General features: G+C 68.8%; 38 protein-coding genes and 2 pseudogenes. 17 read left to right on the top strand and 23 right to left on the bottom strand.

Annotation, left to right across the window (positions count from 1 at the left end; translation table 11 throughout):
* Window positions 1–257: pseudogene (locus A9X00_RS32020) on the top strand (PirG); the annotation flags it as partial.
* A 123-nt stretch (window positions 258–380) separates the two neighbouring features.
* Here A9X00_RS32020 and A9X00_RS18345 read toward each other — a convergent pair.
* Window positions 381–1,067 (bottom strand): annotated as a pseudogene (locus A9X00_RS18345) (PirG); the annotation flags it as partial.
* 231 nt (window positions 1,068–1,298) lie between these two features.
* Here A9X00_RS18345 and glf point away from each other — a divergent pair.
* The 11 genes from glf to A9X00_RS18290 all read left to right on the top strand — a co-directional run bounded on the left by glf (window position 1,299) and on the right by A9X00_RS18290 (window position 20,486).
* Complete coding sequence (gene glf / locus A9X00_RS18340; RefSeq protein WP_067156408.1) at window positions 1,299–2,507, top strand: UDP-galactopyranose mutase; 1,209 nt, start codon at window positions 1,299–1,301, stop codon at window positions 2,505–2,507.
* Entirely contained in the window at window positions 2,507–4,399 is a 1,893-nt protein-coding gene (locus A9X00_RS18335) for a glycosyltransferase (RefSeq protein ID WP_067156405.1), read from the top strand. Before glf ends, A9X00_RS18335 begins: the two co-directional genes overlap by 1 nt.
* Entirely contained in the window at window positions 4,392–4,913 is a 522-nt protein-coding gene (locus A9X00_RS18330) for a phosphatase PAP2 family protein (protein WP_067156402.1), read from the top strand. The genes A9X00_RS18335 and A9X00_RS18330 overlap by 8 nt, the downstream gene beginning before the upstream one ends.
* Window positions 4,910–5,818, top strand: a complete 909-nt coding sequence (locus A9X00_RS18325) for a decaprenyl-phosphate phosphoribosyltransferase (protein WP_067156399.1) — start codon at window positions 4,910–4,912, stop codon at window positions 5,816–5,818. Before A9X00_RS18330 ends, A9X00_RS18325 begins: the two co-directional genes overlap by 4 nt.
* Window positions 5,805–7,778, top strand: a complete 1,974-nt coding sequence (gene aftB / locus A9X00_RS18320; RefSeq protein ID WP_067156397.1) for a terminal beta-(1->2)-arabinofuranosyltransferase — start codon at window positions 5,805–5,807, stop codon at window positions 7,776–7,778. The genes A9X00_RS18325 and aftB overlap by 14 nt, the downstream gene beginning before the upstream one ends.
* 327 nt (window positions 7,779–8,105) lie before the next feature.
* Entirely contained in the window at window positions 8,106–9,158 is a 1,053-nt protein-coding gene (gene ag85A, locus A9X00_RS18315) for a diacylglycerol acyltransferase/mycolyltransferase Ag85A (RefSeq protein WP_067156393.1), read from the top strand.
* 153 nt (window positions 9,159–9,311) lie between these two features.
* Entirely contained in the window at window positions 9,312–10,232 is a 921-nt protein-coding gene (locus A9X00_RS18310) for an esterase family protein (protein WP_067156391.1), read from the top strand.
* Window positions 10,233–10,353: 121 nt separating this feature from the next.
* The gene (locus A9X00_RS18305; RefSeq protein ID WP_067156388.1) at window positions 10,354–11,364 is read left to right on the top strand and encodes a cutinase family protein; all 1,011 of its coding nucleotides are present in this window, start codon (window positions 10,354–10,356) and stop codon (window positions 11,362–11,364) included.
* A 306-nt stretch (window positions 11,365–11,670) separates the two neighbouring features.
* Window positions 11,671–13,569, top strand: coding sequence for a long-chain-fatty-acid--AMP ligase FadD32 (fadD32, locus tag A9X00_RS18300; RefSeq protein ID WP_067156385.1), 1,899 nt, complete (start codon window positions 11,671–11,673; stop codon window positions 13,567–13,569).
* A 10-nt stretch (window positions 13,570–13,579) separates the two neighbouring features.
* On the top strand, window positions 13,580–18,898 hold the full coding sequence (pks13, locus tag A9X00_RS18295; protein ID WP_067156382.1) for a polyketide synthase Pks13: 5,319 nt from the start codon (window positions 13,580–13,582) through the stop codon (window positions 18,896–18,898).
* A gap of 19 nt (window positions 18,899–18,917) precedes the next feature.
* Window positions 18,918–20,486, top strand: coding sequence for an acyl-CoA carboxylase subunit beta (locus tag A9X00_RS18290; protein ID WP_156772166.1), 1,569 nt, complete (start codon window positions 18,918–18,920; stop codon window positions 20,484–20,486).
* 57 nt (window positions 20,487–20,543) lie between these two features.
* Here the strand turns inward: A9X00_RS18290 and A9X00_RS18285 are convergent, their stop codons facing one another.
* The 3 genes from A9X00_RS18285 to A9X00_RS30830 are packed head-to-tail and all read right to left on the bottom strand — an operon-like array spanning window position 20,544 to window position 22,915.
* A complete protein-coding gene (locus tag A9X00_RS18285; RefSeq protein WP_067156376.1) occupies window positions 20,544–22,337 on the bottom strand; it encodes an acyl-CoA dehydrogenase family protein in 1,794 nt (597 codons plus the stop codon).
* A 12-nt stretch (window positions 22,338–22,349) separates the two neighbouring features.
* On the bottom strand, window positions 22,350–22,766 hold the full coding sequence (locus tag A9X00_RS30835) for an FHA domain-containing protein (protein WP_067156373.1): 417 nt from the start codon (window positions 22,764–22,766) through the stop codon (window positions 22,350–22,352).
* Window positions 22,763–22,915: a hypothetical protein gene (locus tag A9X00_RS30830; RefSeq protein WP_156772162.1), complete on the bottom strand. Its 153-nt coding sequence runs from the start codon at window positions 22,913–22,915 to the stop codon at window positions 22,763–22,765. Before A9X00_RS30830 ends, A9X00_RS30835 begins: the two co-directional genes overlap by 4 nt.
* 174 nt (window positions 22,916–23,089) lie before the next feature.
* Between A9X00_RS30830 and A9X00_RS18275 the strand changes: the two genes are divergently transcribed.
* On the top strand, window positions 23,090–23,293 hold the full coding sequence (locus A9X00_RS18275; RefSeq protein WP_067156418.1) for a DUF1918 domain-containing protein: 204 nt from the start codon (window positions 23,090–23,092) through the stop codon (window positions 23,291–23,293).
* Between the two features lie 3 nt (window positions 23,294–23,296).
* On the opposite strand, the gene A9X00_RS18270 is transcribed toward A9X00_RS18275, so the two are convergent.
* The 3 genes from A9X00_RS18270 to A9X00_RS18260 form a co-directional block, all read right to left on the bottom strand.
* Window positions 23,297–23,803, bottom strand: coding sequence for a hypothetical protein (locus A9X00_RS18270; protein ID WP_067156370.1), 507 nt, complete (start codon window positions 23,801–23,803; stop codon window positions 23,297–23,299).
* A 164-nt stretch (window positions 23,804–23,967) separates the two neighbouring features.
* Window positions 23,968–27,216 (bottom strand): arabinosyltransferase domain-containing protein, encoded by a 3,249-nt coding sequence (locus A9X00_RS18265; protein WP_067156367.1) that lies wholly within the window; start codon window positions 27,214–27,216, stop codon window positions 23,968–23,970.
* The gene (locus A9X00_RS18260) at window positions 27,213–30,488 is read right to left on the bottom strand and encodes an arabinosyltransferase domain-containing protein (protein WP_067156364.1); all 3,276 of its coding nucleotides are present in this window, start codon (window positions 30,486–30,488) and stop codon (window positions 27,213–27,215) included. The genes A9X00_RS18265 and A9X00_RS18260 overlap by 4 nt, the downstream gene beginning before the upstream one ends.
* Before the next feature lie 141 nt (window positions 30,489–30,629).
* Between A9X00_RS18260 and A9X00_RS18255 the strand changes: the two genes are divergently transcribed.
* Window positions 30,630–31,769: a BTAD domain-containing putative transcriptional regulator gene (locus tag A9X00_RS18255; protein ID WP_067156361.1), complete on the top strand. Its 1,140-nt coding sequence runs from the start codon at window positions 30,630–30,632 to the stop codon at window positions 31,767–31,769.
* Window positions 31,770–31,775: 6 nt separating this feature from the next.
* Here the strand turns inward: A9X00_RS18255 and A9X00_RS18250 are convergent, their stop codons facing one another.
* From A9X00_RS18250 to A9X00_RS18240, 3 genes are read right to left on the bottom strand one after another with little or no spacing between them, the layout of a single operon-like run.
* The gene (locus A9X00_RS18250; RefSeq protein ID WP_067156358.1) at window positions 31,776–32,399 is read right to left on the bottom strand and encodes a maleylpyruvate isomerase family mycothiol-dependent enzyme; all 624 of its coding nucleotides are present in this window, start codon (window positions 32,397–32,399) and stop codon (window positions 31,776–31,778) included.
* A complete protein-coding gene (locus A9X00_RS18245) occupies window positions 32,396–32,878 on the bottom strand; it encodes an SRPBCC family protein (protein WP_067156355.1) in 483 nt (160 codons plus the stop codon). The genes A9X00_RS18250 and A9X00_RS18245 overlap by 4 nt, the downstream gene beginning before the upstream one ends.
* A complete protein-coding gene (locus A9X00_RS18240; RefSeq protein WP_067156352.1) occupies window positions 32,875–33,201 on the bottom strand; it encodes a helix-turn-helix transcriptional regulator in 327 nt (108 codons plus the stop codon). Before A9X00_RS18240 ends, A9X00_RS18245 begins: the two co-directional genes overlap by 4 nt.
* A gap of 79 nt (window positions 33,202–33,280) precedes the next feature.
* Between A9X00_RS18240 and A9X00_RS18235 the strand changes: the two genes are divergently transcribed.
* From A9X00_RS18235 to A9X00_RS18225, 3 genes are read left to right on the top strand one after another with little or no spacing between them, the layout of a single operon-like run.
* Window positions 33,281–33,916 (top strand): PASTA domain-containing protein, encoded by a 636-nt coding sequence (locus A9X00_RS18235; RefSeq protein ID WP_067156349.1) that lies wholly within the window; start codon window positions 33,281–33,283, stop codon window positions 33,914–33,916.
* Between the two features lie 54 nt (window positions 33,917–33,970).
* Entirely contained in the window at window positions 33,971–34,252 is a 282-nt protein-coding gene (locus A9X00_RS18230) for a hypothetical protein (protein ID WP_067156346.1), read from the top strand.
* 21 nt (window positions 34,253–34,273) lie between these two features.
* Window positions 34,274–34,600, top strand: coding sequence for a hypothetical protein (locus tag A9X00_RS18225; RefSeq protein ID WP_067156343.1), 327 nt, complete (start codon window positions 34,274–34,276; stop codon window positions 34,598–34,600).
* A gap of 10 nt (window positions 34,601–34,610) precedes the next feature.
* Here A9X00_RS18225 and A9X00_RS18220 read toward each other — a convergent pair whose 3' ends face one another.
* From A9X00_RS18220 to A9X00_RS18160, 13 genes are all read right to left on the bottom strand, one after another.
* Window positions 34,611–37,877, bottom strand: a complete 3,267-nt coding sequence (locus A9X00_RS18220) for an arabinosyltransferase domain-containing protein (RefSeq protein WP_067156340.1) — start codon at window positions 37,875–37,877, stop codon at window positions 34,611–34,613.
* Window positions 37,877–39,826: a galactan 5-O-arabinofuranosyltransferase gene (locus tag A9X00_RS18215; RefSeq protein ID WP_067156337.1), complete on the bottom strand. Its 1,950-nt coding sequence runs from the start codon at window positions 39,824–39,826 to the stop codon at window positions 37,877–37,879. Before A9X00_RS18215 ends, A9X00_RS18220 begins: the two co-directional genes overlap by 1 nt.
* Window positions 39,827–39,828: 2 nt before the next feature.
* Window positions 39,829–40,593, bottom strand: coding sequence for a decaprenylphospho-beta-D-erythro-pentofuranosid-2-ulose 2-reductase (locus tag A9X00_RS18210; RefSeq protein WP_067156334.1), 765 nt, complete (start codon window positions 40,591–40,593; stop codon window positions 39,829–39,831).
* An 11-nt stretch (window positions 40,594–40,604) separates the two neighbouring features.
* A complete protein-coding gene (locus A9X00_RS18205) occupies window positions 40,605–41,969 on the bottom strand; it encodes an FAD-binding oxidoreductase (protein ID WP_067156331.1) in 1,365 nt (454 codons plus the stop codon).
* A gap of 88 nt (window positions 41,970–42,057) precedes the next feature.
* On the bottom strand, window positions 42,058–42,423 hold the full coding sequence (locus tag A9X00_RS18200; RefSeq protein WP_156772164.1) for a GtrA family protein: 366 nt from the start codon (window positions 42,421–42,423) through the stop codon (window positions 42,058–42,060).
* A gap of 102 nt (window positions 42,424–42,525) precedes the next feature.
* Window positions 42,526–43,005, bottom strand: coding sequence for a GreA/GreB family elongation factor (locus A9X00_RS18195; RefSeq protein ID WP_067156324.1), 480 nt, complete (start codon window positions 43,003–43,005; stop codon window positions 42,526–42,528).
* A gap of 173 nt (window positions 43,006–43,178) precedes the next feature.
* Window positions 43,179–43,718 carry a 6-carboxytetrahydropterin synthase gene (locus A9X00_RS18190; RefSeq protein ID WP_082975369.1) on the bottom strand — a complete coding sequence of 180 codons (540 nt, stop codon included), beginning with the start codon at window positions 43,716–43,718 and terminating at the stop codon, window positions 43,179–43,181.
* Window positions 43,719–43,796: 78 nt separating this feature from the next.
* Window positions 43,797–44,126 (bottom strand): hypothetical protein, encoded by a 330-nt coding sequence (locus A9X00_RS18185; RefSeq protein WP_067156321.1) that lies wholly within the window; start codon window positions 44,124–44,126, stop codon window positions 43,797–43,799.
* 44 nt (window positions 44,127–44,170) lie between these two features.
* A complete protein-coding gene (locus tag A9X00_RS18180) occupies window positions 44,171–45,001 on the bottom strand; it encodes an ABC transporter permease (protein ID WP_067156318.1) in 831 nt (276 codons plus the stop codon).
* A gap of 73 nt (window positions 45,002–45,074) precedes the next feature.
* Complete coding sequence (locus A9X00_RS18175) at window positions 45,075–45,983, bottom strand: glycosyltransferase (protein ID WP_067156316.1); 909 nt, start codon at window positions 45,981–45,983, stop codon at window positions 45,075–45,077.
* Window positions 45,980–46,789 (bottom strand): ABC transporter ATP-binding protein, encoded by an 810-nt coding sequence (locus A9X00_RS18170; RefSeq protein ID WP_067156313.1) that lies wholly within the window; start codon window positions 46,787–46,789, stop codon window positions 45,980–45,982. Before A9X00_RS18170 ends, A9X00_RS18175 begins: the two co-directional genes overlap by 4 nt.
* Before the next feature lie 3 nt (window positions 46,790–46,792).
* Window positions 46,793–47,335, bottom strand: coding sequence for a bacterial proteasome activator family protein (locus A9X00_RS18165; protein WP_156772161.1), 543 nt, complete (start codon window positions 47,333–47,335; stop codon window positions 46,793–46,795).
* A 12-nt stretch (window positions 47,336–47,347) separates the two neighbouring features.
* Window positions 47,348–48,698: DUF6541 family protein (locus tag A9X00_RS18160; RefSeq protein WP_067156310.1), on the bottom strand; the 1,351-nt coding region annotated here is incomplete at its 5' end.

Here is a 48,698-nt window from a genome sequence, read left to right as displayed (position 1 = left end):
CGATCCTGGGTGACCCGTCGACGCTGGGCGGTGCTTCGCCGATCGCGTCCGGCGGCACCGGCGGGACCGGCGGCACCTCTGGCGGCGGCGGCGGGCTGATGAACGACCTGATGCAGGCCGCCAACCAGTTGGGCGCCAACCAGGCCATCGACCTGCTCAAGGGCCTGGTGATGCCGGCCATCATGCAGGGTGTCCAGCAGAGCGCCGCGGGTGGCGCGCCGGGTGCCGCGTTGCCGGCCGCCGCGGGTGCACTGCCGGGCGCGGCCAAGGCCCTGCCGGGTGCCGCCGCTGCCCTGCCGGGTGCCGCGGGTGCCCTGCCGGGTGCTGCGGGTGCGCTGCCGGGTGCCGCGGGTGCGCTACCGGGTGCTGCCGCGGGTGCCGCCGGTCCCGCCGGTGCCGCCGGACGCGATCGGCGAAGCACCGCCCAGCGTCGACGGGTCACCCAGGATCGGGTAGGTGCCGCCGGCGCCCGGGTCCAATCCTGCCGTCGTCGAGTCGATCGGCACCTCGCTGGGCGAGAGCGCGGGGCTCGCCACCCCGGGTGTGAGCCCGGTCGGGCTGGTCAGGCCCGGGTTGGCAAGTGCGGGGTTGAGCCCGGCGGCCGGCGTCGTCGCCGCCGCGCCCGGCGTGGCGACCCCGGGTGTGCCCGGCGTCGTGGGCGGCAGGCCCGGATTCGCCAAAGCCGGGCTCGTCAAGCCAGGGCTGGTCAAGCCAGGGCTGGTCAGGCCGGGACTGGTCAGCGCCGGGCTCGTCAAGCCTGGGCTGGTCAACCCCGGGCTCGTCAGGCCTGGGCTGGTCAGACCCGGTGTGGCGGCGGCGGTTCCACCGCTGAGCGCGGGCACCGGCGGCAGGTTGATCCCGAACTGCGACAGGCCCTGCGACAGCGCGCCCATCAGCTCGCCGGGCAGGTCGGACATCACCGCGGCCTGCTTGAACTCGTGGTGTTCGGCCGGCTTGCTGCCGGCGGTCGATTCGTAGACCAGGAAGTATGCGCAAGGACTCGCCACTGCCACAGCGGCGACCGCGCTCATGGCTGTCGAAACCTTGCGTCGGCGTCGATTCGGCACGGAAGTCTCCTCGTATCTGGACAACTATTTGAACTGCTTGTTGTGTCGGCGTGCCCTGCCCGTCCTAACCGGTGTGAAGCACACAGAGTTGATGGTACGAGTGGGATTGCTGTGACTAGAGTGCTGATATTGAATCGTGAGGTAATTGAGAGTCCGACTGTGACCGCGGATCCGGAGCCGTGGCCTCGCCAAATGGGTTAGGCCCGCGCGGTCGGATACCCTAAGCAACCGATGACTTCTCCTTCTAGTCGCTTTGACCTCCACGTCGTCGGCTCCGGATTCTTCGGCCTGACCATTGCCGAGCGCGCGGCTACCCAACTCGGGAAGCGCGTGCTCGTCCTCGACCGGCGCCCGCATCTGGGCGGCAATGCGTACTCTGAGGCCGAGCCCCAGACCGGCATCGAGGTGCACAAGTACGGCGCACACCTGTTCCACACCTCTAATAAGAGGGTCTGGGATTACGTGCGCCAGTTCACCGACTTCACCGACTACCGCCACCGGGTGTTCGCGATGCACAACGGGCAGGCCTACCAGTTCCCCATGGGGCTGGGCCTGGTGTCGCAGTTCTTCGGCCGGTACTTCACCCCGGACGAGGCGCGGCAGCTGATCGCCGAGCAGGCCGCCGAGATCAACACCGCGGACGCGCAAAACCTGGAGGAGAAGGCGATCTCGCTGATCGGCCGGCCCCTGTACGAGGCATTCGTCAAGGGCTACACCGCCAAGCAGTGGCAGACCGACCCCGCCACGCTCCCGGCCGCGGTCATCAACCGGCTGCCGGTGCGCTACACGTTCGACAACCGATACTTCAGCGACACCTACGAGGGCCTGCCGGTCGACGGCTACACGGCGTGGCTGCAGCGGATGGCCGACGACGACCGCATCGAGGTCCGGCTGAACACCGACTGGTTCGACGTCCGCGACCAACTGCGCGCCGAGTCCCCGGACGCCCCCGTCGTCTACACCGGGCCGCTGGACCGCTACTTCGACTACGCGGAAGGCCGCCTCGGCTGGCGCACACTGGACTTCGAGGTGGAAGTGCTGCCGATCGGGGATTTCCAGGGGACGCCGGTGATGAACTACAACGATCTCGACGTGCCCTACACCCGCATCCACGAGTTCCGCCACTTCCACCTCGAGCGTGACTACCCGACCGACAAGACGGTGATCATGCGCGAATACTCTCGGTTCGCCGAAGACGACGACGAGCCCTACTACCCGATCAACGCCGAGGCCGACCGCGCCCTGTTGGCCGCCTACCGGGAACGGGCGAAGGCCGAGACCGCGTCGTCGAAGGTCCTGTTCGGCGGCCGGCTGGGCACCTACCAATACCTGGATATGCACATGGCCATTGCCAGCGCGCTGAGCATGTACGACAACACCCTCGCGCCGCACCTGCGTGACGGCGCGCCCCTACTCCAAGACGAAGGCGCGAACGCATAATGACCGCCGTTAGCCTGCTGTCCCGAATCATCCTGCCCCGTCCGGGCGAACCCCTCGACGTGCGCAAGCTCTACCTCGAGGAGTCGACCACCAACGCGCGGCGCGCGCACGCGACGTCGCGCACCTCGCTGCAGATCGGCGCCGAGTCGGAGGTGTCGTTCGCGACGTACTTCAACGCGTTCCCGGCCAGCTACTGGCGCCGTTGGTCGATCTGCACGTCGGTGGTGTTGCGGGTCGAGCTGACCGGAACGGGACGCGTCGACATGTACCGGACCAAGGCCACCGGGGTGCGGATCTCGGTGGAGGGCCGCCAGTTCGTCGGCACCGACGATCAGCCCGCCGTCGTCGAGATCGAGGTGCCCCTCAAGCCGTTCGAGGACGGCGGCTGGATCTGGTTCGACATCACCACCGACACCGCGGTCAGCCTGCTCAGCGGTGGCTGGTACGCGACCGAGCCCGCCCCCGGCACCGCCAACGTCGCCGTCGGTATCCCCACCTTCAACCGTCCCGCCGACTGCGTCAACGCGCTGGCCGACCTGACTGCAGATCCGTTGGTGGACAAGGTGATTGGGGCGGTCATCGTGCCGGATCAGGGCACGCGCAAGGTGCGCGACCACCCGGACTTCCCGGCCGCGGCCGCCGGTCTGGGCGACCGGCTGTCGATCCACGACCAGCCGAATCTCGGCGGTTCCGGCGGATACAGCCGGGTGATGTACGAGGCGCTGAAAAACACGGACTGCCAACAGATCCTGTTCATGGACGACGACATCCGCATCGAGCCGGACACCATCCTGCGGGTACTGGCGCTGAACCGCTTCGCCAAGGCGCCGATGCTGATCGGCGGTCAGATGCTCAACCTGCAGGAGCCGTCGCACCTACACATCATGGGCGAGGTCGTCAACCAGTCGAACTTCATGTGGACCGCCGCCCCGCACGCCGAGTACGACCACGACTTCGCGAAATTCCCCTTGAACGACAACAACGATCGAAGCGCGCTGCTGCACCGGCGCATCGACGTCGACTTCAACGGCTGGTGGACGTGCATGATCCCGCGGCAGGTGGCCGAGGAGCTCGGACAGCCGGTGCCGTTGTTCATCAAATGGGACGACGCCGAATACGGCCTGCGCGCCGGCGAGCACGGCTATCCGACCGTCACCCTGCCCGGGGCCGCGATCTGGCACATGGCCTGGAGCGACAAGGACGACGCCATCGACTGGCAGGCCTACTTCCACTTGCGCAACCGGTTGGTGGTCGCGGCGCTGCACTGGGACGGAGACATCACCGGATTGGTCCGCAGCCACCTCAAGGCGACGCTGAAACACCTTGCGTGCCTTGAATACTCGACGGTCGCGATCCAGAACAGGGCGATCGACGACTTCCTGGCCGGTCCCGAACACATCTTCTCGATCCTGGAATCGGCGCTGCCGGAAGTGCACCGGATCCGCAAGGAGTACCCCGACGCGGTCGTGCTGCCGGCAGCGAGCGAGCTGCCGTCGCCGCAGAATAAGACCAAGGCCATGAAGCCGCCGGTGAACCCCGTCTCCATCAGCTACCGGCTGGCGCGCGGGATATTGCACAACATGACGGCGGCCGACCCGGACGCCCACACGCGTCCGGAGTACAACGTTCCGACCCAGGACGCGCGCTGGTTCCGGCTCTGCACGGTCGACGGCGTGACCGTGACGACCGCCGACGGATGCGGCGTGGTCTACCGGCAGCGCGACCGGCGAAAGATGATGTCGCTGTTGCTGAAATCGCTACGCCGTCAGCGCCGCCTGCTGGGCCGGTTCGACGAGATGCGCCGGGTGTACCGGGAGGCGCTGCCCGCGCTGTCCAGCAAGCAGAAGTGGGAGACGGCGTTGTTGCCAGCCGGCGAACCCAAGCATGGTTGAATCGGCCGCCCCGCGCGGTGAGGTGGCCGCGCTGGTGGCCGTCCAGTCGGCGCTGGCCGATCGCCCCGGCGTGTTGGGCGCGGCGCGAGGGCTGTCCCACTTCGGCGAGCACAGCATCGGCTGGCTGGTCGTGTCGCTGCTCGGTGCGGTGCTCATGCCGGGCCGTCGCCGCGAGTGGCTGGTGGCCGGGGCCGGCGCGTTCGCCGCGCACGCCGCCGCCGTGCTGGTCAAGCGCCTGGTGCGGCGCAAGCGGCCGCACCACCCGGCGGTCGCGGTGAACGTCGGCACGCCGAGCCAACTGAGCTTTCCCTCCGCGCACGCCACCTCCACCACCGCCGCGGCGATCCTGATGAGTCGCGCAACCGGGCTCCCCTTGCCCGTGTTGCTCGTCCCTCCGATGGCGCTGTCGCGGATACTGCTGGGCGTGCACTATCCCAGCGACGTGGCCTTCGGCATCGCCCTCGGCGCCGCCGTCGCCGGGATCGCGGACCGAGCGCGAGGGGCTACCGAATGAGCGAAGACGTGGTGGTCGGGCCTCCGGGGAACCTGATCGTCGGGGTGGTCAAGGCGATCCGCCCGCGCCAATGGGTGAAGAACGTGCTCGTCCTGGCCGCACCGCTGAGCGCGGCGGGCCGAGGCCACCGATATGACTACGGCCAGCTGGGAATTCAGGTGGCGGTGGCCTTCGTGGTGTTCAGCCTGGCGGCCTCCGCCATCTACCTGATCAACGACGTCCGCGACGTCGAGGCCGACCGCGAACACCCCACCAAACGGTTCCGCCCGATCGCGGCGGGCGTGGTGCCCGAATGGCTGGCCTACACCCTGGCCGTGGTGCTCGCGACGGCATCACTCGGCGTGGCCTGGTGGCTGACGCCGAACCTGGCGGTGGTGATGGCGGTCTACATCGGCATGCAGCTGGGCTACTGCTTCGGCCTCAAGCACCAGGCGGTGATGGACATCTGCATCGTGTCGTCGGCGTACCTGCTGCGGGCCATCGCGGGGGGCGCGGCCACCGACACCCGGCTGTCGCAGTGGTTTTTGCTGGTGGCGGCGTTCGCGTCGCTGTTCATGGTGGCCGGCAAGCGCTACGCCGAACTGCAACTGGCCGAGCGCACCGGCGCGTCGATCCGCAAGGCGCTGGAGAGCTACACCAGCACCTACCTGCGCTTCGTCTGGACGATGTCGGCCACCGCGGTGGTGATGTGCTACGGGCTGTGGGCGTTCGAGCGCGACCACGGCTCCGCGCGCTGGTTCACGGTGTCCATGGTGCCGTTCACCATCGCGATCCTGCGCTACGCGGTCGACGTCGACGGCGGGCTGGCCGGGGAGCCCGAAGACATTGCGTTGCGCGACCGGGTGCTGCAGCTGTTGGCGCTGGCGTGGATCGCAACGGTGGGGGCCGCCGTTGCCCTCGGCTAGCCCCCAATTGAAGGCGCTGGGGGTGGGGGTGCTGCGCCGGCCGGTGATCCGGCGGGCCGGCCAGCCGCTATTCCCGTACGTCACCACGGTGCGGGTCAGCCTGTGGATCAGCGTGGCGGTGGTCGCCGTCCTGTTCGGGTGGGGCGCGTGGCAGCGGCGCTGGATCGCCGACGACGGGCTCATCGTGCTGCGCACGGTGCGCAATTTGCTGGCCGGCAACGGGCCGGTGTTCAACCAGGGCGAGCGGGTCGAGGCGAACACCTCCACCGCGTGGACCTATCTGATGTACCTGGGCAGCTGGGTCGGTGGGCCGATGCGCATGGAATACGTGGCCTTGGCGCTGGCTCTGACACTTTCGGTGCTGGGTGTGGCATTTTTGATGCTGGGCGCCGGCCGGTTGTACGCGCCGAGCCTGCGCGGCCGCAGGGCGATCCTGCTGCCCGCCGGAGCGCTGGTCTACATCGCGTTGCCGCCCGCCCGAGACTTTGCCACGTCGGGCCTGGAGAGCGGCCTGGCGCTGGCCTACCTGGGGTTGCTGTGGTGGATGATGGTGTGCTGGGCGCAGCCGGTGCGCGGGCGTCCGGGCGGCCCGGTCTTCATCGGCGCGCTGGCCTTCGTCGCCGGGTTCAGCGTGCTGGTCCGCCCCGAGCTGGCGCTGATGGGCGGGCTGGCGCTGATCATGATGCTCATCGCCGCCAGCACCTGGCGGCGCCGCGCGCTGGTCGTGATCGCCGGCGGTTTCCTGCCGGTCGCCTACGAGATCTTCCGGATGGGCTACTACGGCCTGCTGGTGCCCGGCACGGCGTTGGCCAAGGACGCGGCGGGCGACAAGTGGTCGCAGGGGATGATCTACCTCTCCAACTTCAATGCTCCCTACGCCGTGTGGGTTCCGGTGCTGCTGCTGGTGCCGCTGGGCGTGCTGGTGGTGGTCGCCCGGCGCCGCCCGTCGTTCCTGCGCCCGGCGCTGTCGCCCGATTACGGGCGCCTGGCGCGGGCGGTGCAGAGCCCGTCGGCGGTCGTCGCGTTCGTCCTCGTCAGCGGGCTGCTGCAGGGGCTCTACTGGATCCGGCAGGGCGGCGATTTCATGCACGCGCGGGTGTTGCTGGCGCCGCTATTTTGTTTGCTGGCGCCGGTGGCCGTCGTCCCGGTCGCCCTCCCCGACGGGCAGGACTACTCGCGGGAGACCGGCTACTGGGCGGCCGGTGCGGCCGGGGTGCTGTGGCTGGGCGTCGCGGGCTGGTCGCTGTGGGCAGCAAACTCGCCCGGGATGGGCGACGACGCCACCCACGTCACCTACTCGGGCATCGTCGACGAACGCCGCTTCTACGCGCAGGCCACCGGGCACGCGCACCCGCTGACGGCCGCCGACTACCTGGACTACCCGCGGATGGCCGCCGTCCTCACGGCGCTCGACAACACCCCGGAGGGCGCGTTGTTGCTGCCGTCCGGCAACTACACCCAGTGGGACCTGGTGCCGATGCTGCCGCCGGCGCCCGGGGACCGCAAGGCGCCGCAAAAGCCGCAGCACGCCGTGTTTTTCACCAACCTGGGCATGCTGGGGATGAACGTCGGGCTCGATGTGCGGGTGATCGACCAGATCGGGCTGGCAAACCCGCTCGCCCAGCACACAGAGCGGCTGAAGCACGGCCGGATCGGGCACGACAAGAACCTGTTCCCCGACTGGGTGATCGCCGACGGCCCGTGGGTGAAGTTGTATCCGGGAATTCCGGGCTATTTGGACGTGAACTGGGTCGCGCAGGCCGTCGCGGCGCTGCAGTGCCCCGAGACGAAGGCGATGCTGAGTTCGGTGCGAGCCCCAATGACCTTGCATCGCTTCGTTTCCAACGTCGTGCACAGCTTCGAGTTCACCAAGTACCGCATCGATCGCGTTCCGCTCTACGAGCTCGCCAGGTGTGGGCTGCCGGTTCCGGAGGCGATCCCGCCGCCTCCCCGCGAATGAGGCGCCGGCGCGGAAATTTTTTCTGCGGGTCTTGAAATCGGCACGGCCGCCCGGGCCCCGGACATTGCCAGCAACCTCACATCTGTGCTCTCACCAGTGTTCAACGGGGGCCAAGCACATGCGGAAACGCGGTTCTCCGCGCAACTTTCCGGTCCCAATTCCGTTGCGAAAGAGGGCCGAATGGCCGTTTGCCTGACCGCTCGATGAGAGGGGATGAGCGATGGTGTGGTTGACTACACGAGCACTGCTGCGTGGAGCGTATGCAGTACGACCCAATTCGACGATGCGCCTGTACTAAGGGCGCGCCGAAAGGATGAGGAAGCAAGGATGACGCTTGTCGACAGGTTTCGCGGCGCCGTGGCTCGCATGCCACGACGACTCGTGGTGGGGGCCGTTGGCGCGGCCCTGCTCTCGGGTCTGATTGGCGCCGTGGGGGGCTCGGCGACCGCCGGGGCGTTCTCGCGCCCGGGTCTGCCGGTGGAGTACCTGCAGGTTCCCTCGGCCGCTATGGGCCGCGACATCAAGGTTCAGTTCCAAAGCGGTGGGGCCAACGCGCCGGCGCTCTACCTGCTCGACGGCATGCGCGCGCAGGACGACTTCAACGGCTGGGACATCAACACCCCCGCGTTCGAGTGGTACAACCAGTCGGGCATCGCCGTGGTCATGCCGGTCGGCGGGCAGTCCAGCTTCTACTCCGACTGGTACGCGCCCGCCTGCGGTAAGGCCGGCTGCACCACCTACAAGTGGGAGACGTTCCTGACCAGCGAGCTGCCGGCGTACCTGGCGGCCAACAAGCAGGTCCGGTCCACCAACAACGCCGCGGTCGGTCTGTCGATGGCCGGGTCGTCGGCGCTGATCCTGGCCGCCTACCACCCGAACCAGTTCGTCTACGCCGGCTCGCTGTCGGCGCTGCTGGACCCGTCGCAGGGGATGGGCCCGTCGCTGATCGGGCTGGCCATGGGCGACGCGGGTGGCTACAAGACCAAGGACATGTGGGGCCCCAAGGAGGACCCCGCGTGGCAGCGCAACGACCCGTCGCTGCAGGTCGGCAAGCTGGTCGCGAACAACACCCGCATCTGGGTGTACTGCGGTAACGGCAAGCCGTCGGACCTGGGTGGCGACAACCTGCCCGCCAAGTTCCTCGAGGGCTTCGTGCGGACCAGCAACCTGAAGTTCCAGGACGCGTACAACCAGGCCGGTGGCCACAACGCGGTGTGGAACTTCGACGCCAACGGCACCCACGACTGGCCCTACTGGGGTGCACAGCTGCAGGCGATGAAGGGTGACCTGCAGTCGACGCTGGGCGCCACGCCGGGCGCCGGCCCGGCCACGGCCGCGGCCGCGGGCAACCAGAGCACCGGCACCGGCACCGGCACCTAAGAACGAGCAACACGACTGACGGCGGCGATCCAATCGGGTCGCCGCCGTTGGTTTGTGCGCGGGGAGTGTGGCCTATATCACTACCCTGCTGGCTGCCCGCAATCCCGTCCTGGCTAATGTGCAGACACAGCGACTAGACGATGGAGGGTGGACATGAGGGTCGTAAGGGGTCTGTCAGCGCTTCTGCGGATGTTTGGCGTCGCCGCACTGTCCGTGGGGCTGGGGGTGGCCCTGACGCTGGTGGCGCCGGCAACCGTCGGCAAGGCCAGGGCCGCGGGTTACGAGAGCCTGATGGTGCCGTCGGCGGCGATGGGCCGCGACATCCCGGTGGCGTTTCTGGCCGGCGGCCCGCACGCGGTCTATCTCCTGGATCCCTTCGACGCCGCCCCCGACGTCAGCAACTGGGTTACGGCCGGCAACGCGATGAACACGCTGGCGGGCAAGGGCATCTCGGTCGTGGCGCCCGCCGGCGGCGCCTTCAGCATGTACACCAACTGGGAGAACGACGGCAGCAAGCAGTGGGACACCTTCCTGTCCAGCGAGCTGCCGAACTGGCTGGCCGCCAACAAGGGCCTGGCGCCCGGCGGCCACGCCGCCGTGGGCGCCTCCCAGGGTGGCTACGCCGCGATGGCGCTGGCTTGCTTCCACCCGGATCGCTTCGGCTTCGCCGGTTCGCTGTCCGGCTTCCTGTACCCGTCGAACACCACCACGAACGGCTCGATCCTGGCCGGCCTGCAGCAGTTCGGCGGCGTCGACGGCAACGGCATGTGGGGGGCGCCGCAGCTCGGCCGGTGGAAGTGGCACGACCCGTGGGTGCACGCCTCCCTGCTGGCGCAGAACAACACCCGCGTGTGGGTTTGGAGCCCGACCACCGACGCGGCCAGCGACCCGGCCGCCATGATCGGGCAGGCCGGCGAGGCGATGGGCAACAGCCGGATGTTCTATCAGCAGTACCGCAGCGTCGGCGGGCACAACGGCCACTTCGACTTCCCCGGCGGCGGTGACAACGGCTGGGGCTCGTGGGCAGGCGAGCTCGGGGCCATGTCCGGCGACATCGTCGGGGCCATCCGCTAGGACGGCGAGCCCCGGGGTGGCGCCCGAAACGCCGGTACCGTGTAGGAGAGTGCAGCAGGGGGCGGAGTATCCGCTTGCCTGGAACCGAGCTGCGATAGACCGACTCTGCTAGCAGGAGAACATGACGACGAGCGCGCGGCGTAAACGCCACCGGATCCTCGCCTGGATCGCCGCCCTCGCTGTGGCGGGCGTCGTGTTGCTCGTCGTGGTGGCCGTCGTCACGCTGCTGCGCAACCGCGAATCGCCGCCCAGCGCGGTGCCCCCCGGCATCCTGCCGCCGCCTTCCACGTCGACCCACCCGCACAAGCCGCGGCCGGCGTCCCAGGACGCCTCCTGCCCCGACGTGCAGGTGATCAACGTTCCGGGCACCTGGGAGTCCGCCCCGCAGGACGATCCGCTCAACCCGACGCAGTTCCCGAATGCGTTGCTGCACAAGGTGACCACCGCGATCTCTCAGCAGTTCCCGTCCTCGCGCGCACAAATTTTCACCACCCCCTACACGGCGCAGTTCCACAACCCGCTGAGCGGCGACACGCAGATGTCCTACAACGAAAGCCGGGCGGAGGGCACCCGCGCGACCGTCCAGGCGATGACCGACATGAACAACAAGTGTCCGCTGACCAGTTACGTGCTGATGGGCTTCTCCCAGGGCGCGGTGATCATTGGTGACATCGCCAGCGACATCGGCAACGGCCGGGGACCCGTCGACGACGACCTGGTGCTGGGTGTGACGTTGATCGCCGACGGCCGTCGCCAGGACGGCGTGGGCAACGACATCGGGCCCAACCCGCCGGGCGAGGGCGCCGAGATCACGCTGCACGAGGTGCCGGTGTTGTCCGGCCTCGGCCTCACCATGACCGGTGAGCGCCCGGGCGGATTCGGCGCGCTGAACGCCAAGACGAACGAGATCTGCGCGCCGGGTGACCTCATCTGCGCCGCGCCGAACGAAGCGTTCAGCGTCGCCAAGCTGCCCGACACCTTGAACACCCTGGCCGGAGGCGCCGGGCAGCCGGTCCACGCGCTGTACGCCACGACGCAGTTCTGGAACCTCGACGGGGCACCGGCGACCGATTGGACGCTTAATTGGGCCCGCGGGCTGATCGAAAACGCGCCGCGTCCCAAACATGGGTGACACAACCGCGACGTAGGCGAATCCGTGACGGGATCGGCGGTACCTTGTGATTTGGTCTGCCGCGGGGCGACCCTTAACATTAAGAGAAAATTAAGAGCAATCAGCACTTCGTTGCGGCCCCGATCGGGGTCGAAGCTGGCGGGGACTGGCACGAACCGGCGCTCGCAGCCGTGTGCCGTGCACAGCCGGCTCGTGTATAGAGGACCAGTCGGCGAAGCCGACGCGAGGCACTAGGCCGGCGAAGCCGGCGCGAGGCACTAGGCCGGCCGACGCCGGCACGAGATGGTTGTGACAGGAGAAGACGGCATGGCGTACCACAACCCGTTCATCGTGAATGGAAAGATCAGGTTCCCGGACAACACGAACCTGGTTCGTCACGTTGAGAAGTGGGCGAAGGTTCGCGGCGACAAGCTCGCCTATCGGTTCGTCGACTTCTCCACCGAGCGCGACGGTGAGTACCGCGACATCTCCTGGTCGGAGTTCAGCGCCCGCAACCGGGCGGTCGGGGCGCGCCTGCAACAGGTCACCCAGCCCGGCGACCGCATCGCCATCCTGTGCCCGCAGAACCTCAACTACCTGATCGCGTTCTTCGGCGCGCTGTACTCCGGCAGGATCGCCGTGCCCCTGTTCGACCCGAGCGAACCCGGCCACGTCGGCCGCCTGCACGCCGTGCTCGACGACTGCACCCCGTCGACCATCCTGACCACCACCGAGGCCGCCGAGGGAGTCCGTAAGTTCATCCGCGCCCGCTCGGCCAAGGAGCGCCCCCGCGTCATTGCCGTCGACGCCGTGCCGAACGAGGTCGCCGCCACCTGGCAGGAGCCGGTGGCCGACGAGAACACCATCGCCTACCTGCAATACACCTCCGGCTCCACGCGCACCCCGACCGGCGTGCAGATCACCCACCTGAACCTGCCCACCAACGTGCTGCAGGTGCTCAACGGCCTGGAGGGTAAAGAGGGCGACCGCGGGTTGTCCTGGCTGCCGTTCTTCCACGACATGGGCCTGATCACGGCGCTGCTGTCGCCGGTCCTCGGCCACAACTTCACCTTCATGACCCCGGCCGCGTTCGTGCGGCGCCCCGGCCGGTGGATCCGGGAGATGGCGCGCAAGCCCGACGACGCCCCGGACTGCGAGGTGTTCACCGTCGCGCCGAACTTCGCCTTCGAGCACGCCGCGGTGCGCGGCGTGCCCAAGGAGGGCGATCCGCCGCTGGACCTGAGCAACGTCAAGGGCATCCTCAACGGCAGCGAGCCGGTGTCACCGGCGTCGATGCGCAAGTTCTACGAGGCTTTCGCGCCCTATGGCCTGCGGGAGACCGCGATCAAGCCGTCCTACGGTCTCGCCGAGGCGACCTTGTTCGTCTCCACCACGCCGATGGACGAGGCGCCCCGGGTCATCCACGTCGACCGCGACGAGATGAACAACCAGCGCTTCGTCGAGGTCCCCGCCGACGCGCCTAACGCCGTCCCCCAGGTGTCCGCCGGGGTCATCGGCGTCGACGAGTGGGCGGTCATCGTCGATCCCGACACGGCCAGCGAGTTGCCGGACGGACAGGTCGGCGAGATCTGGCTGCACGGCAACAACCTGGGCACCGGCTACTGGGGCAAGGAAGCCGAGACCACCGAGACCTTCCGCAACATCCTGAAGTCGCGGATCAGCCAGTCCCACGCCGAGGGCGCCGCCGACGACGGGCTGTGGGTGCGCACGGGTGACTACGGCACCTACTACGACGGCCACCTCTATATCGTCGGCCGGATCAAGGACCTGGTCATCATCGACGGGCGCAACCACTACCCGCAGGACCTCGAGTACTCGGCGCAGGAAGCCAGCCGCGCGCTGCGCACCGGCTACGTGGCCGCGTTCTCGGTCCCGGCCAACCAGCTGCCGCAGGTCGTGTTCGACAACCCGCACGCCGGCATCAAGCACGACCCCGAGGACACCTCCGAGCAGCTGGTGATCGTCGCCGAGCGCGCCGCCGGCACGCACAAGCTCGACTACCAACCCATCGCCGACGACATCCGCGCCGCCATCGCCGTGCGGCACGGCGTCACCGTGCGCGACCTGCTGCTGGTGCAGGCGGGAACCATTCCGCGCACCTCGAGCGGCAAGATCGGGCGCCGCGCCTGCCGCGCCGCCTACCTCGACGGAAGCCTGCGCAGCGGCATCGGTTCCCCGACCGCCTTCGCGGGCGCGGACGACTGAACCAGGAATCATGACTGACATAGACGAATCCCAGGAGAATCTGCCCGCCAAAAAGGCCGACTTGACCGTCCCCGAGATGCGCCAATGGCTGCGTAACTACGTCGCGAGGGCCACCGGGCAGTCGCCCGAGTCGATCGACGAATCGGTGCCGATGGTCGAGCTGGGCCTGTCGTCGCGCGACGCGGTGGCGATGGCCGCCGACATCGAGGACATGACCGGTGTCACGCTGTCGGTCGCGGTGGCGTTCCAGCATCCGACCATCGAGTCGCTGGCGACCCGGATCGTCGAGGGCGAGCCCGAGCCGGACCTGTCGGGCGACGACGTCGTCGACTGGTCGCGCAACGGGCCGGCCGAGCGCGTCGACATCGCGATCGTGGGCCTGGCGACCCGGCTGCCCGGCGACATGAACAGCCCCGAGGAAACCTGGCAGGCGCTGATCGAGGGCCGCGACGCCATCACCGATCTGCCCGAGGGCCGCTGGGAGGAATTCCTCGACGAGCCGCGGCTGGCCGAGCGAATCACGAAGGCCCGCACCCGCGGCGGATACCTCAAGGACATCAAGGGCTTCGACTCCGAGTTCTTCGCGATCGCCAAGACCGAGGCCGACAACATCGACCCGCAGCAGCGGATGGCGCTGGAGCTGACCTGGGAGGCGCTCGAGCACGCCCGCATCCCGGCGTCGGCCCTGCGCGGCGAGGCCGTCGGCGTGTTCGTCGGCGTCTCCAACCACGACTACGGCTTCTTGGCCATCTCCGACCCGACCGCCGCGCACCCCTACGCGATTACCGGTAACTCGCCGTCGATCATCGCGAACCGGGTGTCCTACTTCTACGACTTCCGTGGGCCTTCGGTCGCGGTCGACACCGCGTGCTCGAGCTCGCTGGTGGCGATCCACCAGGCGGTGCAGGCGCTGCGCAACGGCGAGGCCGACGTCGCGGTAGCCGGCGGCGTCAACGCGCTGATCACGCCCGCTGTGACGCTCGGTTTCGACGAGATCGGCGCGGTGCTGGCTCCCGATGGCCGGATCAAGTCGTTCTCGTCGGACGCCGACGGCTACACCCGCTCGGAGGGCGCCGGCATGCTGGTGCTCAAGCGGGTCGACGACGCCCGCCGCGACGGCGACCAGATCCTGGCCGTGATCGCCGGCAGCGCGGTCAACCACGACGGCCGGTCCAACGGCCTGATCGCTCCCAACCAGGACGCGCAGGCCGACGTGCTGCGCCGGGCCTACAAGGACGCCGGCATCGATCCGCGCAATGTCGACTACATCGAGGCGCACGGCACCGGCACCGTCCTCGGCGACCCGATCGAGGCCGAGGCGCTGGGCCGCGTCGTCGGCAGGGGCCGCCCGGCCGACCGCCCGGCGCTGCTGGGCGCGGTGAAAACCAATGTGGGGCACATGGAGTCGGCCGCGGGCGCGGCCAGCATGGCCAAGGTGGTGCTGGCGCTGCAGCACGACAAGCTGCCGCCGTCGCTCAACTTCGCCGGGCCCAGCCCCTACATCGACTTCGACGCGATGCGCCTGAAAGTGATTGACAAGGCGACCGATTGGCCGCGCTACGGCGGCTACGCGCTGGCCGGGGTGTCCAGCTTCGGCTTCGGTGGGGCCAACGCGCACGTGGTGGTGCGCGAGGTCCTGCCCCGCGACGTCGTCGAGAAGGAGCCGGAGCCGCAGCCCGAGGCCAAGGCGGCCCCCGAGGCGGCCTCGGAAACCGCTCAAGCGCCCTCGTTCGAGGCGCACTCGCTGCGGTTCGACGACTTCGGCAACATCATCCCCGACGCCGCCGCGGCGGTCGAGGAGGACGAGCCCGACCTGCCGGAGGTCACCGAGGAGGCGCTGGAGCTCAAAGCCGCCGCCCTGGAGGAGCTTGCGGCGCAAGAGCTTCCGCCGCCTGTCATCCCGCTGGTGGTGTCGGCGTTTTTGACGTCGCGCAAGAAGGCGGCGGCGGCGGAGCTCGCGGACTGGATGGAAAGCCCCGAGGGCCAGGCGTCGTCGCTGGAATCGATCGGCCGGTCGCTGTCACGTCGCAACCACGGCCGCTCGCGCGCGGTGGTGCTGGCACACGACCACGAGGAGGCCATCAAGGGCCTGCGCGCGATCGCCGAGGGCAAGCAGCGGCCGAACGTGTTCAGCGTCGACGGGCCGGTGAGCAACGGACCCGTGTGGGTGCTGGCCGGCTTCGGCGCGCAGCACCGCAAGATGGGCAAGGTCCTGTACCTGCGCAACGAGGTCTTCGCCAAGTGGATCGAGAAGGTCGACGCGCTGGTCCAGGACGAGCTGGGCTACTCGGTGCTCGAGCTGATCCTGGACGACTCGCAGGACTACGGCATCGAGACCACCCAGGTCACCATCTTCGCGATCCAGATCGCGCTGGGCGAGCTGCTCAAGCATCACGGCGCCAAGCCCGCCGCGGTGGTCGGCCAGTCGTTGGGCGAGGCGGCGTCGGCGTACTTCGCCGGCGGCCTGTCGCTGCGCGACGCCACCAGGGCGATCTGCTCGCGCTCGCACCTGATGGGCGAGGGCGAGGCGATGCTGTTCGGTGAGTACATCCGGCTGATGGCGCTGGTGGAATACTCCGCCGACGAGATCAAGACGGTGTTCTCCGACTACCCCGACCTGGAGGTGTGCGTCTACGCCGCACCCACCCAGACCGTCATCGGCGGGCCGCCCGACCAGGTGGACGCGATCATCGCCCGCGCGGAGGCCGAGGGCAAGTTCGCGCGCAAGTTCCAGACCAAGGGCGCCAGCCACACCCAGCAGATGGATCCCCTGCTCGGGGAGCTGGCCGCGGAGCTGCAGGGCATCAAGCCGATGAGTCCGACGTGCGGCATCTTCTCGACCGTGCACGAGGGCAGCTACATCAAGCCGGGCAGCGAGCCGATCCACGACGTGGACTACTGGAAGAAGGGGCTGCGGCACTCCGTCTACTTCACCCACGGCATCCGCAACGCCGTCGACAGCGGGCACACCACCTTCGTCGAACTGGCGCCCAACCCCGTCGCACTCATGCAGGTCGGCCTGACCACCGCGGACGCCGGGCTGCACGACGCCCAGCTGATCCCGACGCTGGCCCGCAAGCAGGACGAGGTCGAGTCGATCACCTCGACACTGGCCCAGCTCTACGTCTACGGCCACGACCTGGATCCGCGGACGCTGTTCACGCGCGCCGCCGGGCCCGCCGACTACGCGAACATCCCGCCGACCCGGTTCAAGCGCAAGGAGCACTGGCTGGACGTGCAGGTCGCCTCGGGCAGCGGCGCGATCATCATGCCGGGCAACCACGTCGCGCTGCCGGACGGCCGCCACGTGTGGGAGTACGCGCCCAAGGGCCTGACGGATCTCGCGTCGTTGGTGAAAGCCGCTGCGGCCGAAGTGCTTCCGGACGCCAAGTTGACCGCGGCCGAGGAGCGCGCCAAGCCGGCGGAGGGTTCCCGGCTGGTGACCACCCTGACCCGGCATCCCGGCGGCGCGTCGGTTCAGGTGCACGCGCGCATCGACGAGTCGTTCACCCTGGTGTACGACGCGCTGGTCACCCGGGGCGGCACGGAGTCCGTGCTGCCGGTGGCCGTCGGGGCGGGCACGGCGATCGAGGCGACCGAGGCCGCCGCAGCGGAGGCTCCCTCCGAAGGTCCGGAGGAGGAAGCGCTCGGCGACAGCCTCACCAACCGCTACATGCCGGCTGGTTTCACCAAATGGTCACCGGAGTCCGGCGAGACCATCGCCGAGCGGCTCGGCGCCATCGTCGGCGCGGCCATGGGTTACGAGCCCGAGGACCTGCCGTGGGAGGTGCCGCTGATCGAGCTGGGCCTGGACTCGCTGATGGCGGTGCGGATCAAGAACCGCGTCGAATACGACTTCGACCTGCCGCCCATTCAGTTGACGGCGGTGCGCGACGCCAACCTCTACGCCGTCGAGAAGCTGATCGAGTACGCGGTCGAGCACCGCGACGAGGTCGAGCAGCTGGCCGAGCACCAGAAGACGCAGACGGCGGAGGAAATCGCCAGGGAGCAGGCCGAATTGCTCAGCGGCGCCACGGCCGCGTCGGTGGTGGCGCCGGCGCCGGACCCGCAGGCCGAGCCGCAGACGCAAGCACCGCCGGCGTCGGACGTGCCGATCCCGCCGCCGCCGACCAACCCGTCGGGGCCCGCGGTTAATGGCACCAACGGCCAGCCGAACCTGGCCGGGGCGGCCGACGCGCTCAACCAGCAGGCCGTCGCCCAGGCACTCAACTCCGACGTGCCGCCGCGCGACGCGGCAGAGCGGGTCGCGTTCGCCACGTGGGCGATTGTCACGGGCAAGTCCCCGGGCGGCATCTTCAACCCGCTGCCCAAGCTGGACGCCGACGCCGCCGCCAAGATGGCGCAACGGCTTTCGGAGCGCGCCGAGGGTCCGATCACCGCCGAGGACGTGCTGGCGTCGGAGAACATCGAGGCGCTGGCCGAGAAGGTGCGCGAGCACCTGGAGGCCGGGGTGGTCGACGGTTTCGTGCGCACCCTGCGGGCGCGCCCGGAGGGCAGCACGCGGACACCGGTGTTCGTGTTCCACCCGGCCGGCGGCTCGACGGTGGTCTACGAGCCGCTGCTCAACCGCTTGCCGGCGGACACCCCGATGTACGGCCTCGAGCGGGTCGAGGGCACGATCGAAGAGCGTGCGGCGCAATACGTTCCGAAGCTGATCGAGATGCAGGGCGACGGGCCGTACATCCTGGCCGGCTGGTCGCTGGGCGGGGTGCTGGCCTACGCGTGCGCGATCGGGCTGAAGCGCCTGGGCAAGGACGTCGAGTGGGTCGGGTTGATCGACGCGGTCCGCGCGGGCGAAGAGGTCCCGCAGACCAAGGAGGAGATCCGCAAGCGCTGGGACCGCTACGCTCGGTTCGCCGAGAAGACGTTCAACGTCACCATCCCGGAGATCCCCTACGAGCATCTCGAGCAGCTCGACGACGAGGGCCAGATCAAGTTCGTGCTGGAGGCGGTCAGCCAGAGCGGGGTGCAGATCCCGGCCGGGATCATCGAGCACCAGCGCACGTCGTACCTGGACAACCGGGCCATCGACACCGCCCAGATCCAGCCGTACGACGGGCACGTCACGCTCTACATGGCCGATCGCTACCATGACGACGCGATCATGTTCGAGCCGCGCTACGCCACCCGCAAGCCGGACGGCGGCTGGGGCGAGTACGTGTCCGACCTCGAGATCGTGCCGATCGGTGGCGAGCACATCCAGGCCATCGACGAGCCGATCATCGCCAAGGTCGGCGCGCACATGACCCAGGCGCTGAACAAGATCGATGCCGAACGGCAGCAGGACAAGTCCGAACAGGTTAGGTAGGCAAGTAGTGACGGAGACGGTGCTAGCTCCAGCGCCCGTTCAGCACACCACTGCGGAGAAGTTGGCCGAGCTGCACGCTCGCCTGGAACTCGCCAAGGAACCCGGCGGCGAGAAGGCCGCCGCCAAGCGCGACAAGAAGGGCATCCCGAGCGCCCGCGCGCGGGTGCACGCGCTGCTCGATCCCGGCACGTTCTTCGAGGTCGGGGCGCTGGCCAAGACCCCCAACGACCCGAACGCGCTGTACGGCGACGGGTGCGTCACCGGCCACGGCATGATCGACGGCCGGCCGGTCGGGGTGTTCTCCCATGACCAGACGGTGTTCCAGGGCACGGTCGGCGAGATGTTCGGCCGCAAGGTGGCCCGGCTGATGGAGTGGTGCGCGATGGTCGGGTGCCCGATCATCGGCATCCAGGACTCCGGCGGAGCCCGCATCCAGGACGCGGTCACCTCGCTGGCGTGGTACGCCGAGCTGGGCCGCCGTCACGAGGCGTTGTCCGGCGTGGTGCCGCAGATCTCCCTCATCTTCGGCAAGTGCGCTGGGGGAGCGGTCTATTCGCCGATCCAGGACGATCTCCTCGTCGCGGTGCGCGACCAGGGCTATTTCTTCGTCACCGGGCCCGACGTGATCCGGGAGGTCACCGGCGAGGAGATCACCCTCGATGAGCTCGGTGGCGCCGACGTCCAGGCCCGCTACGGCAATATTCATCACGTAGTCGACTCCGAGGCCGAAGCATTCCAGTACGTCCGTGACTTCCTGTCGTTCCTGCCGTCCAACTGCTTCGACAAGCCGCCGATCGTCAATCCCGGGCTGGAGCCGGAGATCACCCCGACCGACCTGGAACTCGACGCGATCATCCCGGACAACGACAACGCGGCCTACGACATGCACGAGATCCTGCTCCGGATCTTCGACGACGGCGATCTTCTCGAAGTCTCCGAGCAGCAGGGGCCGGCGATCATCACTGGGTTCGCTCGGGTCGACGGGCGACCGGTCGGCGTGATCGCGAACCAGCCCATGCACCTGGCCGGGTCGATCGACAACGAAGCGTCCGACAAGGCAACACGTTTCATCCGGTTCTGCGACATCTTCGAGCTCCCGCTGGTCTTCGTTGTCGACACTCCCGGCTTCCTGCCCGGGGCCGAGCAGGAGAAGAACGGCATCATCAAGCGCGGGGGCCGGTTCCTGTCCGCGGTTGTGGAAGCCGACGTACCCAAGGTGACGATCACGGTCCGCAAGTCATACGGCGGCGCCTACGCCGTGATGGGATCGCGGCAGCTGACCGCCGACTTCAACTTCGCGTGGCCGACTGCGCGCATCGCGGTGATCGGCGCCGAGGGCGCTGCCCAGCTGTTGATGAAGCGGTTCCCGGACCCGACGACGCCCGAGGCGCAGCAGATCAAGAAGGACTTCATCGAGGGCTACAACCTCAACATGGCGATCCCGTGGACCGCGGCCGAACGCGGCTTCATCGACGCGGTCATCGACCCGCACCAGACCCGCCTGCTGCTGCGCAAGTCGATGCGCCTGTTACGGGACAAGCAAATCTGGTTCCGCGTGGCGCGCAAGCACAGCCTGCTGCCCATTTAGTGTTTGGCGGCAAGCAGACGCAAAAGCCCTCTTTTCAACCCGAATTGGGCACTTTTACTACTGCTCGCCGGTAACCAGCGCCCCGTCCACCAGCTCCTCGAACCGCTCCAGCGCCTCGTCGGATTCGTCCTCGATCCCGCGCAGCGGGCCCCGATCGGCGAGGTAGCGCCGCGCGTGCAGCCGCGCGACGAGCGCCTTGCGGTCCCCGCCGCGGGTCTCCCGCTCCCACGCGGCCTGCTCGGTGAGCAGCGCGCCCGCATAGACGTCGCCCATGAACTGGGCCAGCGGGAACAGCCGCGCCTCGGCGACCTCCCGGTCGAGCTTCGACCACGCCGTGATCGCCGCGTCCAGATCCTCGATGCGCGCGCCCACCAATCGCGTCGTCTCGTCGTCGTCGGAAACCGACACTGCATCGCGCAGCCGCGCCAGGAGCGCCTCGTGTGCGCGGGACTGCTCGATGCCGCGCCGCACGTCGAGGCACAGGATGTTGTCGGGGCCTTCCCAGATCGTGTTGACCTGCGCGTCGCGCAGCAGCCGGGCCACCGGCCACGTTTCGATATAGCCGTTGCCGCCGTGGATTTCGATCGCGTCGGACGCCCCGGTGATGCCCAGCCGGCACACCCTGAGCTTGGTCACGGGCACGGCGATGCGCTGGCGGATGCCGCGCGGCTGCCGATGGTTGGCGGCGCCGGTGCCGTCGAAGACGAGCGCGAGTGCCGCCTCGACGTCCACGATCATCTCGGCGAGCTTGCGCCGCATCAGCGGCTTGTCGATGAGCGCCCTGCCGAACGCGTGCCGCTGCCGGGCGTAACACAGCGATTCCACCAGGGCGCGACGGGCATTGGCGAGACCGAACAGGGCGATGCCGAGGCGCGCGGCGTTGGTCAGCTCCATCATGCGGCCGAGCCCCTTGCCGTCGGCCGGGCCGGTTTCGTCGCCCGGCTCGCCGGACAACAGGAACGCCTCGGCGTCGACGAACTCGACCTCGCCCGAGGCCACCGAGCGGGTGCCGAGCTTGTCCTTGAGCCGGCGCACCCGCACCCCGTTGCGCGAGCCGTCGCGGCGGTTGCGCAGCACCAGGAAGTTGGCGACGCCCCGCGTCGAATCGGGCGCGCCTTCCGGTTTGGCCAGCACCACGAACGCCTCGCCCGCGCAATTGGAGGCGAACCACTTGAACCCGTTGAGAATCCAGGCGTCTCCGGCGCGCGTCGCCGTCGTCTCCAGCGCGCCCAGGTCGGAGCCGCCGGTGCGCTCGGTCAGCAACTGGGCCGTTTCCCCGGCCCACTCGCCGGAGGCGAACTTGGCCAGCACGTGCTCGCGCACGTCGGCCGGCGCGTAGGCGGCCACCAGCGACTGGACCATGCCGCCCCCGGTGCCCAGGGCGCAGCCCATCCCGATGTCGGCCTGGTTCAGCAGGTAGTTGGATGCGAACAGGGCCAGACCAGAGCTGACCTTGGCGGCCCGCGCGTCGCTGCGCAGGGCCTGCTGGGCGTCGAGCACCGCGCGCTTGGACTGCGTGAACGACGCCGGCATGACGACCTGGCTGATGTCGTGCCCCCACCGGTCGTAGCGCTCGAGCCGCGGCGGGTTGCGGTCGGTCTCTTCGGCCCACCGCGCCACCGGACCACCCATCAGTTCGCCCATCCCCGCCAAATGGGGCTCCACCACGGCCAATTCGTCGGGCTGTAGGTAGTAGGCCATCGTGAACTGCAGGGTCGGATCGGTGCGATACCAATTCAGGCCCACGGCGCCGCGGTAGTTCTCGGTCCGGTAGCGCCGCGACTTTTCCTCGGTGGAGAAGGGCAGCCGGTCCACGCCCTCTGACCCGTATTGCGGGTCGTATTCGCTCATGCCGCGACGGTATTACCCCGGCGCCGGTCCCGCCACGAAAATCAGGCGGAAGTTGCCGATCCGGATCTCATCGCCGTTGGTCAGCACCGCGGCGTCGACGGGCTTGCGGTTGAGGTACGTCTTGTTCAGGCTGCCCAAGTCGACGAGGTGGAATTTGCCGCGCTCCCTTCGGAATTCGGCGTGCCGGCGGCTGACGGTGATGTCATCGAGGAAGATGTCGCTGGCGGGATGGCGACCCGCGGACATGACGGGCCGCTCCAGCTGGTACTGCGCTCCCGCGTTGGGACCCCGCTTCACGATAAGCATGCCGATGCCGCTCTGCAGCGTTTGCATCTCCTCCATCACCGCGTCGGCGACCGCGTCGAACTCGTCGGTGCGCAGCGGGGAGGACAGATGCCCGGTGGTTTCGTCGGGCGCGGGTTCGCTCACGCGGCCCGCCGAAGATCGGGGTTCGTCGCGGCGGCTTGTGGCTCGGGCTTGTCGGACGCCCGTGCGACGGCCGTGGCATCGGCGATGACCAGGAATGGACCCAGTGCGCGGGCGAACAGGCGCGTCCGGGCCTGCGTTGAAGCATCCATAACCGTGCCTCCGTTCCCGATTCCTGTATCGGACCATCCGGCCGAACGCCGAGATAGGGACCGAAGTCCCGTCCGTCCGGGGCATTCGTCCCCCGGGGCCCCTTCCCTGAAGGCCGACCGCGGCGCATGATCGGCACCATCGGACTACTCGGTCAGCGATCAGGGAGGTCGATGATGAAAGCCGTTGTAGGTGACTGGCTCGTGATCAAGGGCACCACGACCGAATTGGCGGATCAGCGCGGCGAAATCACCGAGGTGCGCGGCGCCGACGGCGCACCGCCGTACGTGGTGCGCTGGAACAGCGGCCACGTGGCCACGGTGTTCCCCGGCTCCGACGCGCTCGTCGTCAGCGCGGCCGAACAACAGCGCGGCCGATAAGGCTTATACCGGAACCAGGAATTCTGACGTATAGAACTCGGCGGGGTTTTGCGAGTTCGGGTTTGCCCGCTCGACAATCACCCAGACGCCCGTCGTGCCCGGCCGAATGCTGTCCGCAACAGTGACCGTTGCGTTGCCCGCCGCGTCGGTGTCCATTCCGCTGAACGCGGTGCCCGGGTCACCGGGGCCGCACGTGGCCGACGACGGGCGGGGCTCCTGAATCAGGCCGACGTCGAAATGGGTGCCCGGCTCGTTGGGAACCGTCACGTGCACCTGTGCGACGGCCCTTGACCCCGAGGTGCTGATGACGGCGGACCCGTCACCAAGTATCGCCCGGGGCACCGTCGGCGTCGTCCTCACCAGGCTGAAATCGCAACGCCGGTCGTCGCTATCCAGGGCAACCCGGGTTCCGGCCTCGGCAGTCGCGGTGGCGATTGCTAACGTCGCCGCCGGTGAGATCGCGACGGCAATCGCCGCGGTACATGTCCCTAGGCGTGTCAGTGTGTGCATCGGGTCACCTTTTTAACGTTTCTGTTAGTTACCTCACAGGGGAGGTAGTTATTGACCCGCGTTGCGCAAAATTAAACATTTGCTGCGGAATTACTCGAACGTAAATTCCGCGCGTTATTCGACTAATGACAAATTAATGGCGAGCGAGTGTAAAAACCGTTGAATTACGGCTTGATTCGGATCGGTCCGGGCGACCACAACCCGCTGCGGGTCGCGGTGCCCAGGTCCAGTTGCGCGGGATGTGCGTCGGCGATGGTGTCGAACTTGCGCAGCGACCCCCAGTCGCGGCCCCAGTCCCGGGACAGGTAGGTGGACATCACGTGTGCCCGCAGCAGCAGGTCCGTGATGCCCAGCAGGCCGCCGTTGACGCCGTCCTCCCAGGTGTCGGTGTCCTGCTTCTTGGCGTTGTAGTCCGGCGTGATGCGGAACTTCGGGATCTCGGTGACGCCGTCGGCGTGCAGCATCGGATGCTGGCAGGGGAACGCCAGGCCCACCGCCCAGTCCATCAACACCGGCTGCGACGAGCCGACGTACTCCTGCAGGGACCGCAGTTCCGGCACCCGCGGCGGGGTCACCGCGATCCAGTCGTCCGGCGTCAGCGAAAGGTCCTCGGCCACGACCCGAACGGCAACCGCGTCCGCGGCCATCTTGTCCCGGGCGAAGCGCAGGTTGCGCCACGCCTTGGGCTGCTCGCCGTTCAGGTCGTAGGGGACCAGCCGCCCGGACGGCACGATCTCACCGCCGGGGCCGCGTCGGCCGTATTCGAGCACCACGGTCTGCCCGCTGGTGTGCCCGTGCAACACGCTGTTGCCTGCGATGGTCCCGGCGGCGGTCACCACCAGCAGGGGATGGCCGTCGTCGGGCTTGGGCAGCTGATACCACGCCGAGGTGAGCCGGCTCTGTTGCTGGGCGCCGGTGGTGTAGCTGCCGGCCAGCGGAACCCGGTCGGGGTCAAGGCCGTACGGCAACGGAACCAGGGACCCGTTGATGCCCGGCGCCTTCAGCTTGGTCGGCGCGCGCCAGTCGTAGGCGTACCAGTCGTAATCGGTGCCGGGCTGCGGCACCGACGTCTCCTGAAGCGCCTCGGCCACGGTGTGGTCGGGTACACCGTTGGGGGAGAACCCCGTTGGGTTGACGCCGCCGAGCGGGCCGAGCGGGCCGTAATCGCCCGGGAGCGGCGCCATGAAGCCGGCGTTGCTGTCCGGCTCGACGAGCACGTCGTCGGCCAGCGCGCAGCCGCCGGCGAACTCGCGCAGGTTGTCCCAGCCGTTGGAGTAGGTGGGGTACTGACGCACGATTCCGGCGACCATCGAGGCGATGAACACCAGCACCATGAATCCGGCCGCGATCGGCACCGGAGCGGCCGTCACCGCCCGCGCCAGCCGGCCCTCGCCGTGTTCCCGCGACGCGAAATGCAGCCAGAAGGCCCAGACCGCCGTGATCGCGAACAGGACGAAAAACACTGTGCTGACGCTGATTCCGGCGAACCTCGGCATGACGTTGTTGAACGGGACGCCGTAGCTGGAGACGTACCACCAGCCGTTGGTGGTGGCGAAGCACAGCGCCAGCAGGAACAGCACCGCGGCCGCGAACGTCATCCGGTTGCGCGACCAGCGCAGCACCTTGGGCGAGACCAGCACCGTGGTCAGCGCGGCAAGCGCCGCGCCCACCGCGGCGAACAGCCCGAAGTGGTGCACCCACTTGGTGGGCGTGAACATCAGGAAGAACATGGTGGCGAAGATGACGCCCATCAGTCGCCACGCCGGGCCGCGGGCCACCCCGGGGATTCGCTTGCGCCGCAACATGATGAACACGGCGGTGAACAGGCACAGCGCGCTGATCAGGAAGCCGAATCGGCGCGACAGCGAACCGTCGACGGTCGGCAGGATCAGGTAGTAGTAGCGCAGGTTCTCGGTGTACCAGGCCTGGCTGGGGCCGATCGCGGTGCGAATCCTGGTGGCCTCCAACACCGTTGACAGCGTCTGGTCGGCGAACACCACGGTGAGGATCACGGTGCCGGCCGCCAGCATCGGGGCCACCAGCGGCCAGGTACCGACCAGGCGATGGCGCTTTACCAGAATTCGCAGGATCGGCCGGCCACCGGCGACCAGGGCGGCCACCGCGATCAGGCCGGTGGGCTGGACGCCGAGCGTGAACGCGGCGGTGATGACCGCCAACGCCGCCGGCGTGAGCCGGGAGGCGCACATCGAGCGCTCGATCAGCACGTAGGTGATCAGCGAACCCAGCGCGATGATCGGCTCGGGACGCAGGCCGTTGTTGAACGGCATCCACCCGGTCAGCAGGACCATGCCGGCCGCCCAGTTGGCGGCGGTGCTCGACGTCACCGCCGGCCCCAGCCGCGGCAGCACCTCACGCGACAGCAGCAGCCAGCAGACCAGCCCGGCGACCAGGTCGGGCAGTCGCATCCACAGGCTGGCGTCGCTCACGTGGGTCATCAGCGCCAGCAGGTTGTAGTACCAGCCGAACGGGTCCTCCGGGCTGCCGAACCAGCGGAAGTAGTTGGACATGTAGCCGGCGTGGTCGGCGACGCGGGCCATGCCGAGGATGTAGCCGTCGTCGGAGGAGTTGGCGCCGATCAGGTGCCACAGCAGGAAGGCGAAGATCACCGTGGCGTCGACGAGGGTGAACTTGCGCCAGCGCGTCGGGATCAACCGGTGCATGCGCCGGCCATCCAACTGGTCCAGGCGCCACAGCGCGATCAGCGCGACGACGGTGGACGCGATCGCCAGCACCATCGCGACGAGCTTCAAAGTCGTTGGCGTGGTGGAGAACCGGGTGTCGATGGTCGCCGCAAACCGCAGGCCGGGCGGCGCCGGACCGGTCAGATCCGTGAACACCCCGACGATCTGCGGGCGCAGGTTGGGATCGGGGAAGCCACCGCGCACCGGCTTGCCCGCCGGATCGTTTAACCCGACGAAGGTGGCGAAGGTGCCGGCGAGCGTGGACGTGATCTCGATGCGTTGACATTGCGGCGAGGCGGCCTGCTCTCGAGGCACGCTGGCGATGACCACGTTGCGGTCGGTGACGTCGACGCGCTGGCTGCTGGCGACGACGAACAGCGCGTTGAGCGCGGCGTCCTTGCCCTTCTTGGGCGCGGTGCTCAGCACCACCCCGCCCTCGGGCGGCAAGTCGCGCACCACCGAGCACGGCACGGTCACCGACACGTCGACCGGCGTCAGCGAAATCAGCGGCGCCGTAACGTTGTTCAACTGGCCGTTTTGCGGCCAGTTCAGCATCGCGGTGGTCTGCACGACGGGCAGCAGCGGCGTGGCGACGGACAGCACGAAACCGATCAGGCCCGCGATCGTCGCGACCCAGCGGGTCACCCGCACGTCGCGCACCGCGTCCGACGGCGAGGTGGCCACCGGGCGTTCGTGGTCGGTGACGCTCATGGCAGCGCCCTAACGGGACCCGGGCGGCTCCAGCCGCGAACGGTGGTCACGCCCTGTTCGACGACGGCGACCGGCGCCTGATCGGGCGGCACCAGCGCGTGATACTGCTCGACCGATCCCCAGTCGCGGTACCAGTCGCCGCGCAGGTAGGTCGAGATCGTCGAGGTGCGCAGCATCGCCTGGGTGATCAAGAACGGGCCGCCGGTCTCGCTGGCCTCCCACCCGTTGGACGACGACGCCGTCTGTTTGTGATCGGGCAGGATGCGGTACTGCGGAAGTTCGGCCACGCCAAGGTGTTCGGAGAACGGCCGCTGGCAGGGGAAGTTGGCGGCGGTCGCGATGTCCATCAGCACCGGGGCCTGCGACCCGATCAGCTGCTGCAGCGTCTGCAGCACCGGCACGCGCGGCGGCGTGAACGAGAACCACTGCTCGGAACTCAGATTGGGGTCGTAGGCGACGATGCGTGCCACGTTAGCCTCCGGCGGCGCCCAGGCCAGCGGGAACCTCAGGTTGCGCCACGCCGGCTCCGGACCGATGTCGATCGGCTGCACCTCGCCGAGCGGCTGGGTGGTGCCGTCGGGGCGGACGACACCCCACTGCAGTTTCAGTGACTGCCCGTAGGTAAAGGTGCCGTCCTCCTTGTACGACCAGATGGCGCCCGCGGCCGAGACCACTACCAGCGGCCGGTCCGGTGTACGCGGCGGCAGTTGGTACCAGGACGACGTGGCGGTGGCGGCCAGTGAGTTCTCGCCGTAGCTGCCCATCACCGGTGTGCGGGCCGGGTCCAGGCCGAACGGCAGCGCCGCGTGCGAACCGTTGATTCCGGCCGGGCCCTTCCCGCCGGCCGTGCCCGCGGAGTCACTCATGGCGGCGTTGGGCTTGTTGGGTGAGGCGTCGGAATTCACCACGCCCGGTTTGGTGACGACGGGGTTCGACCTCAGGTCCTCGCCCACCCCCTCGGGTTTGAAGCCGACCGGGTGCAGGCCGCCGAGCGGTCCGTCGGGTCCGAACGTCTGCCCCGGAACCGGTTGCAGCAGACCGGCATTGGGATCGGGCTCGGCCAACACGTCGTCGGCCAGGGCGCAGCTGGTCTTCGACAGCCCCGAGGTGATCGCGGCCAGGTTGGCCTTGCCGGTGGTGTAGAGCGGGTAGCGGACCACCGCCCCCTTGGCCAGCGAGCCGACCTCGCCGAGCACCATGATCGTGGCCACCACCAGCAGCGGCGTGGAGGCCAGCACGCGGTTGCGCCGGCTGTCCTTGACCTCGGTGTGCCCGGCGTAGTCCATCCGGAAATGCTGCCAGGCGCCCAACAGCCCGGTCAGGATCGACAACGTCAGGAACATCGACGTCACCGGGTGGCTGGCGATCACGGGCTGGATGTCCCACCACGGCACCCCGTAGTTGCCGACGTAGAACCAGCCGTTGATCCCCGAGGTGGCCACCGCCAGCACGAACAGCAGCGCCGTCACATACAGCGTCAGGTTGCGGCGGTTGTGAAGGCCGATGCGGGCGAACGCGAACGCGGTCAGCGCACCCAGTGGGGCGGCCAGCCCGGCGAACGCGCCGAACTGCACGGCCCACTTCGTCGGCGTGAACGTCAAGAGCAACAGGCCGACCGCGGTGGTGCCGATCAGCCGCCACGCCGGTCCGCTGGCCACACCCTGCACCCGGCCGCGGCGCAGCAGCACCACCAGCATGACGAACAGGCACAGCAGCAGCACCAGCACGGCGAAGCGCCGCGCCATCGACCCGTCGGGGTTGGACTCCACGGTGAGGAAGTAGTAGCGCAGCCAGTCCTGGTACCAGGCGATCGTCGGGCCGACCTTGTATTTGATGCGCCAGGACTCCGCCACCGTTGCCAGCGTCTGGCTGCGGAACACCACCACGGTGATCAATGACAGCGACGCCGCCAACACCAGCAGCGGGGCCAGCAGCCCGTCGGTCGGCCGGCGGCGCCGGATGGTCTGGGCGATGGCGCGGGCCCCGGTCAGCAGCGCGGCGACGGCGATCAGCCCCTGCGGCGCCAGCGTCGCGGTCAGCATCGCGACGATGATCGCGACCGCCGCCGGGGCCAGCCGGCCCAGCGCGATCGCGCGTTCCACCAGCACCCAGGTCACGATCACGCCCAGTGCGATGATCGGCTCCGGTCGCAGGCCGTTGTTGAACGGCAGCCAGGCGGCCAGGAAGACCGCGCCCGCCGTCAACACCGCCACCCGGTTGCCCGCCGGGCCGCCGCGGCCGGGCCCCAGCCGCCGCAGCACCCAGTGGCCGATGATCAGCCAGCAGGCGATCCCGGCGAGCGTGGCCGGCAGCCGCATCCACACACCGGCGGTGCTGACCGCCGCCAGCTTGGCCAGCACCGCGAGATACCAGTCGAACGGCGCGTCCGTCGTCCCGAAGTAGCGGTAGTAGTTGGCGACGTACCCGGCCTTCGGGGCGACCCGGGCGATGGTCAGGTTGTAGCCGTCGTCCGACGACGTCGCGCCGATGACGTGCCAGACCAGCAGCGTTCCGATCACGCCGACGTCGGCGAGCCAGGCCGCGGCCCCGACGCGGGCCCAATGGAACCGGGGGCGATACCGGGCCAGCCGGCCACGCCGATCCAGCACCGCCATCGCGGCGATGGCGGTCAGCACCGCCAGGGTCCCCACGGCCATCGCGAGCGTCTTCAGCGCGGTGGGCGCCGTGATGAACCGGGTGTCGACGTCGACGCGGGCCGACAGTCCGGGCTGCGGCGGCACCTTCAGGTCGGTGAAGATGCCGCCGACCTGGGGCTTCTTCTCCGACGGCAGCGTCCCCGAGGCACCGGGGATGCCGACGAAGTCGGCTCCCGCCGCGCCCGCATCGGCCCACAGGTGCAGGACGCTGCAGGCGCCGGCCGCGACGACCGCGCGCTTGGCCACCGCGGCCACGGTGTCGCGGAACGCGACGACGACGATGTCCTTGTCGGCGCGCACGAATAGCCCGTTCTTGCCGGTGTCCACGCCGCCGACCGGCAGCGTCGAGACCACCAATCCGCCGGTGGGCGGCAGCGTGGCGATCGCCGCGCACGGGATCGAGATGTCCAGCGCCCGCGGCGCCCCCGAGACCAACGGGGCGGTGATCTGGGTGACGTGCCCGTCGGACACGCCCTGGGGCCACAGCACCGTCGCCGTCGTCTGGCGCACCGGCAGCAGCGGAACGACCAGGCACAGCAGCAGACCCGCCAGACCCGCGACCACGGCGATCTGCCGCGGGACGCGCAGCGATCGCTCATTACGGTCGGGGGGCACGAGGCTCGATCGTAGGGGACGGGGCTTTGTGCGTTTCGGACGCAGGGCCGCCTTGACGGCGCGCTAATTTGCCGCGCCCGGGCTGCGAAATAGACTCTCGTTTCAAGAACGGCCCCGATAACCCAGGAGGCTGGCAACGCGATGACGAACACTGGTCTCGGGTTTGGCGTCTTGGGACCGTTGCTGATGACCAGCCACGGCGTGCGGGTGCCGGTAGGGGCGCCCAAGCAACGTGCGGTGCTCGCCATGCTGCTGATCAACCGCAACCGGCCGGTGTCCGTCGATTCGTTGATCAACGCGGTGTGGGACGAGGATCCGGTGCCCGCCGCGCGCACCAGCATCCAGGCCCACGTGTCGAACCTGCGTCGGCTGCTGCGCGACGCAGGGGCCGACCCCTACCAGGTGCTGGCGAGCGCCCCGCCGGGATACCAGCTCAGTGTCGCCGACGCCGACTGCGACCTCGGGCGCTTCATGGCCGCGAAGCTCGCCGGAAACCAGGCCGCCGCGGCGGGACGTTTCGAGGACGCCAGCCGACAGTTCTCGCTGGCGCTGGGCGAGTGGCGCGGGCCCGTGCTCGACGACCTGCGCGATTACGCCTTCGTCGACGCCTTCGCCACCGCGCTGATGGAAGAGAACGTGGCGACCCACACCGCCCGCGCCGAGGCCGAGATTGCGTGCGGGCGCGCCGGCGAGGTCATCGGCGAACTGGAGGCGCTCACCGCCGAGCATCCCTACCGCGAACCGCTGTGGGCGCAGCTGATCACCGCCTACTACGTCACCGAGCGCCAGTCCGACGCGCTCGGCGCCTACCGGCGGCTGAAGACGGCCCTGGCCGAGGGGCTCGGGATCGACCCCGGCCGGACCGTGAGCGCGCTGCACGAGCGGATCCTGCGCCAGGAACCGTTGGGTCTGAGGCGCGCCGACCTGACCACCCACAAGCGCGGCGCCTATCGGCAGGAGCCCACCACCGCCAGCATCCAGCTCGCGGAGTCCGCCGTTGCCCGGCTGGTCGACCAGACCGGGCGGATTCACCCGTTGACGGGAGCGACCACCAGGATCGGGCGCTTCACCGACAACGACATCGTTCTCGACGACACCGACGTCAGCCGCCACCACGCCGTCATCACCGACATCGGAACGGGTTTCATGATGACCGACCTGCGGTCCACCAACGGGGTGGAGGTGCAGGGCCAGCGGATCCGCGGCAGCGCCGCCCTGGCCAACGGCGACCGCATCCGCATCGGCGGCCACGAGTTCACGTTCGAAGTCGGCCCAGCCTGACGGTCGCTACCGAGCCAGCCTGCGCGCCAGGGTGTCCCGCCCGGGACCCTCGAGGTCCGCGAGCGCCACGGGTCGGCCGGTCATCGCCATGAGCAGCGCTTCGCCCGGCCCGCTGACCTCGGGTCCGGTGCCGTGTGTCCAGTCCACGTCGGTGGCGCGCAGCCGCAGCCCCCGGATCCGGCGTCCCGCCCCGAGGCGGGGGTTGCCGGGCACCAGGCCGAGGACCCGCTGCAGCCGGTCGGCGGGGACGATGCGTGGCCGGCCGAGCGAGCGGCGGATGTCCTGGTGGTGGATGGTGCCGTCGACGAGCGCGATCATTCCGCCGAAACCCGCTGTCAAACCGCGTGGTTCGAGATGGCTGCGGAGGAACTCGAGGAGTTGCTCTGGCCGCAGCGAGGAGAACTCGTCGACGCCCACCTGGTTGGTCCGCACCACCCAGCCCTTAGCGAACCGCTTCAGCAGCCCGCCGACGCCCAGCTCCTCGTAGCTGATCACATGCGCGACAACGTCTTTGACGGTCCACTTGGTGCACAGGCTGGGCGTCTCCCAGTCCTGTGGCGCGAGGGTGGCCAGGAAGTCGGCGAGGTCGGCGCGCTCGGCGTGCGCCATGGTCATCAGGGTCGCCGTCATCGCTGCGCCTCCACGCTGACCAGGCGGGCGTAGCGATCGAGATACAGCGGCCAGCCGGCGTCGCCGTCGACCCCGTCGGCGACCGCCTCCCAGCCCGGACCATGCCGGTCCAGGTGGCGGTGTTCGAGCTCGACGCGCGTGCGCTCGTCGGATTCGGCGGTGAACCGGACCTCGACCTCGCTGGTCTTCGATGGATCGGACTCCACCTGCCAGGTCGGGCCGATGTCCCAGCTGAACGCCACCCGATGTGGCGGCTCGTAGGCCAGGATCCGTGCCCACCGGCAGACGCTGCCGTCGACGCCGCGGTCGAAGATGTGCCCGCCGACGACGGGCTCGAACACGGTCTCGGCGATCGGCACGGCGAGCAGGTTGTGCTCGCGGGGCTTGAAGTCGCCGAACCGCTCGGTGAAGACGGCGAACGCGCGCTCGATCGGGGCGTTGACGACGACGTGGTGCGCGACGTCCGGTGTGCGGGTCATGACGTTTCCCCCTTCATCTCCTCGACGATCTCGGCGTAGCCGGCCAGCGCCCGGGCCCAGAACCGGTCGAGCTCGGCGCGCAGCGCCTCGAGACCGGTCGGGTCGAGTTGGTAGACGCGACGCGTTCCCGCGGCCCGGTCGCGAACCAGGCCCGCGGACTTGAGCACCTTCAGGTGCTGCGAAACGGCGGGCCTGCTGACGGGCAGGTCGCGGGCCAACTCGCCGACCGCCGCCGGGCCGTGCGCGAGGCGTTCCACGATGGAGCGCCGCGTCCGGTCGGCCAGCGCCAGCCAGGCATGACTGGCGTCTTGGTAAGTGGCCACGAACCGTAAGTCTAGACTTACCGACGTCGTCGCATCAAGGCCCCTTGGCCCGCCGGGCGTGTCAGGCTACCCTGACAGCATGAGCCTCGCGGACGCGTGGGAGCAGGCCCAGCAGGCGTGGCGCCGGCTCGCCGCGCGGGGCGGACACCCCAGCGACGACGGGCTGGAGGCGCTGTCCGACATCGGTGTGGTGCGCCGGATGCTGGATCAGGCCGAGCTGGCGGCCGTCCGGACCGCGCGGCGGCACGGAAAGTCCTGGGCGGAGATCGCGACGGAGCTGGGCGTCACGCGGCAATCCGCGTGGGAACGCTGGCGAGACCTCGATGACTCCCCGCCCAGTGCCGAGCCGACGGCGGTGGACGACGCGGCGGCGGAGCTGGTGCGGGTGGGCTTCCGGGAGGCGCCCTGGAGCGCGAGGGTGACGGTGCCCAATGTCGTTGGGCTCGAATGGATCGCGGCCCGGGAGGCGCTCAACGCGAAGGGGCTGGTCGCGATGAACGCCGAGCCGGACGTGCCGACCGCGCCCGAATCCGGGGGCTGGGTCGTCACGGACCAGAGCCCCGAGTCCGGCGCGCGGGTCAAGTCGGGATCGGCGGTCCGGCTATGGCTCACCGGTGACGGTGGCGCCGGGGTCCGCGAACCCCGCCGTCCGCGGCCGACGCCAGTGACGGCCCGCGAGATGCGGCCCGAACCCCGCGACCAAGCCGTCGGGTAGGTTTCGGCGGTCCGCCGCAAGAATTTCGCAATTGGCGTGGGTGACACTCGGGGCATGCGCCGGATCTTTGCCCTGGCCTTGCTGTCAGTCATTTTCGCGGTGGCCGGATTGGGGTTGGCCGCGGGCACCGCCCAGGCCAAACCCCGGGGCCCCTATCAATGGTGTCCCGGCCAACATCTACCGGAGACCGATGTCGTGTGGGACATGAACGTCTGCCACACCTGGTATTGGGTCGACTATGGGTTCCAGGCCAATCGCGGTCACTTCGTCTACGAGGGCGATACCCCGCCGCCGGACCTGGGCTGTATCCCCGGGTTATGCCTGCCCGGGCTGTAACGACGAGACAAGGAACCAGCCATGAAGATCTTGAAGCGGATCATCGCCGGTGCTGTGCTGTCGACCGGTGTCGCGGTGGCGGGCCTCGGCGCGGCCACGGGAATTGCGCACGCCGACGCCTGGGCCGAAGGCCCCCATCAATGGTGTCCGGGCCAACCCCTGCCGCAGGCCGACATCCAATGGGACATGGGCAGCTGCCACACGTGGTACCTGCTCGTCGGCGGCCCGAAGGGCAACGTCGGCGGCCGCTGGAACACCATCTGGGACGGCGCTAATCCGCCCGCGCCAATCCGAAAGCCGCCGGGCAATTGCGGCCTGTTCTTGTGCCCCGAGCCGCCCGGAAGTTAACTGACCGACGCTAGGTCTTCCGCAGCGGGGCCGGGTTCCACAGGCCGCTGCGCGTCGCGATCCCGAGCTGCAACTCGGCGGGCTGCGCGTTGGGGTAGTACGGCGTCAACCGTTGCAGCGAGCCCCAATCGCGCGACCAGTCGTCCTTCAGATACGTCGGCATCGTGGTCGCCTTCACCAGCAATTCGGTGACGCCCAACGGGCCGCCGCCGTTGTTGTCCATCACCGGTGAGTTGGCCTCGGCGCCGAAGCGGTCCGGCAGGATGCGCCACTTCGGCGTCTCGTCGACCCCGTTTTGGTGGCCGAACGGCCGTTGACACGGAAACGCCAGGCCGACAAGCCAATCCAGGAACACCGGGTCCTTGGACCCGACGACGTCCTGCAGCGTGCGCAGTTGCGGAATCCGCGGCGGCGTCAGCGCGATCCAGTGCTGCGGCGCCAGGTCTTCGTCGTCGGCGACCAGGCGGATCTGGGTGGCGGCGCTCGGGATGGCCGACAGCGGCAGCCGCAGGTTGCGCCAGGCCGGCGAGGCGCCGACGTCGGACAACTGGAAGGACCCGCCGGGGTGCCCGGCGGCCGCTTCGTCGTCGGTGGCCCACTGCACCTGGACCTCGCGGGGGTCGAACCGGCCGGCGGCGCTGACCACCAGCAGCGGGCGCGCCCGGTCGCGGGCGGGCAGCCGGTACCAGCCCGAGCGCAGGTGCGCGGGAACCTGGATGCCCGCGCGCCAGCTGCCCAGCACCGGCGTGCGGGCCGGGTCGAGGTTGTAGGGCAGCTGGGCGACCGAACCGTTGATCCCCGGTGCCGGGTTGGTGCCGCCCTCGGTGCCGGGTTCGGCGCCGGTGGTCAGCCTGTCCTCGTTGATGAAGCTGCGATCGCCGGGACGTTCCATCACCGGGTCGGCGCGCACGTCGGCCGGAATGCCATTGGGGGTGAACGCTTCCGACGGACCGGCCCCCAGCGCGTCGGCCACCGAGGCGCCCACCGGCGCCAGCATCCCGGCGTTGGGGTCCGGCTCGACGAGCACGTCCTCGGCCAGCCCGCAGGATTTGCCGGCCAGGGCTTGCAGGTTGGAGCGGCCCACCGACCACGCCGGGTACTGGTCGGTCATCGCGAGCGTCAGCGAGGCGACCTCGAACACGACCAGCAGCCACGCCGCAATGGCCAAGGGGGACTGGACGATTCCGGCCACCCGCGTTCCGAAGCGGGTCTTGGGCGGGCCGTTGTCCGGGGCGACGAAGTGGAACCACGCCGCCAGCAGCAGCACCAGCGCGGTCCCGCCGAGTAGCGCGGTGGCGAAGGCGTAATGCCATGCCGGGAACGAATTCGACCACGGCACACCGAAATTGGACACATACCACCAGCCGTTGACGCTGGCAAACGACAGTGCCACCAGGAACAGCACCACGGCGGAAAACACGGTGCGGTTGCGCCGGGACCGCATCGCCATCGAGGTCACCGCGACCGCGGCCAGCGCGCCCAGCGGTCCGGCCAGCCCGGCGAACACCCCGAAGTGGTGGGTCCATTTGGTCGGGGTGAACATCATGGCGACGAACGAGATGATGGTGATCCCGACGATGCGCCGACTCGGCCCGGCGGCGGTGCCGGGAATTCGCCCCTTGCGCAACGACATCGCGACCGTGATCGCGAGCGCCAGCACCAGCGCGAGCACCGCGAAGCGGCGGGCGACCGACCCGTCGGGGCTGGCCATGAACAGCCGTTCGTAGCGGATGTGTTCGTCGAACCAGCTCAGGCTGGGTCCGACGGCCCGTTTGAGCGCGGTGGCCTGGGCCTCGCCGGCCAGCGTCTGGTCGCGGAAGATCAGGATTGCGGTGACGGTGGCCGCGGCCAGCAGGGGCGCGACCAGCGGCAGCGCACCGAACCGGGTGGATCTGCGGTGCAGGATGGTCCGCAGCGGACCTATCGCGACCAGCAGCGCGCCGATCGAGGCGATGCCCGTCGGCCCCGAGAACAGCGTCAGCGCGCCGATGATGCAGGCGATCGCCACCGGCAGCAGCCGGCTGGTGGCCACCGCGCGCTCCACCGAACACCACGTCAGCAGGATCCCCACGGCGATGATCGGTTCCGGGCGCAGGCCGTTGTCGAGCGGCAGCCAGACGGCCAGGAACATGCCGGCCGCGGTCCAGGCCGCGGCCCTGTTCCGCTTGACGGCGTGGCCCAGGCGGGGCATGACCTCGCGGCTGATCACCCACCAGCACGTCAGCGCCATGGCCAGGGTGGGCAGCCGCATCCAGATGCTGGTGGTGCTGACGTGGGCCCACACCGCCAGCAGGTCGTAGTACCAGCCGAAGGGCGCCTCGGGCGTGCCGAACCACCGGTAGTAGTTGGCCATGTAGCCGGCGTGCTCGGACACCCGGGCCATGGTCAGGATGTAGCCGTCGTCGGAAGTGTTGGCGCCGACGAAATGCCACCACGCCAGCACCGCGATGACGAGGGCGTCCAGGCCGCCGATCGACCACCATCGGGCGGGCAGGAAGCGCCGGTGCCGGGTGCCGTCGGCGGTGTCGAGGACGTGCAGCGCCACCAGCGCGGCGGCGGTCAGCACCACCCCGAGAATCATCGCCGCCATCTTCAGCTGGGTGGGGCTGCTGCTGTAGCGGGTGTCGACGGTCGCCGAGAAGCTCAGGCCCGGCGGCGCCGGCCCGGCGAGATCGGTGAACACGCCGACGATCTGCGGCCGGAAGTCGTAACCGCTCTTCTCCCCGCGCAGCGGCGCGCCGGGGTGCTCGGCGTTGGGCCCCTGGGTCAGGCCGACGAACTCGGCGGTGACCCGGTCGGCGTGCGCGGTGAAGGTCAGCCGCTGGCAGGCCGGGCTGAGCACCTGGCTCAGCGGGGCGGTGACCACCGCGACGTTGCGCACCACGAGCACCAGATAGTCGTTGGCGCGTTGGATCAGCAGCCCGCGGTCGACGGCCTTGGGCGCCTGTTTGGGCACGGTCGACAGCAGCACCGTCTTGCCGGCGTTCTGCGGGCCGGCCAGCCCGGCGGCCGCCTGACACGGCACGCTGACGTTCAAATCGGTTGCCACGTAACCGATCAGCGGGGCATCGACGCTCTCGAACGTGCCGTGTTGCGGCCAGTTCAGTTGGGCGGTGGTCTGGTTGACCGGCAGCACCGGGGTGGCGATCGCCAGCAGGGCGCCCAGCAGACCGGCGACGGTAGCAACGAGCCGGGCGATCCGGTAGTTACCTCCCGCGTCGTCCACGGGGGTAGATGGTAGTTGTGCGGCCAAGTCAGCCGAGGTTTCGGTGGCCATCAGTTCGGCTTGCGCACGGCCAGCACGAACGGGCCGATGGTGTCGACGACGAAACGGGGATCGGCAAAGAGGGCCGCGGGCAAGTCCACGGTGTACCGGCGAACGTTGGGCTGGTTCGGGTACACGTCCTGCGCCAACCGCAACGTGTAGTTGCTGTTCGCGCCGCGGCGCATCAGGAACACGGTGGGCGGCGGCCACGGCGACGTGTCGAGCGCGTGGATGAACTCGTCGGCCGTCTTGAGCGTGGACCACTTCTCGATCTGCGCGGCCCGCAGGTCGAACTGCGCCAGCGGGTTGGCGTAATGCGACGTCAGCCCCTGGAACCCCCAGTAGGGGTAGTAGGACAGGAAGCTGTAGTCGGCCGTCATCACTACGATCTGGTCGCGCGGCTTGCCGGTCACCGCGAGGATGGCGGCGTCGATCGCCGGGTAGAACTTCTCGGAACTCGGCGGCCGGCGATCGCCGCGCTGGCCGTGGCCGTCGGTGTCCGTGTAGGCGATGGTCAGGTCGGGCCGCAGCACGTCGGGGATGTCCTGGCTGAACGCGATCGCGGCGGACAGGCCGACGGCGCCGGCCACCGGCGCGATGGCGCGGCTGCGTGGGGCCAGCGCCTTGACGGCCTCCACAAAGCCGAACGCCCCCGCCGCGACCAGCAGCACGGTCAGCGTGGGCTGCAGCCGGAACGACAGCAGCGTGGTGCGCGCCAGCGTGGTCAGCATCGACAGCAGCGACCAGAGGTAGACGGCCAGCACGCCGATGGCCAGGGAGCCCGCCCGTACCGACGACCGCGCGCGCACCACCAGCCACAGGGCACCCAGCAGGCAGACCGCCCCGAGCAGCGAGAACTGCAGCATCGGGAAGGTCAGCACGGCGCCGTCGGCCGGCAGGTAGTGGAAGGCGCTGCCGCTGTTGCTGACGGGGTTCCGGGCCGCGCGCAGCAGGAACGGCACCCAGGTGATGCTCGCGAAGGCCGCCGCGATGGCGGCGATGACGGCCAGCCGGCGCAGCGGGTCGAGCGCGGTCCCGAAGCCGCCGCGCCGCCAGCGCGCGCCGGCCAGCAGCACCGCCATCAGCAACACCGTGAACGCGCTGAACCCGAACAGCAGCGTGTACCAGGTGGCCGCCCAGCCGAGGAACAACCCGGCACCGACGACCGCGGCCCAACCTTGGGCCGTCTGCGTTGCGTCGAGCGTGCGGCCAGCTTCACGCTCGGGCTCGAGTGTGCGGCCAGCCGCACGCTCGCCGGCGCGCAGCCCCGACCAGGTGAGCACCAGCACCGGCGGCAACAGCACCGTGATCATCGCGGAATAGGGCTCCGGCGAGCCGTAGGCCAGGGTCACGGCGGCCGTCGCGGTGGTCACGATCAGCGCGTACTCGAAGCGGATCATCCGCCACCACAGCACCAGCGCGACCGCCACCGCGATGGCGATCGACGTGATGGCCCACAGCTTGTACATCTCCCAGGCCGGTATCCCGGTGAGCGCCGCGACGCGGCCGCCGATCCAGAACCAGCCCGGCGGATAGAACGTCGGCAGCCCGAGGTAGGTCATGTCGTGCAGGGCCGGGCTGTCGGCGAGCCGGGTCAGGTATTCGGTGCGGAACTGCTGGTCCACCGAGATGCCGAACAGGTACAGCTTGGTGGCACCCAGCGGCATGCCCAGCGTCACGACCGTGAACGCGGAGACGAACACCAGGCCGCCCACTTGTGCGAGCCGTCGGTTGCGGGGACGCGTGGACCGCCGCCACAGCCAGCCGACGGCGACCAGCCCGGCCAGGCAGCCGACCTGCCCGACGGTGGTCAGCGCGTGCAGCTGGTTCGACGACGGGTAGGCCGGCCATTGCACGCCGGCGATCGCGATCAGCGACGGCACCGCCACCCCAATAGCTACCAAGACGGCGGTCACCATCGCCGTGGCCATCTGGCCGAGGCTGGCCAGTGCGTTGCGCATGGTTAGATTGGCAGCTTGCGGAAGATGCTCCGCGGGATGTGCCGCAACACCATCATCACGTACCTGAATGCCGGTGGCGCCCAAACCAATTCCTTACCTTTTGCGGATGCGGTCACCGCGAGGTTGGCGACGTACTCCTTGTCGACGGTGAGCGGCGCCTCCTTGACGTGGGCGCTCATCCGGGTACGCACCTGGCCCGGGCGGATCACCAGCACGCGAACCCCGTACTCGCGCAGCGCTTCCCCCAGTCCCAGATAGAAACCGTCCAGGCCCGCCTTGGTCGAGCCGTAGACGAAGTTGGACCGCCGCACCCGCTCGCCGGCGGCCGAGCTCATCGCGATGATCTGCCCGAAGCCTTGGGCGCGCATCTTCTCGCCCAGCAGCACACCCACGGAAACCGCTGCGGTGTAATTGATCTCGGCGGCCAACACGGCCTTGCGCTGGTTCTGCCACAGCTCCTCGGCGTCGCCGAGGATGCCGAACGCCACGATGGCGACGTCGACATCGCCGTCCGCGAAGGCCTGGTCGATCGTCTTCGGGTGGCTGTCGGCGTCGGTGGCCTCGAAGTCAATCAGCTGCACCGAGCGCGCGCCGGCGGCCTTCATCTGGGCCACCGCGTCCTCGCGGCCCGGGTCATCGGGCATGGCCGCCAGGATGATTCGCGCGTGTGCGTTCTGCAGGTAGCGTTCGCAGATGGCCAGCCCGATCTCGGAGGTCCCACCGAGCAGCAGGATGGTCTGCGGATTTCCCACGGCATCTAAAACCATTGGCGCACCATCTACAACAACTCCAAGCGTCGGGCCATGTCGGAGGCGAACACCCGCAGGGGATCGACCTTGCGGCGCAGGGCGATCCACTCGTCGATGCGCGGATACATGGCGTGGAAGGTTTCGGCGGTGGTGCGCGAATCCTTGGCCGTATAGACCCGGCCACCGAATTCCAGTACCCGGCGGTCGAGTTCGTTCAGGAACTCGTTGAGACCTGGCTTGATGGGGAAGTCGACGCACACGTTCCAGCCGGGAATGGGGAAGCTGAGCGGGGCCTGATTGCCCGGCCCGAACAGTTTGAACACATTGAGAAATGAATAGTGCCCGGACTTTTGGATGTCGCGGATGATGCCCTTGAACTCCTCCACGGCGGTGGTGGGCACGACGAACTGGTACTGGCCGAAACCGGCGGGACCGTAAGCGCGGTTCCACTCGCCGAACATGTCCAGGGGGTGGTAGAACTGCGTCAGGTTCTGAATCTTGCCGCGGTACGTCCCGGACTTGCGGTACCACAACTCGCCGATCGGCCCGAAGGTGTACTTGTTGGCCAAGCCGTTCGGGAAGACGTCGGGAAACGTGAGCAGTTGCGGCGCATCGAATTTCAGCGGATTGCGCCGTAGCTTTGGCGGCAACTGGTCGAGCTTGGCGAGCGAACCGCGCGAGATCGCCGCGCGGCCGAGTTTCGGCGGCGCGCTGATCGCGTCGAACCACGCGCTGGAATAGGTGTAGTTGGCCTCGCTGCCGTCGCTGTGAAATGCGACCGTTTCGTCCAGGCTGGCGGTGACGTCACCGTCGGCGATGAAATACGCCGTCTCGGTTGGGGTCATCTCGATGGTGGCCCGAAGGATGATCCCGGTGAGACCGTTGCCCCCGACCGTGGCCCAGAACAGCTCGGAGTCCTGACCGGTCGGAGTGAGGTGGCGGACCTGGCCGTCGGCGGTCAGCAGGTCCATGCTGCGCACGTGGTTGCCGAAGCTGCCCGCGCTGTGATGGTTCTTGCCGTGGATGTCGCAGGCGATCGCGCCGCCGATGGTGACCTGCCGGGTGCCGGGCAGCACCGGCACCCACAGGCCGAACGGCAGCGCAGCCTTCATCAGCTGGTCGAGGTTGACCCCGGCATCGAGGTCGGCCAGCTTGGTGTCGGCACTGATCGAGTGGATGGTGTTCAGCTCGGTCATGTCGATCACCAGCCCGCCGCCATTTTGCGCGTTGTCGCCGTAGGAACGGCCCAGGCCGCGGGCGATCACGCCGCGCCCGCCCGCGTCGGCGGTATTGGCCACGGCTTTCGCGATCTCCTCCGGGTCCGGCGTGGAAAGCACCGCCGCCACAGAGGGCGCGGTACGCCCCCAGCCAGCGAGCCGCTTGGTGGTGAACATCGTCAAAGAGGGTACCGCCTGGTTCGGCGACGATGCGGGACGCTTGCGTCCCGCCGAGGAGGCGGACAATCCGATCTGGCCAGGTCGGTCAGCGGATGCGGAAGATAATGGCTCGCTGCACGATGAAGTTGATCACCGTTGCCGTGCCCTGCGCGATCACGAACGCGACAGGTATCGCCCAGCTGCGATAGTGCAAAAGCGACAGGCAGAGGTGGTTGAGGCCGACCTGCACGGTGAAGGTGACGGCGTAGAGGACCATGACCGCGACGAAGCGGGCGGTGCTGGGAGCCGCTTGAAACGTCCATCGGCGATTGATCAGGTAGGCGGTGATGGTGCCGACGATGAAGCTCGTTGCCTTGGACAGGTCGACCTGCAGTCCCAACACCTTGTAGAGCACCAGGTACAGGCCGAAGTCGACGATTCCGGCCATCCCGCCGGTGACGACGAAGCGCATTACCTGTGTCGTCAAACCCAGGTGCGGGCGCGCGGGAGCGGCGTCGGGCTCGGGCGGGATCATTGCGGCGAGTCTATCGGGGCCGGCGCCACCGGCAGCCTGTTAACGGGGCAGCTTCACCGCGATCAGCTCGACCTGGTTTTCGCCTTGCGGCGTCGTGTAGGTCACCGTGTCGCCGGCCTTGTGCCCCGCGAGGGCCTGGCCCAACGGGCTGCGCGCGGTCAACGTCTCGGCCTCGCGGCCGATGGGGGTCTCTTCGACGATGGAAATCACGTGCATGGTGACGACTTCGCCGTCGGGAAACCGCAGCGTGACCTCGGTGCCGCCGGGCAGCGTCTCGGAGTCGTCCGAGTGCGACGGCCCGCTGCGCAAGCGGCGGTCCAGTTCGTTGATCCGATCGCCGAGGACGACGAGCTCGTCCGCGCGCTGTATCGCCTCGGCCGCGTCTCCATGGTCGCCGACCATGCCGCGGTCGTTTTTGACCTCGACCTCGAGGCGATCACGCCGCTGCTTGAGGCGGTCCAGCTCTGCGGCGAGGTTTTCCCGCGCCTCATCCGCCGCCGACTTGGCTTTTTTGCTCACGTCAGTCGACCCGATCCTGTCTGCCGTCACTTGCTGACCTGTAGCGCTACAGTGTTGCACCACCATCAGGGCAGCCGCCACCTTACGCGCAGGGAAACTTGGTTGTTCTACACATACCCAGTAGTGCGGCGAATCTATCCTCGTTTGCTGGTCGGCGCTCGTAACCCGCACCGTCACGCCCAGCCGGCGGCCCGGATCGGTCCCGCGGTGAGGGTGACCACGTTGTTGCGGCTTTCCCGCGCCTCGATCCGCGAGACCCAGACCCGGCCACCGGTCGCCAGCGCGACGATCCGTTCGGCGGTCTCGAACACCCATGCTGCCGAGCCCTCCATGCCGGTGTGCTCCATGATCCGCAGATCGATAACGCCCCGCTCGGCCAGCAGTTCGAACAGGTCGCGCTGCGGGTCGTCCTGCGCGATCAGCGTGGTGTGGTCGAACTGGTATCGCAGTGCCGACCGGACTTCGGCGACGGCGCCGGCGTCGATCACCAGGCCGGTGCCGGGTTCGGTTTCGGCGCAAGCGAACTCGACCTCGAAGGCGCGCTCGTAGCCGTGCAGGAAGAAGCGCTTGCCGCGATTGGCCCACGAACGGTGGCAGCAGGGCAGCTCGCCGAACAGCTTGCGCATGTGGAACCGCGCCGCCCGGCCGATCGGAGTGTCGGCGCGATGAATGGTGGCGACGTACACGTCATCGTCGAAAGCGATGTGACCCATGAGTGCAGCGTCGGGTCGGCGCCTTTACGGATTCTTGAAAGATCCTTGGCGCGCTAGAAGAGCAGTGGCAAAACCGGGTTAGGGCCCCGGGTCGCCCTCGATGAGCATCGGGGCAACCTGCCGGTTGGCTCCGCCGTTGCTGACCCACGGTTGGGAATTCGGGCTCATGATGCCGAACATGAAGTGGTGGCAGGCATTCATGTCCCAATCCGGCGTCCCGCCGCTGGGCTGCGGCAAGGGCATGTCGGGGCACCAGATATAGCTGCACGCGTGGTAGTTGCATACCGATTTCGGGTAGGTGAAGGCGTGGGCCGTCCCCGTGGTGAGCCCAAGGGCGGCGAGTGCGGCGACACCCGACAGCAGCGTGCCGGCGGCGGCCCGCCGGATGCGGTGAGCGTTGGTGTTCATGCCGCCATTAAACGGCGACGGGGCGCCTACCGATCGCAAAAACACTAAACCCAGTACGGCACCCGGGCGCGGTACTGCCGCATCCCGAAGGCCGCCAGCAGCCAGCCGATGACCGTCAGCGCCAAGACGACCACCCAGTGCCGCAGCTCCTGGTGGGCGCCCAGCAGCGGGGCGCGGACGATATCGAGGTAGTGCAGCAGCGGGTTGAGTTCGACGATGCTCGACCAGCGGCCGGCACCCTGCGCCCGCATCGTGTCGTCGTTCCAGATGATCGGCGTCATGAAGAACAGCAGCTGCACGAGGGAATTGAGCAACGGGCCGATGTCGCGGTAACGCGTGGCCAGGATGCCGAAACACAGTGACACCCAGATCGAATTGAGCACGATCAGCACCAGCGCCGGGATGACGGACAGGTCGGCCCACGACCACGGCTTGGGGTAGATGATCGCGACGACGACGTAGATCACGATGTTGTGTGCGAACAGGAGCATCTGGCGCCACACCAGCCGGTAGACATGCACGGAGAGCGGCGTGGGCAGCTGCTTGATCAACCCCTCGTTGGCGACGAACACGTCGGCGCCCTCCAGGATCGAGGCGTTGATCAGGTTCCAGATGATCAGGCCGAGCGTGACGTAGGGCAGGTGGACCGCCAGGTCCAGGTGGAACAGCTTCGAGTACAGGCCTCCCATCGCGACGGCTGTCGTCCCGGTGGCGATGGTGATCCAGAACGGTCCCAGCACCGAGCGGCGGTAGCGCTGCTTGATGTCCTGCCAACCCAGGTGCAGCCACAGCTCGTGACGGCGGAAACCGTCGACCAGGTCGCTGCGGGCGCGGGCGAAGGTCCGCGACTGCGCGGCGGCATCGACAAACGTCATCTGCGCCACTCTCCCCCGCAAGCGGGCGGTACCCCCACCTCATCGCTCCGCTCTGCATCGTCGCCGGCGCGCGTCACGGCGTCCCTCCCGGCTTCCCGAAGCGCTCGCGACGCCCCAAGCGGCGCAACCGAATCCAATCAGACAGGCCCTTGGGGTCGCGGCGGGTCACCAGGAAGAACCAGCCGAATCGGACCCACTCCTGGAACAGGAGCTTGCGCAGGCCCGGCTGCGCCATCAGGTAGCCGCGGTTGCGGTAGGTGAAGAACCGCTTGGTGGCGTCGTCGGGATATTGCGTGTGCATCCGGCCGCCCAGGATCGGTTTGAACTCATCGGATCCGCACGGATGCAGGTAGACCGCGTCCAGGCAGGTGCCGAACGGCAGGCCGGACCGAACCAGCCGGCGGTGCATCTCCACCTCGTCGCCGCGCACGAACAGCCGCAGGTCCGGCACGCCGATCGACTCCAGCGTCGACGCCTTGAACAGCGCGCCGTTGAACAACGACGCGATCCCGCGCAGCAGGTCCTGCCCCTCCTCGGTGCGCAATTCGCTTGTCCGCCTGCGCCATACCAGCCCGCGCCGCAACGGGAAAGCCAGCCGCGCCGGATCGTCCATGTTGCACACCATCGGCGACACCTCGGCCAGGCCGTACTTCTCAGCGCAGGCCAGCAGCGTCGCCAGCACGTGCGAGTCCTGGGGTCGCCCGTCGTCGTCGGCCAGCCACACCCAGTCGGCGCCCTGCGCCAGGGCGTGCAGCATGCCCAGCGCGAAACCGCCCGCGCCACCGAGGTTTCGGCGCGAGCCCAGATAGGTCGTCGAAATGGGTTGGCCGGCAACCAGATCGCGGACCCGGTCGTCACCGTCGTTGTCGACCACGATCAGGTGATCGGGCAACCGCGTTTGGCTGCTGAGCGCGTCCAGCGATTTGGCGAGCTCGTCGGGGCGTCGGTGGGTGACCACGACGGCAAAGACGGTGTCGCTCATGGCTGTCCGGCGGTCTCGGCCAGCACTTCGCGCACGTGCCGGGCCGCGTCCTCGCCCTCGTACGCGCGCACTACGTCCTCGATGCCGCCGGACATGCGGATGACACCGTGGTCAATCCACATCGCGGTCTTGCACAGCCGGGCCAGGAACTCGTTGGAATGGCTTGCGAACACCAGGATTCCGGAGCGCTCGACCAGCCGCTGCAGCCGGGTCTGGGCCTTCTTCAGGAAGTCGGCGTCCACCGCGCCGATGCCCTCGTCGAGCAGCAGGATCTCCGGGTCGATGCTGGTGACCACCCCCATCGCCAGCCGGACCCGCATCCCGGTGGAGTAGGTGCGCAGCGGCATCGACAGGTAGTCGCCCAGCTCGGTGAACTCGGCGATCTCGTCGACCTTGCTCAGCATCTGCTTTCGGGTCTGCCCGAGAAACAGGCCGCGGATGATGATGTTCTCGTAGCCCGAGATCTCCGGGTCCATGCCGACCCCGAGGTCGAACACCGGCGCGACCCGCCCGGTGACCCTCGCCCATCCGCGGGTGGGCTCGTAGATGCCCGAAAGGAGGCGCAGCAGCGTCGATTTCCCGGCCCCGTTGTGGCCGACGAGGCCGACCCGGTCGCCCAGCTCGAGCTTCATCGTGATGTCGCGCAACGCCTCGACGACGACGACGTTGGAGCTGTTGCGGCCGATCGTGCCGCCCGCCTTGCCCAGGAACGCCTTCTTCAACGACCGCGACTTGGCATCGAAGATGGGAAATTCCACCCACGCGTCGCGCGTCTCGATGTGCGGACCCGGCCCCGGCAGCGTCATGGCTTACAGGTATTGCCCGGTGCCCGAACCCGGGCCGTGGCCCGACCTGATGCCCGGGGGAAGCGCCCCCTGGCGCATCTGCTCGAGTTGCGCGCGTGCGGCCATCTGCTGGGCGAACAGCGCGGTCTGGATGCCGTGGAACAGTCCTTCCAACCATCCGACCAGCTGCGCCTGCGCGATGCGCAGTTCGGCGTCCGACGGCGCGGCGTCCTCGTTGAACGGCAGGGTGAGCCGATCGAGCTCCTCACGCAGTTCCGGCGCCAGGCCGTCTTCGAGCTCGCGGATGCTCGTCGCGTGGATGTCGCGCAGCCGGTTGCGGCTGGCCTCGTCCAGGGGTGCGGCGCGCACCTCCTCGAGCAGTTGCTTGATCATCGTGCCGATCCGCATCACCTTGGCGGGCTGCTCGACCAGGTCGGTCAGGGAGCGCTCGTCGGAGTCGTCGTCGTCGGCGTCGCGGAGCGCCATGATCCGCGGATCGACGCCGCCGATCACCTCGATGCCGTCGGCGTCCGGGCCGTCGTTGCCGTTAGTCAATCCATTCACCATCCTCTTTTGCGTCTAAGGGGGCGGCGCCGCGATGTCCTCGCGCCATTCGTAGATTCGGGCCCCGCCGTTGTCGTAGATCATCGTCCACGACTTCGACTTATCCAGAGACACTAGTCCTTCGGGTGTGGCAAACCCTCTGACGTTCGGCGCGCTGGTCAGGATGTACCTGATATTGAGCGCTTTAATCGCCTCGGCGACCTTCGGATCGGACTCGCCCTTGCGGGCGGAGATCCAGAAGATGTAGCGGTAGTAGCCCGGACCGGTCTGCTGCGGGAAGTCGTAATGGGTCCACAGCGGGTGCAGGTCGGCCACCGCGTACATCCAGGCGGTGCCGTCGACGTTGGAGTTGCCGATCACGGTGTTGCGGGCGCCGGGCAGCTTGGCCAGATACGCCATCGCCATCAGGTCTCGCTGGTCGATGATCACCGAGTCGTACTTGTCGCCGAACAGCACCAGGTGCCGGTAGAGGTATTGCCGGCCGCTGACCAGGACGGCCGCCACCAGCAGGAACGCCGTCGCCGCGGTCCAGACCGGGGCAGGCAGCCGGGTGAACCGCTCGGTGAGCCGCTTCGCGAGGGCGACGAAGCCCACGACGATCGCGAACAGCGCGATGCCCGCCATCGGCGTCACCAGCATCGTCACCACCGCCGAGAGCCGGCGCGGATCGTTGTAGAAGAACTGGCTGAACACCTCGATGGTGCGGCCGAGGGGATTGCGAAACGGCGCCCCCGAGTAGATGGTTGCGACGGTCAGCACCACCCAGACGGCCGGCGGCCACCAGATCCTCTTGTAGAGCAGGATCGCCATGCCGATGAACGCCAGAAACACCAGGCTGTATTGGGTCGGGAAGTCGTTCAGGTGGCGGGTGTGCAGCAGCAGCGCGTCGATGATGCCCTGCTTCACGCTCTTGAAGCTGGGGAAGGCGTGCCCGGCGATGATGTCGGCCTGCCGCAGCACGCCGAGGAATTGCGGCGCCAGGATCGCGGCGGTGGGCACGGCCACGGCGGCCAGGGTCAGCGCGTCGGGGAGGCGGCCGCGCACCGGATGCCACAGCGCGTCCAGGAGCCACCAGGCCAACAGGAACAGGATGACGATGAACCCCCCGGTCAGGTGCACCGACAGGACGCCCACCAGCGCCAGCACCGCCGCCGGGATGCGGTCGCGGTGCCGCAGCGTCGAGGCGATCAGCACGAACGTCGGGATCGCGACGCCGTAGGCGGCCAGGTTGGGCATCGCCGCGACGCCGAACTCGACGTAGGGCACCGACGTGAACGACGCCGACAGCGCGGCGGCGGTGGCGGACACGCTCGCGGCGCGCCACTGGCTGCTGATGGGGCGCAGCAGGAACCAGGTCAGCGTGGCG

The organism is Mycobacterium sp. 1245805.9, assembly GCF_001672915.1.
Taxonomy (GTDB): domain Bacteria; phylum Actinomycetota; class Actinomycetes; order Mycobacteriales; family Mycobacteriaceae; genus Mycobacterium.
Note: the sequence above shows the minus strand (reverse complement) of the source record. Positions and strands in the feature narration are given on the sequence as shown.

Coding starts and splice junctions, on each gene's coding strand:
- A9X00_RS18220 (WP_067156340.1), bottom strand. CDS start 37,877: ATGGCCACCGAAACCTCGGCTGACTTGGCCGCACAACTACCATCTACC.
- A9X00_RS18215 (WP_067156337.1), bottom strand. CDS start 39,826: ATGCGCAACGCACTGGCCAGCCTCGGCCAGATGGCCACGGCGATGGTG.
- A9X00_RS18235 (WP_067156349.1), top strand. CDS start 33,281: ATGAGCCTCGCGGACGCGTGGGAGCAGGCCCAGCAGGCGTGGCGCCGG.
- A9X00_RS18200 (WP_156772164.1), bottom strand. CDS start 42,423: ATGCGCTTCGTCGTCACCGGCGGGATGGCCGGAATCGTCGACTTCGGC.
- fadD32 (WP_067156385.1), top strand. CDS start 11,671: ATGGCGTACCACAACCCGTTCATCGTGAATGGAAAGATCAGGTTCCCG.
- A9X00_RS18335 (WP_067156405.1), top strand. CDS start 2,507: ATGACCGCCGTTAGCCTGCTGTCCCGAATCATCCTGCCCCGTCCGGGC.
- A9X00_RS18185 (WP_067156321.1), bottom strand. CDS start 44,126: ATGAACACCAACGCTCACCGCATCCGGCGGGCCGCCGCCGGCACGCTG.
- A9X00_RS18205 (WP_067156331.1), bottom strand. CDS start 41,969: ATGTTCACCACCAAGCGGCTCGCTGGCTGGGGGCGTACCGCGCCCTCT.
- pks13 (WP_067156382.1), top strand. CDS start 13,580: ATGACTGACATAGACGAATCCCAGGAGAATCTGCCCGCCAAAAAGGCC.
- A9X00_RS18245 (WP_067156355.1), bottom strand. CDS start 32,878: ATGACCCGCACACCGGACGTCGCGCACCACGTCGTCGTCAACGCCCCG.
- A9X00_RS18265 (WP_067156367.1), bottom strand. CDS start 27,216: ATGAGCGTCACCGACCACGAACGCCCGGTGGCCACCTCGCCGTCGGAC.
- A9X00_RS30830 (WP_156772162.1), bottom strand. CDS start 22,915: ATGGATGCTTCAACGCAGGCCCGGACGCGCCTGTTCGCCCGCGCACTG.
- A9X00_RS18180 (WP_067156318.1), bottom strand. CDS start 45,001: ATGACGTTTGTCGATGCCGCCGCGCAGTCGCGGACCTTCGCCCGCGCC.
- A9X00_RS18210 (WP_067156334.1), bottom strand. CDS start 40,593: ATGGTTTTAGATGCCGTGGGAAATCCGCAGACCATCCTGCTGCTCGGT.
- A9X00_RS18225 (WP_067156343.1), top strand. CDS start 34,274: ATGAAGATCTTGAAGCGGATCATCGCCGGTGCTGTGCTGTCGACCGGT.
- A9X00_RS18305 (WP_067156388.1), top strand. CDS start 10,354: ATGACGACGAGCGCGCGGCGTAAACGCCACCGGATCCTCGCCTGGATC.
- A9X00_RS18270 (WP_067156370.1), bottom strand. CDS start 23,803: ATGCACACACTGACACGCCTAGGGACATGTACCGCGGCGATTGCCGTC.
- ag85A (WP_067156393.1), top strand. CDS start 8,106: ATGACGCTTGTCGACAGGTTTCGCGGCGCCGTGGCTCGCATGCCACGA.
- A9X00_RS18285 (WP_067156376.1), bottom strand. CDS start 22,337: ATGAGCGAATACGACCCGCAATACGGGTCAGAGGGCGTGGACCGGCTG.
- A9X00_RS18255 (WP_067156361.1), top strand. CDS start 30,630: ATGACGAACACTGGTCTCGGGTTTGGCGTCTTGGGACCGTTGCTGATG.
- A9X00_RS18325 (WP_067156399.1), top strand. CDS start 4,910: ATGAGCGAAGACGTGGTGGTCGGGCCTCCGGGGAACCTGATCGTCGGG.
- A9X00_RS18190 (WP_082975369.1), bottom strand. CDS start 43,718: ATGGGTCACATCGCTTTCGACGATGACGTGTACGTCGCCACCATTCAT.
- A9X00_RS18175 (WP_067156316.1), bottom strand. CDS start 45,983: ATGAGCGACACCGTCTTTGCCGTCGTGGTCACCCACCGACGCCCCGAC.
- glf (WP_067156408.1), top strand. CDS start 1,299: ATGACTTCTCCTTCTAGTCGCTTTGACCTCCACGTCGTCGGCTCCGGA.
- A9X00_RS18170 (WP_067156313.1), bottom strand. CDS start 46,789: ATGACGCTGCCGGGGCCGGGTCCGCACATCGAGACGCGCGACGCGTGG.
- A9X00_RS18250 (WP_067156358.1), bottom strand. CDS start 32,399: ATGACGGCGACCCTGATGACCATGGCGCACGCCGAGCGCGCCGACCTC.
- A9X00_RS18230 (WP_067156346.1), top strand. CDS start 33,971: ATGCGCCGGATCTTTGCCCTGGCCTTGCTGTCAGTCATTTTCGCGGTG.
- A9X00_RS18310 (WP_067156391.1), top strand. CDS start 9,312: ATGAGGGTCGTAAGGGGTCTGTCAGCGCTTCTGCGGATGTTTGGCGTC.
- A9X00_RS18165 (WP_156772161.1), bottom strand. CDS start 47,335: ATGGTGAATGGATTGACTAACGGCAACGACGGCCCGGACGCCGACGGC.
- A9X00_RS18330 (WP_067156402.1), top strand. CDS start 4,392: ATGGTTGAATCGGCCGCCCCGCGCGGTGAGGTGGCCGCGCTGGTGGCC.
- A9X00_RS18275 (WP_067156418.1), top strand. CDS start 23,090: ATGAAAGCCGTTGTAGGTGACTGGCTCGTGATCAAGGGCACCACGACC.